52 protein-coding genes (1 of these 52 cut by a window edge) are annotated in these 57,361 nt (G+C 59.7%); 17 read left to right on the top strand and 35 right to left on the bottom strand.

Going from position 1 to position 57,361, the window contains the following annotated elements; all coding sequences use genetic code 11:
- The 5 genes from AC0N03_RS13365 to AC0N03_RS13345 all read right to left on the bottom strand — a co-directional run.
- Positions 1-886, bottom strand: partial view of a sugar ABC transporter ATP-binding protein gene (locus tag AC0N03_RS13365; protein ID WP_474289308.1) — the 5' portion only. The gene continues 656 nt to the left of window position 1, outside the view; only the first 886 of its 1,542 coding nucleotides appear in the window; it begins with the start codon at positions 884-886; its stop codon lies beyond the left edge, outside the window.
- A gap of 77 nt (positions 887-963) precedes the next feature.
- Complete coding sequence (locus AC0N03_RS13360) at positions 964-2,133, bottom strand: substrate-binding domain-containing protein (RefSeq protein WP_474289307.1); 1,170 nt, start codon at positions 2,131-2,133, stop codon at positions 964-966.
- 84 nt (positions 2,134-2,217) lie between these two features.
- Positions 2,218-3,153 carry an alpha/beta fold hydrolase gene (locus tag AC0N03_RS13355; RefSeq protein ID WP_474289306.1) on the bottom strand — a complete coding sequence of 312 codons (936 nt, stop codon included), beginning with the start codon at positions 3,151-3,153 and terminating at the stop codon, positions 2,218-2,220.
- A gap of 567 nt (positions 3,154-3,720) precedes the next feature.
- Complete coding sequence (locus AC0N03_RS13350) at positions 3,721-4,536, bottom strand: HpcH/HpaI aldolase/citrate lyase family protein (RefSeq protein ID WP_474289305.1); 816 nt, start codon at positions 4,534-4,536, stop codon at positions 3,721-3,723.
- Positions 4,533-5,672 carry a CaiB/BaiF CoA transferase family protein gene (locus AC0N03_RS13345; protein ID WP_474289304.1) on the bottom strand — a complete coding sequence of 380 codons (1,140 nt, stop codon included), beginning with the start codon at positions 5,670-5,672 and terminating at the stop codon, positions 4,533-4,535. The genes AC0N03_RS13350 and AC0N03_RS13345 overlap by 4 nt, the downstream gene beginning before the upstream one ends.
- Positions 5,673-5,797: 125 nt before the next feature.
- On the opposite strand from AC0N03_RS13345, the gene AC0N03_RS13340 reads away from it, so the two are divergent.
- Together AC0N03_RS13340 and AC0N03_RS13335 are read left to right on the top strand one after the other, a co-directional pair.
- Complete coding sequence (locus AC0N03_RS13340) at positions 5,798-6,754, top strand: LysR family transcriptional regulator (protein WP_474289303.1); 957 nt, start codon at positions 5,798-5,800, stop codon at positions 6,752-6,754.
- 116 nt (positions 6,755-6,870) lie between these two features.
- Complete coding sequence (locus AC0N03_RS13335) at positions 6,871-7,644, top strand: aldehyde dehydrogenase family protein (RefSeq protein WP_474289302.1); 774 nt, start codon at positions 6,871-6,873, stop codon at positions 7,642-7,644.
- 84 nt (positions 7,645-7,728) lie between these two features.
- Here AC0N03_RS13335 and AC0N03_RS13330 read toward each other — a convergent pair whose 3' ends face one another.
- The 4 genes from AC0N03_RS13330 to AC0N03_RS13315 all read right to left on the bottom strand — a co-directional run bounded on the left by AC0N03_RS13330 (position 7,729) and on the right by AC0N03_RS13315 (position 11,410).
- A complete protein-coding gene (locus AC0N03_RS13330) occupies positions 7,729-8,550 on the bottom strand; it encodes an HTD2 family dehydratase (RefSeq protein ID WP_474289301.1) in 822 nt (273 codons plus the stop codon).
- Complete coding sequence (locus tag AC0N03_RS13325) at positions 8,547-9,860, bottom strand: MmgE/PrpD family protein (RefSeq protein WP_474289300.1); 1,314 nt, start codon at positions 9,858-9,860, stop codon at positions 8,547-8,549. The genes AC0N03_RS13330 and AC0N03_RS13325 overlap by 4 nt, the downstream gene beginning before the upstream one ends.
- Positions 9,860-11,038: an acyl-CoA dehydrogenase family protein gene (locus AC0N03_RS13320; protein WP_474289299.1), complete on the bottom strand. Its 1,179-nt coding sequence runs from the start codon at positions 11,036-11,038 to the stop codon at positions 9,860-9,862. The genes AC0N03_RS13325 and AC0N03_RS13320 overlap by 1 nt, the downstream gene beginning before the upstream one ends.
- Positions 11,039-11,185: 147 nt before the next feature.
- Positions 11,186-11,410 (bottom strand): hypothetical protein, encoded by a 225-nt coding sequence (locus tag AC0N03_RS13315; protein WP_474289298.1) that lies wholly within the window; start codon positions 11,408-11,410, stop codon positions 11,186-11,188.
- Between the two features lie 544 nt (positions 11,411-11,954).
- On the opposite strand from AC0N03_RS13315, the gene AC0N03_RS13310 reads away from it, so the two are divergent.
- Positions 11,955-13,034, top strand: a complete 1,080-nt coding sequence (locus AC0N03_RS13310; RefSeq protein WP_474289297.1) for an alkene reductase — start codon at positions 11,955-11,957, stop codon at positions 13,032-13,034.
- A gap of 87 nt (positions 13,035-13,121) precedes the next feature.
- On the opposite strand, the gene AC0N03_RS13305 is transcribed toward AC0N03_RS13310, so the two are convergent.
- Positions 13,122-13,994, bottom strand: coding sequence for an oxidoreductase (locus tag AC0N03_RS13305; protein WP_474289296.1), 873 nt, complete (start codon positions 13,992-13,994; stop codon positions 13,122-13,124).
- A gap of 79 nt (positions 13,995-14,073) precedes the next feature.
- Between AC0N03_RS13305 and AC0N03_RS13300 the strand changes: the two genes are divergently transcribed.
- Both AC0N03_RS13300 and AC0N03_RS13295 read left to right on the top strand, forming a co-directional pair.
- Positions 14,074-14,979, top strand: coding sequence for a LysR family transcriptional regulator (locus tag AC0N03_RS13300; RefSeq protein WP_474289295.1), 906 nt, complete (start codon positions 14,074-14,076; stop codon positions 14,977-14,979).
- Between the two features lie 116 nt (positions 14,980-15,095).
- The gene (locus AC0N03_RS13295) at positions 15,096-17,447 is read left to right on the top strand and encodes a plasma-membrane proton-efflux P-type ATPase (protein WP_474289294.1); all 2,352 of its coding nucleotides are present in this window, start codon (positions 15,096-15,098) and stop codon (positions 17,445-17,447) included.
- An 11-nt stretch (positions 17,448-17,458) separates the two neighbouring features.
- Here the strand turns inward: AC0N03_RS13295 and AC0N03_RS13290 are convergent, their stop codons facing one another.
- The gene (locus tag AC0N03_RS13290) at positions 17,459-18,187 is read right to left on the bottom strand and encodes an SDR family oxidoreductase (protein WP_474289293.1); all 729 of its coding nucleotides are present in this window, start codon (positions 18,185-18,187) and stop codon (positions 17,459-17,461) included.
- Positions 18,188-18,450: 263 nt separating this feature from the next.
- On the opposite strand from AC0N03_RS13290, the gene AC0N03_RS13285 reads away from it, so the two are divergent.
- The 4 genes from AC0N03_RS13285 (at position 18,451) to AC0N03_RS13270 (ending at position 21,943) form a co-directional block, all read left to right on the top strand.
- Positions 18,451-18,597, top strand: coding sequence for a hypothetical protein (locus AC0N03_RS13285; RefSeq protein WP_474289292.1), 147 nt, complete (start codon positions 18,451-18,453; stop codon positions 18,595-18,597).
- Between the two features lie 122 nt (positions 18,598-18,719).
- A complete protein-coding gene (locus AC0N03_RS13280) occupies positions 18,720-18,884 on the top strand; it encodes a DUF3309 family protein (protein WP_474289291.1) in 165 nt (54 codons plus the stop codon).
- 530 nt (positions 18,885-19,414) lie between these two features.
- A complete protein-coding gene (locus AC0N03_RS13275) occupies positions 19,415-21,196 on the top strand; it encodes an OmpA family protein (protein WP_474289290.1) in 1,782 nt (593 codons plus the stop codon).
- A gap of 120 nt (positions 21,197-21,316) precedes the next feature.
- Positions 21,317-21,943: a class I SAM-dependent methyltransferase gene (locus AC0N03_RS13270; RefSeq protein WP_474289289.1), complete on the top strand. Its 627-nt coding sequence runs from the start codon at positions 21,317-21,319 to the stop codon at positions 21,941-21,943.
- 111 nt (positions 21,944-22,054) lie between these two features.
- Here the strand turns inward: AC0N03_RS13270 and AC0N03_RS13265 are convergent, their stop codons facing one another.
- The 5 genes from AC0N03_RS13265 to AC0N03_RS13245 form a co-directional block, all read right to left on the bottom strand.
- Complete coding sequence (locus tag AC0N03_RS13265) at positions 22,055-22,450, bottom strand: RidA family protein (RefSeq protein WP_474289288.1); 396 nt, start codon at positions 22,448-22,450, stop codon at positions 22,055-22,057.
- Positions 22,451-22,469: 19 nt separating this feature from the next.
- A complete protein-coding gene (locus AC0N03_RS13260) occupies positions 22,470-23,234 on the bottom strand; it encodes an amino acid ABC transporter ATP-binding protein (RefSeq protein WP_474289287.1) in 765 nt (254 codons plus the stop codon).
- A gap of 11 nt (positions 23,235-23,245) precedes the next feature.
- Positions 23,246-23,899 (bottom strand): amino acid ABC transporter permease, encoded by a 654-nt coding sequence (locus tag AC0N03_RS13255; RefSeq protein ID WP_474289286.1) that lies wholly within the window; start codon positions 23,897-23,899, stop codon positions 23,246-23,248.
- 15 nt (positions 23,900-23,914) lie between these two features.
- On the bottom strand, positions 23,915-24,574 hold the full coding sequence (locus AC0N03_RS13250) for an amino acid ABC transporter permease (RefSeq protein WP_474289285.1): 660 nt from the start codon (positions 24,572-24,574) through the stop codon (positions 23,915-23,917).
- Between the two features lie 79 nt (positions 24,575-24,653).
- Positions 24,654-25,499: a transporter substrate-binding domain-containing protein gene (locus tag AC0N03_RS13245; RefSeq protein WP_474289284.1), complete on the bottom strand. Its 846-nt coding sequence runs from the start codon at positions 25,497-25,499 to the stop codon at positions 24,654-24,656.
- A gap of 144 nt (positions 25,500-25,643) precedes the next feature.
- On the opposite strand from AC0N03_RS13245, the gene AC0N03_RS13240 reads away from it, so the two are divergent.
- Both AC0N03_RS13240 and AC0N03_RS13235 read left to right on the top strand, forming a co-directional pair.
- Positions 25,644-26,438, top strand: coding sequence for an IclR family transcriptional regulator (locus tag AC0N03_RS13240; RefSeq protein ID WP_474289283.1), 795 nt, complete (start codon positions 25,644-25,646; stop codon positions 26,436-26,438).
- A complete protein-coding gene (locus tag AC0N03_RS13235; protein WP_474289282.1) occupies positions 26,435-27,556 on the top strand; it encodes an alanine racemase in 1,122 nt (373 codons plus the stop codon). The genes AC0N03_RS13240 and AC0N03_RS13235 overlap by 4 nt, the downstream gene beginning before the upstream one ends.
- A 96-nt stretch (positions 27,557-27,652) precedes the next feature.
- Here AC0N03_RS13235 and AC0N03_RS13230 read toward each other — a convergent pair whose 3' ends face one another.
- From AC0N03_RS13230 to AC0N03_RS13210, 5 genes are all read right to left on the bottom strand, one after another.
- Positions 27,653-28,687, bottom strand: a complete 1,035-nt coding sequence (locus tag AC0N03_RS13230) for an SIS domain-containing protein (protein ID WP_474289281.1) — start codon at positions 28,685-28,687, stop codon at positions 27,653-27,655.
- Between the two features lie 51 nt (positions 28,688-28,738).
- Positions 28,739-29,929: a hypothetical protein gene (locus AC0N03_RS13225; RefSeq protein ID WP_474289280.1), complete on the bottom strand. Its 1,191-nt coding sequence runs from the start codon at positions 29,927-29,929 to the stop codon at positions 28,739-28,741.
- A gap of 8 nt (positions 29,930-29,937) precedes the next feature.
- Complete coding sequence (locus AC0N03_RS13220) at positions 29,938-31,539, bottom strand: N-acyl-D-amino-acid deacylase family protein (RefSeq protein ID WP_474289279.1); 1,602 nt, start codon at positions 31,537-31,539, stop codon at positions 29,938-29,940.
- A 17-nt stretch (positions 31,540-31,556) separates the two neighbouring features.
- Complete coding sequence (locus tag AC0N03_RS13215) at positions 31,557-33,089, bottom strand: M81 family metallopeptidase (RefSeq protein ID WP_474289278.1); 1,533 nt, start codon at positions 33,087-33,089, stop codon at positions 31,557-31,559.
- Positions 33,090-33,247: 158 nt separating this feature from the next.
- Entirely contained in the window at positions 33,248-34,156 is a 909-nt protein-coding gene (locus AC0N03_RS13210) for a LysR substrate-binding domain-containing protein (protein WP_474289277.1), read from the bottom strand.
- A 195-nt stretch (positions 34,157-34,351) separates the two neighbouring features.
- Here AC0N03_RS13210 and AC0N03_RS13205 point away from each other — a divergent pair, with 195 nt between their 5' ends.
- Complete coding sequence (locus tag AC0N03_RS13205; protein WP_474289276.1) at positions 34,352-35,797, top strand: aldehyde dehydrogenase family protein; 1,446 nt, start codon at positions 34,352-34,354, stop codon at positions 35,795-35,797.
- Between the two features lie 170 nt (positions 35,798-35,967).
- Here AC0N03_RS13205 and AC0N03_RS13200 read toward each other — a convergent pair whose 3' ends face one another.
- The 5 genes from AC0N03_RS13200 to AC0N03_RS13180 form a co-directional block, all read right to left on the bottom strand.
- On the bottom strand, positions 35,968-37,038 hold the full coding sequence (locus AC0N03_RS13200) for an ABC transporter ATP-binding protein (protein WP_474289275.1): 1,071 nt from the start codon (positions 37,036-37,038) through the stop codon (positions 35,968-35,970).
- A 64-nt stretch (positions 37,039-37,102) separates the two neighbouring features.
- Positions 37,103-37,930, bottom strand: coding sequence for a carbohydrate ABC transporter permease (locus AC0N03_RS13195; protein WP_474289274.1), 828 nt, complete (start codon positions 37,928-37,930; stop codon positions 37,103-37,105).
- Complete coding sequence (locus AC0N03_RS13190; protein WP_474289273.1) at positions 37,930-38,829, bottom strand: carbohydrate ABC transporter permease; 900 nt, start codon at positions 38,827-38,829, stop codon at positions 37,930-37,932. The genes AC0N03_RS13195 and AC0N03_RS13190 overlap by 1 nt, the downstream gene beginning before the upstream one ends.
- Before the next feature lie 149 nt (positions 38,830-38,978).
- Entirely contained in the window at positions 38,979-40,217 is a 1,239-nt protein-coding gene (locus AC0N03_RS13185; RefSeq protein WP_474289272.1) for an ABC transporter substrate-binding protein, read from the bottom strand.
- 171 nt (positions 40,218-40,388) lie between these two features.
- Positions 40,389-41,273, bottom strand: a complete 885-nt coding sequence (locus AC0N03_RS13180; RefSeq protein WP_474289271.1) for an NAD-dependent epimerase/dehydratase family protein — start codon at positions 41,271-41,273, stop codon at positions 40,389-40,391.
- 340 nt (positions 41,274-41,613) lie between these two features.
- Here AC0N03_RS13180 and AC0N03_RS13175 point away from each other — a divergent pair, with 340 nt between their 5' ends.
- Together AC0N03_RS13175 and AC0N03_RS13170 are read left to right on the top strand one after the other, a co-directional pair.
- A complete protein-coding gene (locus AC0N03_RS13175; RefSeq protein ID WP_474289270.1) occupies positions 41,614-42,402 on the top strand; it encodes an SDR family NAD(P)-dependent oxidoreductase in 789 nt (262 codons plus the stop codon).
- A gap of 33 nt (positions 42,403-42,435) precedes the next feature.
- Positions 42,436-43,410, top strand: a complete 975-nt coding sequence (locus tag AC0N03_RS13170; RefSeq protein WP_474289269.1) for an ornithine cyclodeaminase family protein — start codon at positions 42,436-42,438, stop codon at positions 43,408-43,410.
- Positions 43,411-43,446: 36 nt separating this feature from the next.
- Here AC0N03_RS13170 and AC0N03_RS13165 read toward each other — a convergent pair whose 3' ends face one another.
- Complete coding sequence (locus AC0N03_RS13165) at positions 43,447-44,586, bottom strand: alanine racemase (protein ID WP_474289268.1); 1,140 nt, start codon at positions 44,584-44,586, stop codon at positions 43,447-43,449.
- A 460-nt stretch (positions 44,587-45,046) separates the two neighbouring features.
- Between AC0N03_RS13165 and AC0N03_RS13160 the strand changes: the two genes are divergently transcribed.
- Together AC0N03_RS13160 and AC0N03_RS13155 are read left to right on the top strand one after the other, a co-directional pair.
- On the top strand, positions 45,047-46,135 hold the full coding sequence (locus tag AC0N03_RS13160; RefSeq protein WP_474289267.1) for a tartrate dehydrogenase: 1,089 nt from the start codon (positions 45,047-45,049) through the stop codon (positions 46,133-46,135).
- 397 nt (positions 46,136-46,532) lie between these two features.
- Positions 46,533-46,781, top strand: a complete 249-nt coding sequence (locus AC0N03_RS13155) for a hypothetical protein (RefSeq protein WP_474289266.1) — start codon at positions 46,533-46,535, stop codon at positions 46,779-46,781.
- Between the two features lie 139 nt (positions 46,782-46,920).
- On the opposite strand, the gene katG is transcribed toward AC0N03_RS13155, so the two are convergent.
- A complete protein-coding gene (gene katG / locus AC0N03_RS13150) occupies positions 46,921-49,125 on the bottom strand; it encodes a catalase/peroxidase HPI (protein ID WP_474289265.1) in 2,205 nt (734 codons plus the stop codon).
- A gap of 145 nt (positions 49,126-49,270) precedes the next feature.
- Between katG and AC0N03_RS13145 the strand changes: the two genes are divergently transcribed.
- Entirely contained in the window at positions 49,271-50,203 is a 933-nt protein-coding gene (locus tag AC0N03_RS13145) for a hydrogen peroxide-inducible genes activator (RefSeq protein ID WP_474289264.1), read from the top strand.
- A gap of 74 nt (positions 50,204-50,277) precedes the next feature.
- Here the strand turns inward: AC0N03_RS13145 and AC0N03_RS13140 are convergent, their stop codons facing one another.
- From AC0N03_RS13140 to AC0N03_RS13110, 7 genes are all read right to left on the bottom strand, one after another.
- Positions 50,278-50,826: a CAP domain-containing protein gene (locus tag AC0N03_RS13140; protein WP_474289263.1), complete on the bottom strand. Its 549-nt coding sequence runs from the start codon at positions 50,824-50,826 to the stop codon at positions 50,278-50,280.
- Between the two features lie 152 nt (positions 50,827-50,978).
- On the bottom strand, positions 50,979-51,422 hold the full coding sequence (locus tag AC0N03_RS13135) for a baeRF12 domain-containing protein (protein ID WP_474289262.1): 444 nt from the start codon (positions 51,420-51,422) through the stop codon (positions 50,979-50,981).
- 150 nt (positions 51,423-51,572) lie between these two features.
- Positions 51,573-52,559, bottom strand: coding sequence for an ABC transporter permease (locus AC0N03_RS13130; RefSeq protein ID WP_474289261.1), 987 nt, complete (start codon positions 52,557-52,559; stop codon positions 51,573-51,575).
- An 8-nt stretch (positions 52,560-52,567) separates the two neighbouring features.
- Positions 52,568-53,554, bottom strand: coding sequence for an ABC transporter permease (locus AC0N03_RS13125; protein WP_474289260.1), 987 nt, complete (start codon positions 53,552-53,554; stop codon positions 52,568-52,570).
- Positions 53,551-55,107, bottom strand: coding sequence for a sugar ABC transporter ATP-binding protein (locus AC0N03_RS13120; protein ID WP_474289259.1), 1,557 nt, complete (start codon positions 55,105-55,107; stop codon positions 53,551-53,553). The genes AC0N03_RS13125 and AC0N03_RS13120 overlap by 4 nt, the downstream gene beginning before the upstream one ends.
- Positions 55,108-55,178: 71 nt before the next feature.
- Positions 55,179-56,267, bottom strand: a complete 1,089-nt coding sequence (locus AC0N03_RS13115) for a sugar ABC transporter substrate-binding protein (RefSeq protein ID WP_474289364.1) — start codon at positions 56,265-56,267, stop codon at positions 55,179-55,181.
- Between the two features lie 512 nt (positions 56,268-56,779).
- Entirely contained in the window at positions 56,780-57,190 is a 411-nt protein-coding gene (locus tag AC0N03_RS13110) for a hypothetical protein (protein ID WP_474289258.1), read from the bottom strand.
- Between the last annotated feature and the right edge of the window lie 171 nt (positions 57,191-57,361).

Below are 57,361 nucleotides of genomic sequence, written 5' to 3'. Positions count from 1 at the left end.
CCGATCCCATCAGGCCCGCAAGCCCGACGATCTCCCCGGGGCGGATGTCGAAACTGACATCGTCGATCCGGCTCGGAAGGCGCAGGTTCCGTATCTGCAGGATGGGCGCGCCCTGCGGCGCGCGGCGTTCGTGCCATTCGAAGGAGGCGGAATTTCCGGCGCCAAGCATCGCCTCGACAATATTGGCAACCGACAGGCCGGCGCATTCGGAAGTCATGACCGTTTCGCCGTCGCGCATCACCGTCACGCGGTCGCAGAGCTTGAGAATTTCAGCCATGCGATGCGAGATATAGACGATGGAAATCCCGTTGCGCTTGAGCCGGTTGACAAGTTCGAACAGAGCATCCGTCTCGGCTTCGGACAGCGACGAGGTCGGCTCGTCCATCACGAGAATCCGGGCGTTTTTCGACAGGGCCTTGGCGATCTCGACAATCTGCATATAGCCGACGCTGAGCCCGCCGACGGGAGCGTCCGGATCGATATCGACGCCAAGATCCTTGAGAATGACGCTGGCGCGGCGGCGCATCTCGGCGCCATTGATAAAGGGTGTGCCAGGAAAATGCGGCTCGCGCTTGAGAAAAATATTCTGCGCCACGGTCAGCGTGGGCACCAGAGAAAATTCCTGAAAAATCATCGCGACGCCTGCCCGTTCGGCTGATGTCGCGTCGCGCAAATCGACAACCTGTCCGTCTATGCGGATGGTGCCGCTGTCCTTGGAATAAATCCCGGTCAGGATTTTCATCAGCGTGGATTTTCCCGCGCCGTTTCCGCCCATGAGCGCATGCACCTCGCTGCGGCGCAGAGAGAAGGAAACCCGTTTCAGAACAGGGATGTTTCCGAACTGCTTGCGGATGTCGGTCATTTCGAGAATGGCTGAAGGTGCCATGTCAGACCTCGGCGGAACTGCGGGTTGAAGAAAAAGGGGCGCGGCGGGGGAGGGAGCCGCGCCCAGGGAGAACCTGATCAGTGGGTCAGAGCGCTCTGCATCTCGGCAGGGAGATCCTTGCGGTAGATCGTCTTGTAGGATTCAGCCAGATTCTTGCGCTCGACCTTCAGCGGCGGCACCACGACATAGGACGGGGTCTTTTCGCCGATCAGGGCCAGCGCACCGACCTTGGCCTCCGCCACGCCCTGATCATAGGGACGCTGCGAGGAAATGCCGGCAATGAAGCCGTTCTGCGCCATGTTCAAGGCAACGATCTGGTCAAAATTCTCGTTGACGATCTTGAAATCGGCAGGCGTACGGCCGGCGACGCTCGCAGCTGTTGCCGCGCCCATGGCCGGGATCGACCAACTGGCATACATGCCCTTCAGGTTCGGGAAGCGTGCGAGCACAGCCTGCGCCACTTCCTGACCCTTGTTCGGATCATTATGGCCAGCAGCCACCTTGACGTGCATATCGGGATATTTCGCCAGAACGCGTGCAATGAAGCCCTCATAGCGCAGGTTCGTCACATAGAAGTCATTGGCAAAATACATCGCTGCGACATCGCCCTTGCCGCCAATGGCATCGGCGAGTTCATCGGCGAGATACATGCCGAGCGCGAGGTTGTCCGACGAGATGATGGCGGCATAATCCTTGCCCGGCTCCATGCCGTCGACAGCCTGATCGATGAAGACAACCTTGGTGCCTGCATCGTGAATCTTCTTGTAGGCGCCTGCCGTGGTCTGGCCGTTGAGCGGGATCGAAACCAGCAGGTCGGGCTTGAGCACCGAAATGGCCTCAAGATCGGAAATCTGCTTGGCGTCATCCCAGTTGGCATTGGTTTCAGCCACCACCTTGATGCCCATAGACTCAAAGGTTTCCTTGAGACCGATCAGCTGCTGCGAGGCCCAGTCGTCGCCCAGCCAGCCCATCGAGATGGCCACCGTGAACTTGCCGGCCTTGACCTTGGCGATCTGCTCAGGCGTAAGGACAATTTTCGAAGCCGGAAAACCCGGCTCGCCGCGCTGGCCGTCCGAGACGACAGTGTTCGAGAGGTCGTCCTTCTTGGCAAGTTCCATCGTCTTGGCAGACGGCGCCTTGTACCAGAGCGGATGCTTGATGTCGGGCGCGACATCGGCCATTGCCAGTTTCGGCAGGGCCGCGAGCATGGCGGTGAGAGCCAGATATTTAAACTTTCCGTATTTCATCGTTTTTCCTCCTGATGATATATGCGGCACCCTCGTCCTTCTCTGAGACGTGCCGGGTTGAACCGTGTCTGTGGGTGGCTTTGTTCAGGCCGCCGCGGTCGCGGATGCCTTTCGGTTGAGCATGAACTCGCACAATGTGCGCGCGAGACGATCGGGGGCCTCCAGCGCCAGACTGTGGCCGCACTCCTCGAAGACCTCGCTGCGCTCGACGCCGACAGCGACCTTCTCCATCTGGCCGCGCACCAGTTCGCCGAAGAACTCCGGCGCGCCAATGGTCAGAATGGGCAGAGTGAGCTTGTTCTGCTTCAGTTCAGCGTTGATGCGGGCGTTCTTGAGGCCGGCACGATAAGTCTCCAGACATCCGCGCAGACCGCCCGGAGCGGAAAGACGCGCAATCCATTCGTCAATGGCCTCATTGGTGATGGCGTTGGGGTTCCAGGTTTCCGCCTTGATCCAGAATTCCCAGAATTCACGCTCGCGCCCGCTGATGAGCATTTCCGGCAGATGGGGAATCCAGAAGAAAGGAATATGCCAGACCCAGACGCCGCGCAGATTGAATTGCGAACCGACATTTTCGGGCGTGAAATTCGACCATTCCTCAAGCCCCTCGCCGGAAAGAAGCATTTCCGAGAACGACAGCGTCTTCACGCGCGAACGCTCGGTTGCCGCCAGCGCGTAGGCAAATTCGGCGCCGCGGTCCTCGCCATGCAGATGGAAGGTCTCATGTCCGAGCAAGGTCATCAGCTCAGCCATGTCGCGGGCATTCGTCAGGGAGTCATAACCTTCCTCTGCCGGCGGCTTGTCGGTATCGCCAAACCCGCGCAGGTCAGGCGCGACAACGCGGAAATGCGGCGTCAGCAGCGGAATGAGCTTGTGCCAGTAAAAGTGGGTCTTGGGCGTGCCATGCAGAAGCAGGAGCGGTTCGCCCTGCCCGGCCGTCACATAATGCATGCGTATCCCGTTGACGCGCGCCCGCCCATGTTTTACCGGCGCCCCGGCGTGATCGCAGATTTCCACCATTGCGAAACTCCCTGTGAGATATGAACATTTTTCTTTTTAAGAAGACATATGTTTATAATTTCGTCAATAAATTTTATCATTTTATCGTGTGAATTTACACGATCAGCACCTGTGAAAATTAGCAAATTTTTTTAAAAATCATTTAAAATCATATTGATAATAAATAAAAGCTTGTAATCCACCTAAAGTGTGCAGCCGAAGCGGCTTTGACTTAAGTCGTATATATGGATTCAAAATTACTCATATGTACGAAATTAAATTTGTCAATTTTCATTGCTAAAGGCCGGATGGGATGCAAGCGGCGCGTGCCTCCGCCAGTTTGACACGCCCGTCCCGAGCGTGAAGCACGACCGGCGCAGCGCATCAGAGAGTGCGCAGAGACACCGGCCCGACAAAATCGCCATCGGGTTCCAGTCTTGCCGGAATTTGCGGGAAAAGCCCCGGCATAGCCGCTTGCGGACGGCAGCCGGAAATCCTTCACCAAGAAATGCCCGGGACCTGACCCGCGGGACAGGCGCACACAGCCGCCCAGTTCCCCTGCGGTTCATGTCCGGCCTCGGCGACATCTCAGCCACAGCGCGACAGAATGCGCCTTGCGCGTGCGATGACGGGCGCATCGATCATGATCTTGTCCAGAGCGCTGACCGCTCCGCCTTCGGAGGCTTTGGCAATGACTTTTCTGGCCCATTCCAGCTCAGCCGGATCGGGGGCCAGCGCCGCGCGGATCACTGCCAGTTGCGCGGGATGAATGGCGGCGACGGCCTGGAAGCCGAGCGAGCGCGCACTTGCGATCTGGCGACCATAGAGGTCGAGGTCGCGGAAATTGGCGATCGAACCGGGAAAGCCGATGGGCAAAAGATCATGGGCAATCGCAGCCATGGCGAGATTGGCCGCCGGCATCATCAGGCCGCCCGCGTCGGGATTGATCGCCATTGCCGCAGAAAGATCCTCGGAGCCGAGCATAAGCCCGCAGAGTCCGGGCGACGACGCAATCGAGGCAAGATTGAGAACGCCCTTCGGGGTTTCCACGAGCGCGATGAGAGACAGACCCTCGCCACGCTCATATAAATTCGCGACATCGGCGGCGCTTTCGACCTTGGGCAGCAAGAGCGCCTTGACCTTGTTCCCTTCGAGCGCCAGCAGGTCCGCCGCCAAATCTTGCGCACCGGCATTGACCCTGACCACGCAATCGATCCCGGCATCGGCAATCAGAGCCTGCGCCTGCGCGAGGCGCGTGCGGGCAAGCGGCTTGTCGGCCGGAGCTATCGCGTCTTCAAGGTCAAGAACGATCGCATCGGGACGATGACGGATTGCGCTCGCCAGATGCCTGTCGGCCCCGACAGGCACGAACAACAGCGTCTGCCAGTCTGCGCCGCTCGTCATGCCCGCCGCATCCCGCGAGAATGAAATTCCGCGCGCAGCGCCGCGGAATGCTGGCCAAGCTCTGGCACCGCCTTGCCTTCGATCTCGCCATCCGAAAAGCGCACGCCGCGCCCCATCATTTCAACGGGGCCGGTGCGGGTTTCGGTCTGGATATGCCAGGCTTGCGGGTTATGCGTCAGGTCTTCCATCGAAGACAGACGCCCGCAGGCGATTCCGGCTGCATTGAGCCGGACAATCGCGTCCTCGCGCTCCAGATGTTTCATGACCGCACTGATCAGGGCTTCAATCTCAGCCATATGGGCGACGCGGCCAGAATTGTCCGCGAACCGGGGATCACGCGCAAGTTCGGGCTGGCCCAAAATTTTTTCGGCAAAGATCGCCCATTCGCGGTCGTTCTGCACGCTGATCAGCACCTCGCGCCCATCCGCGCACAGAAAGGCGCCATAGGGGGCAATAGAGGGATGGCGCATGCCGAGGCGCGGGGGAGCCTTGCCGCCATAACGCGTCTGCAGGTAAGGCACGTTCATCCAGTCGGCCATGGTGTGGAACAGCGAGACCTCCACCACGCGCCCGCTCCCGGTTTTCGCGCGCGCCAGCAAAGACTGAAGAATGGCCGCGAAGGCGGTTTCGCCGGCGGCAATGTCGCAAACGGAGATTCCCACGCGTGCGCTGCCCTCCGGCGTGCCGTTGACCGACATCAGGCCGCTCTCGCCCTGAATCAGCATGTCATAGGCCTTCTGGTCGCGATAGGGCCCCCGTTCGCCATAACCCGAGATCGAGACATAGACCAGCCGCGGGTTCTCCCGCGTCATGGCCTCGCTGCCGACGCCAAGACGCACTGCCGCACCGGGAGCCAGATTCTGGATAAAGACATCTGCAGCGCCGATCATGCGCTTGAGCAGCGCCAGATCCTCGCCCTGCCGCAGATCAAGGCAAATCGACTCCTTGCCCCGGTTGATCCAGACAAAATAGGCGCTTTCACCATGAACCAGCCGGTCATAACCGCGGGCGAAATCCCCCTCCGGCCTTTCAACCTTGATCACCCTCGCCCCGGCATCAGCCAGCCGCGCTGTCGCCAGCGGCGCAGCCACGGCCTGTTCCAGCGACACCACCAAAATCCCTTCGAGATCCCGCATGGGCTTTTTTCCTCCCTCATTTTTATTGAAAGGTTACCGGCGACCTTGCCGACGCGGTAATATTGCTTTCCTTGACACGCTAGATCGAAGGCGACTAACTCTTCTCCAATCAAGGGAGAGCCCCCATGGATATACGCCATCTGCGCTACTTCATAGCGATTTCAGAAGAGAAATCGCTGTCCGCCGCGTCGCAGAGACTAGGCGTCGCCCAGCCCTCATTGTCACAGCATGTGATCAAGCTGGAGGAAGAACTCGGCGTCCCGCTCATGGAGCGTTCGCCGCGGGGCATCATCCTGACCGAGGAGGGCCGCCTGCTCGTCCGCCATGCCATCGAAATATGCCGCAGTGTTGACCAATGCATCACCGAGATGAAAGAAGCCAGCGGCATCGTGCACGGCACGGTCGCGTTCGGCATGCCGCCTTCGGTCTCGATGGTCATGTCCGTGCCGCTTGCCGAGACCGTCCGCGTGGAACTGCCGGGCGTCCGCTTGCAGGCAATAGAGGCGATGAGCGGTTATATCCGTTCCTTTCTTGATGACGGAACAGTGGATATCGCGTTCCTGTACAGCCTGACCGGCAAGGATCAGCTCCGCGCCAACCATTTGCTGGACGAGCAGCTATGCTTTTTCTCGGCGCCAGACAACTGGCCGCTCGACACGCCGCCCGGCAGTCCCGTCCCGCTCAACAAGATCGCGGAACTGGAGCTTATTCTGCCGTCGAGCACCCACGGACTGACCAAGACAATCTTACGCCATACGGAGCAGCAGGGCATCGAGCTCAATGTCGTCATTGAGATGGATGCGATGACACAGATCAAGGAACTCGTGGCGCGCGGCTCGGGCTATACGATTTTCGCACCGGCGGCGGCGCATGATTTCGTCGAGCGCGGGGAACTGATCAAATCTCCGATCGTTGCGCCGGAAATCTGGCGGCCCGTTTATCTGGTGACCAATTCGATGCGCCCCATGAGCCGCGCAGCACGGGCCGTCGAATCAATCACGCTCGATGTGGCCCGCGATCTGGTACGGCGGGGCATATGGGAGGGAAAACTGACGCCCGAGATGGACGAACTTCACAGCTAGTCGAAAAAATTCTTGCCGCGATAGGATTTGCCGATTTGACGCGCGGCAGTCGCCTCGTGACACTTCCACCTCAAAATCACATCTCCATAAAATAATATGGGCAGGGAGTTCCGCGGATGGACAATGCTTTTTGGTTCGAAACCGATAAAATCCTGATCGGCGGCCAATGGCGCCCCGCAAGAAGCGGCCAGACCATCGATGTTCTTAACCCATCGGACGGAAGCCTGCTCGCCCGGATCGCGCGCGGCGGCAGCGACGACATCGACGACGCCGTCAAAGCGGCTCAGGCCGCGCGCGCCGGAGCGTGGGGCCAGTTGAGCGCAACCGAGCGCGGACGCCTGATGCTAAAGCTTTCCGGCCTCATTCTGGAACGTCTCGACGCGCTCGCCCGCATGGAAGCGCTTGATGTCGGCAAACCCCTGAAACAGGCCCGCGCCGATGCCGTCGCCATGGCGCGCTATTTCGAATTTTACGGTGGGGCTGCCGACAAGGTGATGGGCGAAACCATCCCGTTTCAGAACGGTTATACCGTTTACACGCTCCGCGAACCGCATGGCGTCACGGGCCATATCGTACCCTGGAACTATCCGATGCAGATTCTCGCACGGTCGGTTTCAGCGGCGCTTGCGATGGGCAATGCCTGCGTCATCAAGCCGGCTGAGGAAGCCTGCCTGACGTCGATCGCCATGGCGCGACCGGCCGACGAAGCCGGGAACCCGGCTTCGTCGGCCAGCCGCGCCGGTCAGGTCTTCATCAACAATTACGGTGCCGGAGGCGGCGTGGAACTGCCGTTCGGCGGCTATGGCAAATCCGGACATGGCCGCGAAAAGGGCTTTGAGGCACTCTATGGCTTCTCGACGGTCAAGACCGTCGCCGCCCACCACGGCTGAAGCACCGCGCCTGCGCCATCGTCTGCAGCGCCGCCCCCTCACAGGGACGGCAAGAACCGGCACACCCGACGCCGGCTCTGTGATTCAGGCCTCAGCAGCTGCGCTCATGGCCATGTATCCGGCTGCGGCTCTTACCCGCAGATCAAGACCGGCCTCGCCCGGACGCGCCTCGATATAGGCCTCCTGACCGGCAATGAGGGGAGAGAGTCCGCGATATCTGAAACGGGACGGCAAATGCCCGAACAGCTTTGCAGCCAGATTGAGCATCAATGTCGCCTGCATCGGGCCGTGCACGACCAGACCGGCATAACCCTCAACGGCGGTCGCATAAGGGTGATCGTAATGGATGCGATGGCCGTTGAAAGTCAGCGCCGAATACCGGAAGAGCAGGACGGCTTCAGGAAAAAACGGCTCTGAATGACTGGCCGCCCAGGTCTGCGCCGCCGGCGGCGCAGGCGTCTCGCCGGTCTTCGGTTCTTCGCGGTAGACGATATCCTGCCGCTCCGAGATGACGGGTTTTCCCGCGACCGTCCAGAGATGCCTGACCGTGACAAAGGCCAGCGGCCCGCTCGAACCGGACTTGAAGGCAATGGCCTCAATCCGGCTTTCGCGCGCAACATGATCCCCCGGTGCAAGAGGCGCCAGAAATTCGAGCTCGCCCCCGGCCCACATCCGCCTCGGCAAATTCAGGTCGGGCAGGAAAAGGCCCAGCCGCGGGTGACCATCCCGGCCCAGTTCGGCGGCAGGGGCAAGGTCGGGCACCAGCGTCCAGTGAAACCCGGGCGGCACTGGCATGTCGGCCAGAAGGTCGCCGAACGTCGTGCAAAAGTGGGATAACTGACGAGGGCCTATCGTCTCTTCGCGCCGGCCGGACCGGCCGATCCATTCTTCATGTGCGGTGCTCATGACGGCGCCAGCGTCCCGGCAAGCGCGCCTGTGGAAAGTTTGTCGAGCGCCTCGACCGCATGCCAAAGCCGGTCGGCTTCCGCCTGCCCCAGCAGCGCCGAAACTTTGGCCCGCAGGCCCTGCGCAAGCCTGTCATGCGGCAGGCGTGCGGCCAGATCATGCGAAAAGGCGACCCGGCTTCCATCCGTCAGTTCCACCACGCCTTCGGCCTGCATATCGGAAACGGCGGCATCGCCGGTGACAGTGACACAGCGCGCAAACCGGACAAGCTCCGGGTCGGCGGCCAGCGTGTCGGTATAAGTGCGGTCATTGCCGGTCGGCATGCCGCCAAACACCATGCCGGCCAGCCAGGCGTAGCTGAATTTCACTTCGAGGCCGGTACGGGGCTCCTTGATGTCGCACACTTTCAGCCAGCGCGGATTGGTCCGCAGATGCAGGGCCGCAACTTTGGCCTTGGCGCAGCGCGGCAGAATCGCCAGCAGGGCCTCGATCATGGCGTGCGTGCCGTGGCAGCAGGCGTGAAACTTGTATTTGATATCCTCAAACAGGAACGTCCCGGGCGGCATATCGCCGAACCCCGCCTGAAGATCGGGCGCATCGGAATGCGTGGGCACGAAACCCTGCGCACCGAATATGCCATCGTCGGCAGAGGTGAACCCGGCTTGCGCGAGTTTGGCGCATTCAACTCCGTTGGCGGCGGCCAGTCCGGCATTATAGGGCTTGCCCATGGTTCCGAATTGCGATTTCAGGCCCGAAGCCCGCGTGGCCACGAGGCTCAGCGCTGTGCGCATGGCTGCGCGGTCAAGGCCGAGCAGACGCCCGGCAGCAATCGTCGCCCCGAAAGCGCCGGCAGTCGCCGTCTGGTGAAAACCGCGGTTATAGTGCACCGCGCCCAGTACCTTGCCGATCCGGATCGAGGCCTCGGCGCCGACGAGGAAAGCATCTGCAATATCGGCGGCATTCGCGCCCGCCTCCTCGCCAGCCGCAAGAGCGGCCGGATAGATCGCCACAGAAGGATGACCGATATGACCAAAATGCGTGTCGTCAAAATCAAGCGCATGCGAGGTTGCGCCGTTGACCAGCGCCGCCATGCGCGCAGGAACACGCCCCCCGCCAAAAAGCGTGGCCACCGGCTTGCCGGCCTCCGATATGGCCATATTCCGGAGAATGACCGCCAGCGGCTCGCTGACGCCCGCGCGCCCGCAGGCCAGCCAGTCGAAGAGCGAAAACCGGGCCATGGCGCGGGCGCCGGGGGTTATGTCCGCCGCAGGCAGGAGCGCCAGATCGACGAGTGCGTTCATCGGCTCCATCAACGGGCCTCCCCGTAGGATTTGGGCAATCCGAGAACCTGTTCCGCGATGAAGCAGAGAATGAGATTGGTTGATATTGGCGCAACCTGATAGAGACGCGCCTCGCGGAACTTGCGCTCGACATCATATTCCTCTGCGAAGCCGAAGCCGCCATGCGTCTGCAGACAGGCCTCTGCCGCTTCCCAGCTGGCGTCAGCCGCCAGCATCTTGGCGGTATTGGCCTCGACACCGGGATTGAGGCCGCTGTCATACATGGCGGCCGCCCGATAGACGATAGCTTCCGCCGCCAGCATATGGGCATAGGCGCGGGCTATGGGAAACTGGACGCCCTGATTTTTTCCGATGGGCGCACCGAAGATGACGCGTTCGCGGGCATAGGCAGAGGCCTTGTCGATAAACCATTTGGCATCGCCGATACATTCGGCCGCAATCAGTATTCGCTCGGAATTCATGCCGGAGAGAATATAGCGGAAGCCCTTACCCTCCTCGCCGATCAGAGCCGAGACCGGAATACGGACATTGTCGAAAAAAACCTCGGTCGTGGCATGATTGATCATGGCGCGGATCGGGCGGATGGTGATGCCATTGCCGACAAGCTCCCTCAGATCGAGCAGGAAGACCGACAAACCATCGGTTTTGGATTTGACCTGATCGCGCGGGGTCGTACGGGCCAGCAGCAGCATCAGATCGGAATGTTCGGCCCGCGATGTCCAGATTTTTTGACCATTGATGATATAGCTGTCGCCGTCACGCCGTGCGGTGGTTTTCAGGGCCAGCGTGTCGGTGCCGCTGGTCGGCTCGGTGACGCCGAAAGCCTGAAGTCTGAGCGAGCCATCGGCAATGCCGGGAAGCCATTTTGCCTTCTGCTCCGCGCTCCCGTGGCGCAGAACCGTCCCCATCGTATACATCTGGGCGTGACAGGCTGCAGCATTGCAGCCGTTGCGATGGATCTCCTCCAGAATGACCGCCGAGGCCGAAAGGTTGAGGCCCGACCCGCCATAGGCTTCCGGGATCATCGCCGCCAGATATCCCTCGCTGATGAGCGCATTGACAAAATCCTTTGGATAGGCGCGCCGGGCATCGAGATCGCGCCAATAGGCGCCGGGAAACTGCTCACAGACCTTGGCGACGCCCTCGCGGATGGCGGAATATTCTGCGGTCGGATCGAATTGGTTCATCTCATTCTTCCTGTTGGGTCGTCGGGCCAGATTCAATCGAACCGGCCCGGCTGGGAAATAAAAAAGCACAATGGCCGCTATCTGCCCAATGCATGACGCTTCAGCGTGAAACTTCCGAAGGTCTCGCGGGTCTGTGGCGCAGGTCTCTCATCGTTCGGTCATCCGCGCGACCGAGGCCGCGATCCAGTCTGGCGCTTCCTGGCCTTCACCAGCATCAAACGGGATGCGGCGCAGGCCCTCGTCCTGTGTAAGGCCGAGCCGCGAACGATAGGCCAGCCACCAGACCAGCGGGACACCGATCAGATAGAACAAAACCTGCCAGACGAACAGCGACGGCAGGCCAAGCGCCGCCGTGCCAGATATTGCCGTCATAGCTCGAAGCATAGCCGATCTTCCACGGCGGGTGCTTGGCCAGCGAGAGTAAAAGACAAATCAAACGCTGACGTTCATAGAAGCACTGCGTTGAATTTCCTCATAAGGCTTCCTCCAATTATATTTCGCCTGAAGGCGATGTCCCCCTTCTTTGGGGCCATTGGGATGATTATTGGAAAAGGGCGAGGTTCAAAAAGAGGAAATTCATTTATCCGCTATTCCTAAGCTCTATGCCTGCCATGAGCTGAAGAACTGCAGCTGAAGCGCTGAACAGAAGAACTCCCTCGCCTCCCCACCTGTAATCACCGCTGCAAGGAATTTGTACCGATGACGCCTCTGCTATGCATCAGAGCAAACTCGTCTTGCAAATCGGCAAGTTGATCCATTCTTATTCGAACGCTGTCCCGTACCTATATAAGGAGCGTTAGCTCAACGAAACAGATGCTGAGATTTCCCGCGCTCAGGACAGGTCGTCTGGCTAATGGCTCAACGGAGCCAGACAGATCCTTCACGCGATAGAGTCTCGCAATCAGAGGAAATCAGAATGCTTTTTGACAGCTTTACCTTCGGCAGAATTCAACTCGCCAACCGCATGGTCATGTCGCCGATGACGCGCAACCGCGCCATTGAGAACAACACGCCGAATGCGCTCATGGCAACCTATTATGGCCAGCGGGCATCGGCCGGCCTCATCATCACCGAAGGAACATCGCCCTCGCCGAATGGCCTGGGATACCCGCGTATTCCGGGGCTTTTTAATGAAGCCCATGTCAAGGCCTGGAAAGGCGTAACCGACGCCGTTCATGCAAAGGGCGGCAAGATCTTCGTTCAGTTCATGCATTGCGGCCGTGTTGGCAACCAGCTTAACCTGCCGGCTGGGGCAAAAGTGGTCGGCCCGACCGATGAAGTGCTTTCGGGTGAAATCTACACGGACGCCAAAGGCATGCAGCCGCACACGCCGCCGCATGCAATGTCGGAAAAAGACATTGCCGACGCAGTGGCGGAATTTGCCCATGCAGCCACCCTCGCCATCAGCGCCGGGTTTGACGGCGTGGAGCTTCACGGCGCCAATGGTTATCTCATCGAGCAGTTCCTGAACGCCAACGTCAACCAGCGCAAGGACGGCTACGGCGGGAGCATCGCAAACCGCAACCGCTTCGCGCTTGAAGTGGTTCGCGCCACAGTGGCCGCAATCGGTGCCGACCGCGTGGGCATCCGCCTGTCGCCGCACGGCGTTTTTAACAGCACGGGCGCCTTTGCCGATGTCGATCAGCAATATGAGGCGCTGGTGAAAGAGCTTTCCGATATCGGAATTCTCTATATTCACGTGCTGGATCACTCGGCGATGGGTGCGCCGCCTGTACCGGCCGAACTGAAGGCCAAGTTGCGCGCCGCATTCAAGGGCGTCTTTATCGCAGCCGGCGGCTTCGACAAGGACAGCGCCGAAGCTGCCCTGCGCGCAAATCAGGCAGACCTCATCGCGTTTGGCCGCGCGTTCCTGTCCAATCTGGATCTGGTGAGCCGGTTCAAGCTGAACGCGCCCCTGAACGCGCCCGACATGGAAACCTTCTACACCCCCGGCGAAAAAGGCTACACGGATTATCCGGAATTGCAGAACGCCTGACGCGGACGGCCTGCTCCATGCAGTCAAGAGCCCCCTGATCGAAGGATCAGGGGGCTTTTTAAATATGAACCAGCCCGGCCGCAGTCTTCACGCCATGGCGGCGATCATGTTCAGCCGCGCAAGTTCCTGCGGGCTCAGGCGCAGTGCTGCCGCGGCGACATTGTCACGCAGATGCGTGCGGCGCGATGTTCCGGGAATGACGAGAATGTTCGGGCTGCGCTGCAGCAGCCAGGCAAGCGCAACGCTTTGCGGCGTTTTCCCCATGTCCTGAGCCACGCGGGACAGTTCATCCGATTGCAGCGGAGTAAAGCCACCCAGCGGAAAATACGGCACATAGGCAATGCCGGCCTCGGCCAGAGCATCGATCATGGCGTCATCGTCGCGCCGCACAATATTATAATGGTTTTGCACGCAGACCACAGGAGCAATTTCCCGGGCCGCCGCAACCTGCGCCATACTGACATTGCTGATGCCGATATGCGCCAGCAGCCCCTCCTCCTGCATCTGCCGCATCGCATGCATCGGCGCGGTAATATCATCTTCCGGGCCGCCCATGCGCAGATTAACGATGAACAGGCGGTCAAGTTTCAGATTCTGCAGATTGTCCTCGACGGACTTGCGCAGGAATCCGGCGCTGCGCTCAAGTATCCAGCGCCCCTGATCGTCCCGCCAGGCCCCGACCTTGGTCACGATCGTCAGATCGTCCGGATAGGGGAACAGCGACTCGCGGATCAGGCGATTGGTCACATAGGGGCCATAAAAATCGCTCGTGTCGATGTGATCGACGCCAAGCCGCAAGGCCTCGCGCAGAACGGAGTGGGCCTCGTCGGGGTCGGCAGGTTCCCCGAAAACATGCGGCCCGGCAAGCTGCATCGCGCCATAGCCCATGCGGCAAACAGAAACGGACGTGCCGGGAAAAGTGAAGCGGCCTGCATCGGCGGCCGAAACGGAAGTGTTCATCAGAAGTCTCCTTTTCCGATCACTATGACTGATCGACGAAAACTTGATAATCCGCGTAATCACGAATACACTGTTCGTCATGCCGAACAATTTGCACCAACCGTCCTTCGACGATCTTTCAGTTTTTCTCGCAGTGGCCAGAGCGGGCGGGTTCCGGATGGCGGCGCGGCGGCTGGGGCTCTCGCCCTCGACAATAAGCGAGACGGTCTCGAGGCTCGAGCGCCAACTCAACCTCCCGTTATTTGCCCGCACCACGCGCAGCTTGCGGCTAACTGAAGCTGGGCGCACCCTTCATGATCGGGTCGCCCCGCTTTTTGCCGAGACACGCATGGCGCTGGACGATGCGGCAAGTTCGCGTGACGAGGTGCGCGGACGCCTGAAACTCAACGTGCCGGGCGCCGTCATGGTGGATATTCTGCCGCCTCTGATCGACGGGTTTCTGGCTCTTCATCCCGAGGTCCGGATCGAAATCATGGTCGATGACCGGTTCGTCGAAATTATCAACGAGGATTGTGACGCCGGTATCCGCTATGGCGAACATCTGGCGCAGGACATGATCGCCGTGCCCATCGGCCCGCGCCGGCAATGGAGCGCGCTGGCCGCCTCGCCCGAATATATTCACCGGCGCGGCATGCCGGGCCATCCGCGCGACCTGCTGGATCATGATTGCATCCGCACCCGCTTTGCCAGCGGCGCGCTGAGCGAATGGACATTTGAGAAGGCAAGCGAAAGCCTGACACTCGATCCGCCAGCCCGGCTTGTGATCGGCGCGGGCGGGGCTTCTGCGGCCATTGCGCTCGCAATGGCCGGGCACGGCCTGATTTACAGCTTCCGCAACTGGCTCGATCCCCATATCGGACGGGGCGAACTCGTGCCGGTCTTGCAGGACTGGTGGCCCGCCTTCGATGGCCCCCGCCTCTATTTTTCAAGCCGTTTCATGCCAAGGCCGCTGCGCGCATTCGTCGATTTTATCGCCGCCCGGTAGGCGCTGCCCGGAATTGCCGGATGTCCGCAACTTGCCCGGCCTTGACGCTGGATCCAGAACGCAGGAAGATCAGTGCGCGGCTCAGTTTCCGGCCATGCGGCTCCTGGGAGATGAGGATGGCGCGCTTACCGTCCGGTTCAGCTACGCAAGCCCAAGGCGCCGGATTGAGCGAAGCAGAGGCCACACGCCGGCTGAAGCAATTCGGGCCGAACGCGATTCCCCAGCCGCGGCAACGGCCTTTGCTGAAATTGCTCAAAAAATTCTGGGGTCCCATTCCCTGGATGCTGGAAGCCACAATTGTGCTTCAGTTCGCTATGGGCAAGCATATTGAAGCGCTGGTGATCGCTGTCCTGCTTCTGGCCAATGCCGCGATCTCGTTCATCGAAGAAGGACGCGCCGGCCATGCGCTGGACCTGTTGCGTAATCGCCTGAGCGCCAAAGCCCGGACCAAGCGGGACGGCAAATGGCGAACCATCGATGCGACCGGACTGGTTCCGGGCGATCTGGTGCACCTGCGCATGGGTGATCTGGTGCCGGCCGACATCATGATCGGCGAAGGCGAATTGCTTCTGGATCAATCCGTCCTCACCGGAGAATCCGCTCCCGTGGAATTAGGAGAAGGCAAGTTCGCCTATGCCGCAGCCATCATCCGTCGCGGCGAAGCCACCGGCGAGGTCGTTCAAACCGGCGGCCGGACCTATTTTGGCAAGACGGCTGAACTGGTGCGGACAGCGCGGACGGAAAGCCATCTGCAGACGACAATCTTCGGGATCGTTCGTGTCCTGATCAGCGTTGACGCCGTTCTGATCGCCGCCCTTCTGGCCTTCTCCGTCTGGACGCACCTGCCCGCGCGCGATGTCGTGTCGTTCACCACGATCCTGCTCGTTGCATCCGTTCCCGTGGCGCTGCCAGCCACCTTCACCCTCGCCACGGCCCTCGGCGCGTCAGAACTGGCGCGTTCAGGAGTTCTGCTGACACGATTGTCGGCCATAGAGGAAGCCGCCGGCATGGACGTGTTATGCACCGACAAAACCGGCACGCTGACACAAAATCGCATGACTCTGGCCGATGCCCGGCCGGTCGCCGCTGTTTCCCGCGAAGACCTCCTGCATCTTGCCGCACTCGCCTGCGACCCCGCTACTCAGGATCCGATCGACCTTGCCATTCTCGCCGCGGAGAATTCAGAACCGATACCGGCCAACACGCCGCAAAGGCTTCGGTTCGAGCCGTTTGACCCGGCCACCCGCTACGCAATGGGCCATTATCAGACCAGCAAGGGCGGGCTCTGCGTGGCCAAGGGGGCTCCGGCGGCGATCAGCGCCCTGATTGCTCAGGCGCCGGATATCACGAAGATGACGGCAGAGCTAACCGCGGCGGGCAACCGGGTTCTTGCCGTGGCCGACGGTCCGGACCGCGACCATCTCAGACTGACAGGCCTGCTCGCTCTGGAGGACCCGCTGCGGACGGATTCGAAGGCGCTCATCAAGGGTCTGCAGGAACTGGGCGTGCGTGTGATCATGGTCACGGGCGACAGCGGGTCCACCGCCCATGCCGTCGCCAGTCAGGTTGGGATCATCGGCAAGAGCGCCTCACCAGACATATTGAACCAGCTTGACAGCAGGCAGGCGCTCGAGTTCGGCGTTTTTGCCCGCGTCTTCCCCGAACACAAAATTCGGCTGATCCGCTTGCTGCAGAACGCGGGGCATGTCGTGGGCATGACAGGCGATGGCGTCAATGACGCACCGGCACTCAGGCAGGCCAATGTCGGCATTGCTGTGGCGAGCGCCACAGACGTTGCGCGCGCCGCCGCCGGCATGGTGCTCACGCAGCCAGGTCTGGTGGATGTTCTGACAGCGATACGCGCCAGCCGCCGCATTTATCAGCGCATGCTGACTTACACCATCAATAAGATCATGAAAACATTGGAAATCGCGGTGTTCCTCACGCTCGGCGTAATCCTGACGCATAGTTTCATCATCACACCCTTTCTTATCGTGCTGCTGCTGTTCACCAATGATTTCGTTACGATGGCTCTGGCCACCGACAATGTTGGCTATTCGCCGGGGCCCGACAAGTGGGATATCCGGACGCTGATGCTGACAGGCGGTCTTCTGGCGGCTTTCGTGCTCGCGCTCTCCTTCGGCCTGTTCTTCGTCGCACGCGACCTTCTGGGTCTTGAACTTCAGCAAATCCAGACACTTGTTTTCGTCATGCTTGTCGCAACCGGGCAGGGCAATGTCTATCTCGTGCGGGAACGAGGCCATTTCTGGCGATCGCGGCCCAGCAACTGGCTGATCGTCAGTTCAATAGCCGATCTGGTCATCGTTGCCTTTATGGCGTCGCGGGGCATTCTGATGACGGCCGTCAGTCCGGCTCTGATCGCCTTGCTGCTGGCGGTGGTGGCAGCCTATCTGCTCATCCTCGATCAGCTGAAGGTTCATCTCTTCCGATATCAGCATCTGGTCTGATGCCGTCCGCTCTAGAGATCGAAATTGGTCGGCAGCAAGACCACGTCGCGTATGGTCATACCGCGCGGACGCGTCAGCATAAACAGCACTACATTTGCAACCTCGCTGGCCTCCAACAGGCTCCCGGTGTCCCGTGCTTCCTGCAGCTTTTCCGCCGGCCAGTCCGCCAGCAGCGAGGTGATAACCGGGCCGGGCGAGATCGAACCCACGCGGATGCCATGTTTGAACACCTGACGCCGGACGGTCTGGACAAAGCAGTTCACTGCCCATTTGGAAGCCGCGTAAACCGGCTCCCACGGCGTCGGGAAATGCGCCGCGAGCGAACTTGTGACGATAATGTCGCCCGTGCGGCGCCCGATCATGTGCGGCAGCACGTCGTGCACATTCTTCATGACGACATTGATGTTCAGGTTCAGCATCCGGTCGATGGCTGCTGTATCGGCATCGACAAGATCGCCGCCGACATAGGTGCCAGCATTGGCGTGCAGGATATCGATCCGGCCAGCCTTTTCCAGAACTTTTGGCAGCAAGCTGGCGCAATCGCCGGCATCAAGCAGGTTGATCACCAGCGGAATCACGGCATCACCATATTTGGCGCGATGCCCCGCGAGCGCGGCCTCGTCCCGGTCAACCATCACCACGCGCGCCCCGGCGGCCAGCATCGCCTCGGTACTTGCCAGCCCGATACCCGACGCAGCACCTGTCACGACTGCAATCTTGCCTTCAAGTTCTTGTCCCATGGCGTGCCTCTCTTGTGCTTCCGGCCTGCGCCGGTCATATCGGCCCCATTGTTAAATCGGGAATGACCTTCCGGCTAGTGGCGTCCGTGAATAGTATTGCAGGCGGAATGACTGACCCAGCACCGGCGTCCAAATTCCATAGGTAAGCGCGGCAGAATATTATGCGTTTAAAATAAAGGTTCGCTTATTGGACAATATGTGCGAAGCTTAATCTGAGGTGTGTCACAGCGACATCAGGCCAAATTGGATAAGGTTGCCAGGACATGAACCGTAACACGCTTTTTGCTATCATCGGAATATTGGCCGTTGCACTGACCGTGGTTGGCTATCAACTTTACAACGAACGGCGGAAGACGAACAGCGTCGAAATTCAGTTCAATGAAAAAGGTATTTCCATAGAGAAGAAGTAAATAGCTTCTTGTCTCGATGATTTTTTAAACTGGCGTGAATTTGCAGAAGCCAGTCAAAACCTCGAATTATAAAACTCAGATAATACAAATATTTATTGACCCCTCACGAAGGAGGCATGCTCATGTCCATTGGAACAATTCTCGTTATTTTATTGATCATTTTTCTGCTTGGCGGCTTCAGTGGCCGTTTCGGCGGCTATGGCTATGGTTACGGCCACAGCGGCGTCGGCGCAATCGGAGTCATCCTGATCATCCTCGTGGTTCTCATGCTGCTCGGACGCATCTAGACTGATTTGTCAGCCCGTCATTGCAAGGTGACGATCACAAGACTTTTGCATTTTGCCGGTGGCTGACAGGCCGCCGGTCAAATCTGGCCATATTTCATCACCGGCCTGCCTCAAGACGGGATGACGACCGGAATCTGTGGCCTCATCGGCATAAATTCCCAAAAAACCGCCGCCCAAATTCCGCCAAACAACGTCGTTAGGCTTAAAATCATTGCGTTGCCAGATTATCGTCTGTCGGCGACCCAACGACGGAGATTTACCGCTGGCAGACTGCGAAAATCACGAAATATGCGCCAAATTTCCGATGAGTAGTTTCCGAAACTATCGCGGCAGGCGCGATTGCGTTTAAATCGCCTGCATTCACAAGAAACAAATGGGATCGGCAATGGCAACGAGCCAAAGATGTTTGCGCTCTGTCACGTCTGATTGTATCGGAGAAACTATAAATGAGTAAAATCAGAGACTTGCTGCTAGCCGGTTCAATCTTGCCGTCCTTTGTTCTGGGCCAGTCCGCCCCCGTAGCAGCGCAAATGCCATCAAAAAATTGGCTGCTGGCACAAAATTCAGCCGAGCCGGCAGAAGATCCGGCTCTCTTGCTCCAGAAACGCAAAGGCGTCCCTGATCACAAACCCGCTGGCACGCCAAAAGCGCCTGAACCGCCGAAACCTGCCACAAGCCTGCCGTCTGCTCCCGAACCTCAGAATGCGCCCGGACAGATGAAGCCGGTTCCCCCTGCGAAAGCGCCGGTTCCTGCGCCGCTCAATGCGCCTCCACAGGCGAAGCCCGCCCTGCCTGCCGGGCATGTGCTGCCCGTGCCGTCACCGCAGAACGCACCGGCCTTGGTCAAGCCTCCGGCTCCCGCGATTGTCCCCGCCCCGGCACCGCTCAATGCGCCCGCGCAGGTGAAGCCTGCCCTGCCCGCTGGCCAGCCACCGGTCGCGCCGCCTGCACAAACCGCACCGGCCTTGGTCAAGCCTGCGGCTCCCACGATAGTCCCTGCCCCAGCACCGCTCAACGCGCCTCCACAGGCGAAGCCCGCCCTGCCCGCCGGACATGTGCTGCCCGTGCCGCCACCGCAGAACGCACCGGCCTTGGTCAAGCCTCCGGCTCCCGCGATTGTCCCCGCCCCGGCACCGCTCAACGCGCCTGCGCAGGTGAAGCCTGCCCTGCCCGCTGGCCAGCCGCCGGCCGCGCCGCCGACACAAACCGCACCGGCCTCGGTGAAGCCTCCGGCTCCCGCGATTGCGCCTGCCCCGGCGCCAAATGCGCCGTCGGCGCTGAAACCTTCCGCCGCGCCGAATGCTCAGCCTCCTGCCCCCGCCCCGGCCCCGCAGAGTAAAGGCATCACGCCTTCCACCGCTGCCGCGATCGGCCTTGGTGCCGGTCTTATCGGCGGCTTCATAGCCGGCACGGCGGTACATCAATATTCGGATGTCCAAAGCCAGCGCCAGCAGGTGAACGGCGATGGCTTCACGGTCTACCGCGAGCCTGACCGCATGATCATCCAGCAGAATGACAATTATATCATTCGGCATGATGAAACGCGGCGTTTCCGCGACCTAGGTCAAGATGTCCGGACTGTTCAGCAGGGCAATACGCTTGTCACAATCTGGCGTCGCCCGGATGGCGATCAGATCATCACGATCACTGATCTCAACGGCCGTCTGCTTCGCCGTATCCGGCGCTTGAACGACGGCCGCGAGATCGTCCTGATCGACAATACCTATTCCGGACCGGAGCGCACCTATAATGATGAAATTATCTATCTTGCGCCGCCGCCCCGGGATATGCCGGAGCAGGACTATATCGTAGATGCTCGCAGCGCGCCCGAAGGCATGCTGTACGAAACCCTGACAGCGCCACCTGTTGCGCCATTACCGCGCCGCTACACTCTGGATGAAGTGCGCGTCAGCCCCGATCTGCGCAACCGCATGCGCTCCGTCGAGCTCAACACGATCAATTTCGACACAGCCTCCTGGGAAGTTACGCCCGATCAGATCGGCCAGTTGGCAAGTGTCGCACAGGCACTGAACCAGTCGATCAGAAGAAATCCCAATGAAGTATTCCTCGTTGAAGGGTATACCGATGCAGTGGGCTCCGAGGTTGATAATCTCTCCCTGTCCGATCGCCGGGCGCAATCTGTTGCCACCATTCTGACGCAAAACTTTGGCGTTCCGCCGGAAAATCTCACCAGCCAGGGCTATGGCGAGCAATTCCTGAAGGTCAATACACAGGAAGCTTCGCGTGAAAACCGCCGCGTCACAATAAGACGTATCACACCGCTGCTGAACGGCCCGCAGGCAGGGCAATAAAGTAATTTGCGGTTCGCAGACACGGAGATACCGTTTGGCTAATCCGTGCTAAAGTGGGCGCCGGGGCATTCTTGCCCCGACGTTGCGACAGCACAACAGGATCAACCAATACAGACGACCATGACTGACGACCTCAAGCTGCACTGGGATCAGGTCTATTCCTCCAAAAAGGAAACGGACGTGAGCTGGTATGAGCAAACTCCGGCAATCTCGCTGGAACTGCTCGATCTGGTTCACGCCGCACCGGATAGCGCGATTGTCGATATCGGCGGCGGCGCCTCGCATCTGGTCGATGCACTTCTCGAGAAGGCCTTCACCGACCTGACCGTTCTCGATCTGTCTGAAACCGCCCTGATGACCACGCAGGCGCGCCTTGGCAAGGCTGGCGAAATGGTTCAGTGGGTCGTTGCCGATGTCACCCAATGGCGTCCCCGGCGCACATATGACATCTGGCACGACCGCGCGGCCTTTCATTTCCTGATCAGACCGGAGCAGCAGCGCGCTTATGCAGAGGTGCTCAGGCGCGCGCTGAAGCCGAACGGACATGCGATTTTTGGCACATTTGCACCCGATGGCCCCGAGAAATGCTCGGGCCTGCCGGTAGCCCGGCACGACGCGGCCTCGATCGCGGCCATTCTGGGGCCCGAATTCGCGCTGATTGACAGCCGCCGCCATGAACACATCGTGCCTTGGGGCGCGATCCAGAAATTTCAGTTCAGCACCTTCCGACGGGCAGCGCCGATATAAACGCCCTTCCCATCGGTCTCAGTCTGCCAAAGGCGGAAAAAGTGCGGACAAGCGGGTTTCGCATCAAGACCTCCGGGCGGTGCCCCGTGCGCCATCCGCGCCAAGACGACTTCAGCTGGCGCCCAACGGCGCATAGGCGATAGCCTCGATCTCGACCTTGCAATCCACCATCATGTCAGCCCGGACACAGGAACGGGCCGGCAATGCCGCTCCGAAATATTCGTTATAGACACTGTTGAAGCTCCAGAAGTCGCGTGTATCGGCCAGCCAGACCGTGACCTTGACCACATGCGAGAGATCAAGCCCGGCCAGAGCCAGCGCCGATCTGACATTTTCAATGGTCAGGCGCGTCTGCGCGACAATGCCACCCGGTACGATTTCGCCATCCGGCCCCATGGCCACCTGACCGGAAACATAGACAAAATCCCCCGCCCGCACCGCCTTGACAAAAGGCAGAGCCTTGCCGCCCGCACCCGTTCCAACGCCGCCATACCTTATGATTGTCATGTGCTTTTCCTCTTGTTGATCAATCGCGGGCATTGCCCAAAAATTCGGCCAGACGCGGACTTTTCGGCCTGCCGAAAATCTCGTCCGGCTTACCCTGCTCGGCTATCAGGCCTTTTTCCATGAAAACAACCCGATGCGATACATCGCGGGCAAAACGCATTTCATGCGTTACGATCAGCAGGGTTGCGCCTTCGGCGGCAATCGCGCGCACCGTGGCAAGCACCTCCTGCACCAGTTCCGGATCAAGCGCCGAGGTAATCTCGTCCAGCAGCACGAGCTTGGGGTTCATGGCAAGAGCGCGGGCGATAGCCACGCGCTGCTGCTGCCCCCCTGACAACTGGCCGGGATAATGATCGGCCCGCGCCGCGAGATTAACCCGCGCCAGCCAGCCTTCGGCAATCGACCGCGCCTCAGCTTTGCTCATACCCTTCACCTTACGCAATCCGAGCATGATATTCTCGGCTGCGGTCAGGTGGGGGAACAGATTGAAACTCTGAAAAACCATTCCGGTCATGGCGCGCTGGCGCGACAATTCAGCGTCGCGCAGGCGGGTTCGGCGACCGTTCTCAGTGCGATAGCCGATGGCCGCGCCGTCAAGGATGATCTCGCCGCCATCGAATTCCTCGAGAAGATTGACGCAGCGCAGCAGCGTCGTCTTGCCCGAGCCGCTGGAACCGATGATCGAGACAACCTCGCCTTTATGGACGTCGAGATCGACTCCCTTGAGGATTTCCACCGGACCGAAATGCTTGTGCAGGTCTTTGATTTGGAGAAGTGGCGGCATGATCAGGTCTTTCAACGGAAGGCGACGCGGCGCTCGACATAGGCGCCAAGGCGTTCGATGGAAAAATTGACGAGCAGATAGAGAATCCCGGCCAGCAGGTAGAATTCGAGCGTCATGAAATTGCGCCCGACAATTTCCTGAGTTTTGAGCAGCAATTCACCGACACCTATGGCGGAAAGCAGCGTCGAGGCCTTGACCAGTTCAACCCCGGTGTTGATCCGGGTCGGCAGGATGGAGCGCAATGCCTGCGGCAGCAGCACATAGGCAATCGTCTGCGGGAAGGTGAGACCGATGGAGCGGGCAGCCTCGGTCTGGCCGCGCGGGATGGATTGCAGCGCGCCGCGTACAATTTCGGCCACATGCGAAGCACAGAACAAAGTCAGCGCCAGCATGCCAGAGACAAAAGCCCCAAGGCGCAGGCCAAAAGCCGCCGGAATATAAAAGGCTGCCAATATCAGCACCAGAACCGGCGTGCCGCGCAGGAGGTCGATGTAGATCCGGCTCAGCAGACGCAGAGTCCAATGCCCATAAACCAGCGCCAGACCAATGAGGGCGCCAAGCAACGTCCCGAAAAGAATGGCGGCCGCAGAGGCCTCCAGCGTATGGAAAAACCCCTCGGCCAGTTCAAGGCGCGCCATCCAGAGCTGGACGAAAAATTCACTCATGATCTTTCTCCCGGCTCAGAATTTCGGAAAGCGGCGCTCGAGACGGCGCAGCGCAAGGGCGATGATGAAACAGGTGACGATATAGAGTGCGCTGGTGACCGACCATGTCTCGACCACGCGGAAACTCTCGATATTGATCTTGCGCGCCTGAAAGGTCAGTTCCTGCACGGAGATAGCGGCAGCAATCGACGTATCTTTGAACAGGGAGATGAACGTGCTGCCAAGCGCAGGCAAAGCATTGCGCAACATCACCGGCGCGACCACATAGACATTGGTTTGCAAGCGGGTAAGGCCGATTGCGCGGCCCGCCTCGACGATGCCCCTTGGCACAGCGACAAGGCCGGCGCGGAACACTTCCGCCAGATAGGCGCCCGAATAGACCGACAAGGCCAGAATGAAGCTCGGTATTTTATCGAAAGTGATACCTGCCTGCGGCAGACCAAAATAGATCAGCAGGATGATGACAAGAATAGGCGTGTTGCGGATGATGGCGACATAGGTTGCCACACAGCGGCGCGCGGCGCGCGAAGGGCCGGTGCTGGCAAAGCCTGCAATCAGGCCGATGAGGGCGCCGATCGCCACCGATGCCAGCGCAAGGCCGAGGCCACGGGCAAGGCCCAGCAGCAATTTATCGAAATTGGCCCATATCGGCGCAAAATTGAGCACATAGCTCATGATCAACCCGTTCTGAAATCAGTGATGCCGTTCGGCTGACCGGCATGGCGGAGCGCAACGCCCGCCATGCCGCTGTTCATTATCGCATTTCGGACGGGAAGCCGATCTTTGGCTCCGGCGGGGTTTCGCCGAACCACGTTTCGAAGGACTTCTTATAATCAGCAAAATCGACGCCGGTCATGGCTTCGCGCAACGCTGTATTGACGAAGTTCAGCCAATCCTGATCCCCCTGCTTGACGGCGCAGGAATAGGTCTGCGGATTCCAGCCGTAACCTGCATCGGCATATTTGCCCGGGTTCTGCTTCATGAACCAGCGCAAGGAGGACATATCCGTGGCAGCCGCCGCCGCCCGGCCCGAATTGAGCGCCTGATACATCAGGTCGACGCTTTCATACTGGTCAACCTTGGCCTGCGGCAGCGCCTGATGAACCATGTCTTCGGCATAGACATTCTGCAGCACCGAAATGGTGACGGCGGAACCGGCAGCCTTCAGGGCGGCAAAATCGGCATATTTGCCGCCGCTGGGCAGCAGCAGGCCGACGCCCTCCCTGTAATAGGGAATGGTAAAGGCCACCTGCTGGGCCCGGGCGGCGGTGACGGTCATAAACTGACAGGTGATATCGACCTGATCTGTCATGATGTTGGGAATGCGGGCATCCGACGATTGCGTCACGAACTCGATCTTGTTCGGATCATTGAACAGGCCCTTGGCGATGATCCGACCGATGTCCACGTCGAATCCGGACAGATTGCCCTTATCATCCTTGAAGTGCCAGGGCGGATTTGTACTGCCCGTTCCCAGGATCAGCTTGCCGCGCGCCAGCACCTGCTGGAGCTTGCTTTCGGCCTGCGCCGTACCGGCAGTCAGAGCCGCAAGGGTCAAGGCGCCGAGCCCGGCCCACAATGCTTTGGAAAAAGTTTTCATGAATGCCGCCTTCAATCCTTGGAAGGATCGTGAACCTCACCTATTTGTCTCTTATAAAAGACATATGTCCATAATTAAAGACAAATGGACGCTATACAATTTAGCGCTTTTGTGTCAAGAGGTTTGTAAAAGTGGGAATGATGCATGAGCAATATCGCCAGACAGACATCCGGAGAGGCGCCGGCAGAACGTCAGAACGGCATCGACCGGGTGATTGAAATTCTCGAAACCCTGCTGCGCCTGCACGCGCCGACGAAGATCGGCGAAATCGCGCGCCAGATGGGCGCGCCGCGCTCAACCGTTTATGCAATCGTCAATCGTCTGGTTCGAGCAGATATCCTCGAAACCGTCGGCGAAGACGGCTATGTCTACTTCGGCAAGGCTCTGCATCTTTATGGCCGCGCTTATGGCGACGCCAATCCGCTGCACCGGCGCTGCCGCGAGATGCTGGACCGGCTGGCCGCCGAGACGAGCGCCACGGCCCAGCTTTGCGCGCTGCGCGGCAATAAATATGTGGTTGTCGATACGCGTGACGGCTCCGGCCTGTTCCGCATCTCCACAGATGTGGGCGTGGAGGTGCCCCTGCCCTGGACGGCGTCAGGCCGCCTGCTGCTCGACCATATGAACGCGGAACGGATCAGGTCGTTCATTCCGCCTGAAGACCTGCGGCTGCCGAACGGCCGCGTGATCGACATCGAGGACTTCATCCGCGATGTTGCCAGCGCCTGTCAGGCCGGATGCTGCGAAACGACGGCGCTTTCGGACCCACACACAACATGCCTCGCCGCGCCCATCCGCGATCGCAATGGCGTGGCAGCGGCCACGCTTTGCTTCGTCATTCCGGCTGATTCAGCCGCAACACGCAAACAGGAATTGCTCAACCGCCTCGTTGAATCTGCACGAGAACTTTCCGACCAGAGCTGGACTCAATCCGCATGACCCTTTTCTTTTCCACAGGCTTTCATCCGGCACCTGCCGGCATGACCATCGACGAACTCGAGACGCCCTGCGTCCTCATCGAATCAGGCAAGGCGCTCGATAACCTTACCCGCTGGCAAACCCGCTGCGCCGCGCTGGGCATCGCCAATCGTCCCCATGTGAAAACGCACAAATCCACCTATTGGGCCCGCAAGCAGATGGAGCTTGGCGCTGTCGGCGTCACCTGCCAGACATTGCGCGAGGCGGAAGTCATGGCCGATGCAGGAATCGGCGATATCCTGATCGCCTATAACATCATCGGCGCCAGCAAACTGGCCCGGCTCGCGGCATTGGCGCGACGGGTAAAAATGAGTGTCGTCGCCGATTCGGCAAAAGTGGTGCACGGCCTTGCCGCCCTCGCCGCGCATGAAGGCGTTTCGCTGACGGTTCTTGTCGAATGCGACACCGGTGCCAACCGCTGCGGCGTGAAAACACCGGAAGCGGCACAGGATCTGGCGGCACAGATTGCGGGAGCTTCGGGCCTGACCTTTGGCGGACTGATGACCTATCCGCCGCCGGGCGGGCGCAAGGCCTCGCGCGACTTTCTCGCAAAAGCAAAAGCGCTCTGTGAAAACGCCGGCCTGACCGTGGCTGTCATTTCCTCCGGCGGCACACCGGACAAGGGCAGTGATGACGGGCTCGATACAGTAACTGAATACCGGGCCGGAACGTATATCTACAATGACCGCTCCCTGATCCATCGCGGCGCCTGCACCGAGAGCGAATGCGCCTTGCATGTTCTGGCCAGCGTTGTAAGCCGCCATTCGCCGGGCCGCGCCATCATCGATGCCGGTTCAAAGGTGCTGACGAGCGACCTGCTCGGCATGCAGGATTACGGCCTCGTGGTCGGCCAGCCGGGCGTGATCGTATCGCGGCTCGACGAAGAGCACGGCTACCTCGACAAGGCCGGGGGCGGCATCGCGCTCGATGTGGGCGACAAAGTGCGTATCATTCCGAACCACGCCTGCGTGGTTTCGAACCTGTTCGACCGCGTGGCGCTGGTCAGCGGCAACGATGTGCTGGGCTTTGTCGATGTCAATGCCCGCGAGCGCATCGACTGGGCGCATTCCTCGGTCTGACCGGGGTTCCGCGGCTTTGGCCAGTGCATTGAACAGCGCGCCCGCCTGAACCTCTCCGGCCTCACCCTGAGCCTTTGATCGGGCGGTGCTGTCCCGTTACAGGGTCTGCGTCACCTTGCGCAGGCGGACGGGATGATCCGGGTCGCAGCCGCGCGCCCGCGCCAGCTTCTCGGCGAGATCGTAGAACGAGACCAGCATAACCAGCGCATCAAGCAGAGGATGTTTGCAAGGCCGGAACCGCAAACGATCTTCGGTATCAGGCCCCTCACCGGCCACAAGGACATGCCCGCCCGCCGATCTCAGCTTTTCAATGGCGGTTTGCATGGCCGCGAATGAAGCGTCCTTCGGGTGGAAGGCCAGAACCGGAAAGCCGCGATGCACCAGTTGCAGCGGGCCATGCATGACTTCCGCGCCGCTGAACGGCTCGGCATGGAGCATGGCGGTTTCCTTCAGCTTCAGCGCCGCTTCATGGGCGATCGGCAGGGCCGGGCCGCGCCCGATTATATAGGCGCTCGGCGCCTCACGAAGCAGCATCAGCGGAGCCTGCCAATCGGCTTCGATGGCTGCTGTCATGGCCTCGGGAAGGTCATGCAGCGCCTGAAGCAGGTGGGCATCCTGTTTCCACTCGGCCAGAATTGCGGCAAGGGCCAGGGCGGACATGACAAAACTCTTGGTGGCCGCGACGCTGGTTTCCGGCCCTGCGTGAATCTGCACCACGGCATCGGCCCCTGCGGCCAGCGGGGAGTCCCCGTCATTGACGACCGCAAGCGCAAAAGCTCCGGAAGAACGGGCCGAGGCCTGCAGGGCAACTATGTCCGGGCTCTGGCCGGACTGGGACACGGAGACGATCAGCGCGCCAGATACTTTCAGCCGGGCCTGATAGACTGAGGCAACCGAAGGCCCGATCGACGCCACGGGAAGCCCAAGCAGAATTTCAGCCAGATATTTGAAATAGCCGGCCGCATTGTCCGAGGAGCCCCGCGCGCAGGTCACCGCAAAAGCCGGATCAAGATCGCGCAAGGTCGCGCCGATCTGCCTGAGATTAGCGCCTTCCCGAGCAAAAAATTCGCCGATTATGGCGGGAATCTGCCGGATTTCCCGCGCCATGGCGGTGGTGGCGCTATGTGTCATCCACTCATACCCTCAACGTCTGCATCAACGCACAGCGGCTTGCCGATCATTTCAATTTACTGGTGCTGCCGCTTCTATCGCCTGCTTCACCCAATCCAGCCGGGCCGCCGGTATCAGCCCGAAATTATAGAAATTCACGCCGCCGGCTCCGGCGGAAACGGCGGCCTGCACCCTGGCGGCCAGATCCGCGGCATCCCGCATCTCAGGCCAGAACACCCGGAAGCCCGCGCCAAGATAGCGGTCCGGCCCGATGGCCGCCCGAGCACGGCGGAGCATATCACGGGTTTCATCCGCGCTCATGTCATAGGCGCAGAAGATCATGCCATCGCTGACCCGCGCCAGCGCTGTGGTATCGCAGCCGCTGAGCCAGCCATCGAGAATATCGATCACATAAAGCCGGGTTGCCGGATGGGTATGTTCGCGCATCGCCGCGACAAGGCTCGTCACCGGCTCGCTGCGCCAGCGCACATAATCCAGAATTGCCGGTTCATTGCTGAAGTTATTGAAGCCGCCTTTCTGGAAATCGGGCCAGCGCGGCGCGGGAACCGCCCGTTCAAACGCTTCGCAGATCAACGTGCGCGCGCGCGCGCGCGCCGCCAGCGCATCCACGCCCGCCTTACCCGAACGCGCGATACAGGCCGGGCAAAAGCACAACGACAGCAGAAAATCATCTTCAGCCGTAAGGCCGACGCCATCCTTCTCATGATGGTGACCATGGGCGTAGGGCATGAAGCAGGGCGTTTCCAGCTCGATGGAATCGGGGCGGTACTGCGCGCTCATATCCTGCACCAGAGCACAGACATAGGCGCGGGCATCTTCATGCGACGGGCAGAGGCTGAAGGAATTTCGGTGCCCGAAGGCATTCTCGGTGGTGACATCCGGATGGAGCATGCCGAGGCGCGAATTATGCAGACAAACGGTCCAAGCCGAAACGCCAAGGCCGGTGCGCTCGCGCATATCCACAAGCTGACGCAGCACATCGCCCTTGGCCAGAATATCGGCGGCCCTCGGCTTCAGCCGGGATTTCTGCCAGGCATCCCGCGTGGGCCTGAAATAAATCACGCCGTCCTCGGGATAATAGACTTTCTCCGTGGCAAAGCGCGGCTGGAGAAAGCGTCCCGCATGATAGGATGCGGCAAGGCTGATGCTATTGAGCCCGGCACGCTCCTCAAGCTCGGCGCAGGTGCGCTCAATACCCAGCGCCTGCACATCCCAAGGATAGGTCCACATCGAGAACTGCATGTATTTTCCTATGCAAAAGCACTGAGGACCTGCCCCGGCAAGGCGCCGGTAACCTGCGACTGCGCGACAACTGCCTGCCCGGCTACCCAGACATGGCTTAGGCCCGAAGGCAGCAATGTGGGTTGGTCAAAGGTGGCGTGGTCGGCCACGTCGTCACCAAACAATACGAGATCGGCAATCATACCAGGCCGCACCAGCCCGCGTGCGGCCAGTCCGAACCTCTGGGCGGCCACGGATGTCATGCGGCGCACGGCATCTTCCAGCGGGAACCACCCGGCCTCGCGCACCAGCGGTCCGGCGATGCGCGGAAAGGTACCAAAGGCCCGCGGATGCGGCTTGGTACCCGGACGCGGCAGGCCATCGGAACCGAACATGTGCAGGCGATGCGTACAGGCGCAGCGCAGATCCGCTTCATCGAGCTGAAACAGGACGATGCCTGTCTGACCGTCATCCTCGCGGATCAGCCGCACCATGAGATCGAAAGGCCCGACGCCGGTTTCCTCGGCGGCAGCAGCCATATTGCGCCCTTCGAGATGTTTGAGCGCGGGCGAATTGATCGCAGACAGGCGCACATTTTCCCAGCCGATCAGCGCGACCTTGGACTGGATATGCGAATCCGCACTGCCCTGCTCGACCCAGCGCTGCAGATCCGTCCGGCTCGGCGCATCGTCGAGACGCGCCAGCAGAGCCGCATGGCCGCCCGCCAGCGCCTGCGGCGGCAGAAGCTGGAGAATATAACTGCTGCCCGCCGGATAGGGATACATATCGAAGCTGACATCGACGCCATCGGCGCGCGCCTGCTCCAGCCGCTCCAGCGCCTTGGGAATATTGCCCCAGTTTGGTCGCCCCGCCGACTGCAGGTGGGAAAGCAGCCCCGCGCATCCCGCCTGACGCAGGATAGCGGTAAACTCGTCGATGGCGGTCAGGAGACCGGCCTCATAGCTGCGGATATGCGCGGCCAGCACCTTGCCGTGGTCGCGGACTGTACGTGCCAGAGCCAGCATTTCCGAATTATCGGCATAGGCGCTGGGCGGATAGACCAGCCCGAGCGAAAGACCAGCCGCGCCTTGCACCAGCTGAGCAGCCAGCAAGGCCTGCATCCGGGCAATTTCGTCGGGCGTGGCCGCGCGCTGCTCAAACCCCATGACGGCAAGACGCAGCGCCGCATGTCCGACAAGCGAAATGACGTTGAGCGCAATGCCGCGCCGGTGCAACCCCTCGCGATAGGCCGCAAGATCGGCAAAGATTTCATCTGGCCGCGTTTCCCCCAGCAAGGAGGAAAAATGCTGGCGCAGCAGTTCCTTCGAACCTTCAACGGCCGGATAGAGCGAGAAGCTGCAATTGCCCGCCACGACAGAGGTGACGCCCTGCAGGATCTTCTCCGGCCGCAAAGGCTCGCGCAGGCCAATCAGATCATCGTGGCAATGCGCATCGATAAACCCCGGAGCAAGATATTGCGCATGTCCCTCGATGATCCGGCTTGCACCGGGCGAGAGATTTGATCCGATTTCGGCTATATGCGCACCGTCTATCCGCAGATCGGCGGCAAACCAGGGCGCGCCCGTACCGTCGATGATGCGGACATTGCGGATCAGCGTACTGTCGGCCATAGCCTTGCCTTCTTCTGTTATTTCGACACCGGCCAACTGACGTTCTCGTCAATCGGGAACGCCGGACGGGGTATGTTCACAAAGTTGAACCGCGAGAGAATCGGCGAGGTCAGGCCGGGAGCATCCACTTCGATAATCTGATCATGATTGAAAAATTCGTCAAATCCGGCCCTGAAATGCCCCCGGGACTTGACCACCGTCACCCGCGCCTTGGCAATATCGAGCCCCATCATCTCAAGAAATACCGGATCGGCGCATTGCGTGCGGATCGAGATGACCACGACCTGAATGCCGCCCAGATCCAGCAGCGCAGTAAGGCCGAGGTTCATGCGGCGGTTGGCATAAAAGCCGCGCCGTCCGACGCAATCGCCGTCCTTGACAGCCAGAACCGTGGCTTCTGCCTCAAACCGCTCGGAAAACGGATCGTTGACGAGATTGCGATTGAACACCGCGCGGAACCTGGCGCCCTCGCCAAGACGATGCGCTTCCGCCGCCAGCAGCGGATCGTTGAAAACGCCCATGATGACGCCCGTAACTCCGGCCTCCTTCAGGGCGGCAAGAATCCATGTCGTATTGCCGTTGCCGCCGCCGCCGGGATTATCCGCCACATCGGCCAGCGCAACAGCGGGCAATGACGGGTCCGCCGCCACCTGAGCGGCACGCCTGATCGCCTCATCAAGCGGCGTCAGCACAGGGCGGTATCGCTGATGGTCCGCCCATGCAAAACGGGCCAGCGCATCGGCCACGCCCTGCGCCTGTGCCTTGTCGCTACGCGCCGTCACCAGAATGGCGAGGCCGTTCTTCGGCGTATCGGCATAGGCGAAGCCGCCAAAAATCGAGACATTCAGAATATCGCCCTGAACCAGTTCCTGACCACGGTTGATCAGATCGGCATAAGGCCCTGCGGCTGTGAGCAACGTGACGGTCGGCGGCGTTATCGGCAGCCGCAGAAAGGCTTTTTGCGGCTTCATGCCGCCGAAAAGGTCAAGCATGGCGCGGGCTGCCTCCACGCCGCGCTCGACCATATCCACATGCGGATTTGTGCGATAGGCGACTATGACATCGGCGCAATCGACCATGGTCTGCGAGACATTGCCGTGCAGATCCAGCGTTGCCACGACCGGCACGGCCGGGCCGACCATCTCGCGCACCATCCGGAAGATCGTGCCGTCCGGATCGCGGTCCTCGGTGGTGATCATGGCGCCGTGATTGCAGATATAAACACCGTCAAGCGGCATGGCTGCGGCAAGGCGCGCGCGCATCTCCTCAAGGCTGGCGTTGAAAAATGCGTGATCCATCGGGCCGCCCGCCTCGACCAGACCAAACAGGATCGGCACGTTGATCCATTCGCATTTGCTGTCAAGCGTGGCGCAGAAACTGCGAAGCTCGGCCGGAAGGCGCGAATCGGCGCTGACCAGTTCGTCAAGAATCTCGTCGCCCGCAACATAAAGCCGGCTGAGGAAATCTTCCTTCTGGATCACCGGAGCAAAGCTGTTGCTCTCCAGCATCAGCCCAAGAACTGCAATGCGCTTCGCCCCTTTCGGCTTCATGTCCTGTCCCTTCCATCATGTTCCGGTCAGAGCATAACAGCCTCAGACAAGCGGGGGCCAATGCAAGCTTGGTCTAGGGCAATGCCCCCAAGGTATTGGCCTCAAAATATCGGCCCGCGCGACATGAGCCCGCGCAACTTGGGCCAGCGCAACTTGGGTCAGACCTCGGCGCCGCCGGTGACGAATGCCCAGAACTCTTCCGATTTGGGGGGCAGCGGATCGCGCGAGCGGCACAGGCAGATTTCCACCGGCACGTGCCAGCTCTCATCGCCGGCCAATGCGAGCGCGCCCGAGGCCAGTTCCGAGCGGATCTGGCTCTCCGGCAGCCAGGCTGTGCCGCGCCCCGAACAGGCCATGGATTTCAGCACCGCCGCAAGGTGCGAGACAAACACCCGGTTGAGATGCGGCGGTGCCGCGCGTTGCGACAATGCGTTTTCGACAGCACGTCCGATAGCGGATGTTTCGGCATATTCGAGATAATCCACCGGACTCTGGCGCGTGCCGGGAAGCAGAACCGGCGGCGTGCCGTCCTCGCGCGGAGCCGTCACCGGCAGCAGCCGGTCATGGCCCACCTTGAATATGGCGAAATGCGCCTGAGGCAGGTTGATATCCACTTTCGGATGCGTGTGCGTGAGCATGAAGTGGCAATCCCCGCGCAACAGGGCACGCACGCAATGCTCGAACTGGTCCGTATCCAATCGCGTGCTCAGAACCCGGTAGCGCTCCTCGATACTGCGTATCCAGTCGGGGAAAAAGGTCAGGGACAGGCTATGCGTGGCGCTGAACTTGATGGTGTTGGCCGCCACCCTGTCCGTCTGGCGGATATCCTCGCGCGCCTGATACAACCGCCGCAGAATTTCCTCGACCGTGGGGCGGAAACGCTCGCCCGCCGGCGTCAGCGTGATCGGCTGGATCGAGCGGTCGAACAGACGCGCGCCCACCCATTCCTCAAGACTCTTGATGCGGCGGCTGAAAGCTGGCTGCGTCGTATAGCGCAAATCCGCCGAACGGGAGAAATTTCGCGTGTCTACCAGACTGAGAAAGTCCTCCAGCCATTTGATTTCCATTGAAAGATGCCCCTGCTGAAGTCAATAAGTATATTAAAAATGTATATTATGAGACACAAATGCAATTGCCGCATGACGTCATCCGCAATCAGCATTCGTCAAATCCGGTCGGAAAACCGTAATCTTTCCCTCTGCATCCCTATATTGGGACCAACTCCCGACAACCGCAACCCATTCCACCCGAAGGAGATATCGATGATCGGAAATGTCAGGCCCTATTGGCAGAACTTCATCGGCGGAACATGGGCCGACAGCGCCGGCGGAGAGCGTATCAGAATCGAGGATCCGGCCACCGGCAAAACGATCAGCGAAGTGGCGCGCGCCATGCCCACCGACATCGATGCCGCCGTAAGGGCCGCGCGCGCAGCCTTCAACCGCCGTGCGATGCAGGACATGCGCCCGGCGGCGCGCGGCGAACTGATGTTCGAGATCGGGCGTCAGCTGATCGCCATGCGCGATGAGATCGCCACGGTTGAGGTCTTCGACAACGGCAAGACATGGGCTGCCGGACAGGCGGAAGTTGACCTGACCGTGCGTTACCTGACCTATTACGGCGGCATGGCCGATAAACTCGAAGGGCGGCAGATTCCTCTGGGTCCCGATTGCATCGATTATACGATCCACGCGCCGTTCGGCGTCTCGGCGCAGATTGTGCCCTGGAACGGGCCGCTGCCAGTCGGCGCGCGCTCAATCGCCTGCGCTCTGATAACCGGCAATACGGTGGTGCTGAAATCTCCGGAAGATTCGCCGCTCAGCCTGTTCCTGCTGGCCGAAGCCTGCCAGAAGGCGGGTGTGCCGGAGGGCGCGGTGAATATTCTATGCGGCTATGGCTGGGATGCCGGCGCCGCGCTGGTGTCGCACAACGACATCGACCATATCGTGTTCACCGGTTCGGTCGCCACCGGCAAGAGCGTGCTGCGCGCCGCGGCCGAGCGCGTCATTCCCTGCGTCATGGAACTGGGCGGAAAATCTGCGGGCATTGTCTATGCCGATGCCGACCTTGAGCGCACGGTTAAAAATGCTGCGCGCGGCATCTTTCACCATGCGGGACAGATCTGCTCCGCCGCCTCCCGGTTGCTGGTGCAGCGCCCTGTCTATGACGCGGTTGTGGCCGGCCTGAAGGCGGAGGCCGAAAAGCGCACAGTCGGCCCCGGCCTTGAGAGCAAAGACATGGGGCCGCTGATTTCAGCCCGGCAACTGGACCGCGTCGAAGGCTTGTGTCATCAGGGCGTGACGGAAGGCGCGCGGCTGGTGACCGGCGGCGAGCGCCTGAAAAACACCGGCGGGCATTTCATGCCGCCCACGATCTTCGCCGACGTAACACCGGACATGACGGTGGCACGGGAAGAATTCTTCGGCCCTGTCATGGTGGTTTTGCCCTTCGATACGCCGGAGGAGGCGGTGGCGATTGCCAATAGCACCGATTATGGCCTTGCAGCGGGCGTTTTCACCCGTGACCTGAAACTCGCACACTGGACGGCAGAGCGCCTTGTGGCTGGGCAGGTCTATGTCAATGATTGGTGGGTCGGCGGCGTGGAAACGCCATTCGGCGGCACGAAACGCTCAGGCTATGGCCGCGAAAAGGGACAGGAAGCCCTTCTCGGCTATGTCCAGACCAAGAATGTCGGCATAAGACTCTAGAACATCAGGGATGCAGGCAGAAACAGCCGTGCGCATCCCTCCCCCTTACACACTCTTTTGCCCCTCACCCCAACCCTCTCCCCGCAAAGCGGGGCGAGGGGGACAGTTCTGTCGGAACGCAACTTCATAGATTTGCTCGTCATGGCCGGTCCTCCGGCCAAGCCCGCGTCTCAGATGCGCTTGCCGGTGGCCTCGTCAAAGACATGGGTCTTGGCGACATCGATGGCGAGGCGGATCTGCTCCTTGTGGGCAAAGCTGTGGCGCGTGCCGAAGGATGCGCAGATCGGTTTGCCCGCGAGGGTTGCAAAGACTTCAATGCCGGGGCCGGTCGGCTCCACAACATTGACCTCCGCCGGAAGCCCGTCGAGAGATCCCGCCAGCGAAAAGGCCTCGGGCCGCACACCATAGACCACGCGCTGTCCCGGCTGAGCTTCCACGTCGCCAGCGGGCAGCAGGACGGCGCCGTCATCGGATCTGACATTGCTGCGATCATTCTCGCGGTGGAACGTGCCGGAGATAAAATTCATCGCGGGCGAGCCGAGGAAGCCCGCGACAAACAGATTGTCCGGCCGGTCGTAAAGCTCCAGAGGCGTGCCGATCTGTTCAATGCGACCGGCATTCATCACCACGATACGGTCGGCCATGGTCATGGCCTCGATCTGGTCATGCGTGACATAGACGGTGGTGGTGCGGAACTGCTGATGCAAGGCCTTGATTTCGGTGCGCATCTGCACGCGCAGCTTGGCGTCAAGATTGGACAGCGGCTCATCGAACAGGAACACCTTGGGATGGCGCACAAGAGCCCGGCCCATGGCGACACGCTGGCGCTGGCCGCCGGACAATTGCCGCGGCGAACGGGAAAGGTAATCCTTGAGGTTAAGAATGCCAGCAGCCTTGCCGACCTCAGCCTCGATCTCGGCCTGCGGACGCTTGCGCAGGCGCAGGCTGAAGGCCATGTTCTCGAAAATCGACATATGCGGATAGAGCGCATAGCTCTGGAACACCATGGCAATATCGCGGTCACGCGGCTTGACGTTATTGACGACGCGCCCGCCGATGCGAAGTTCGCCGTCGGTTACGTCGGAAAGACCCGCGATCATGCGCAGCAATGTGGATTTGCCGCAGCCCGAAGGGCCGACCAGAATCACAAATTCCTCATCGGCGATGTCGATATTGATGTCTTGAAGAATGCGGACCTGGCCGTAGCTCTTGCCGATGCCGCGAATTTCCACAGAAGCCATGACGTGAAATCCTTTTAGAATTGCGCACCAAGGGCCGCTGCGGCCGCCTGCTGCAAAAATAAACCTACTTGACCGCGCCGAGCGCCATGCCGCGGATCAGATAGCGCTGCAGCCAGGAGAACAGCACCGCGACAGGCACCGTGGCCAGCAAAGTTGCCGCCATCACGTGATGCCATTCGATCTGATAGCGGCCCGCGACCTGCGCAAAGACCATCACCGGCAGGGTATAATTTTCGGAAGAGCGCATCATGGTCAGCGCCAGCACGAATTCGTTCCAGCTGTTGATGAAGGTGAACATAGTGGTCACCACGATGGCAGGCACCGCCAGCGGCAGGAAGATGCGGAACAGGCTGACGATGGGCGTGGCGCCGTCGATAGCGGCGGCCTCCTCCAGCTCGTAGGGCACAGTATCGAAATAACTGCGCAGCATCCATATGGTGAAGGCCAGATTGAACGCCGCATAGGTCAGCACCAGCGAATTCAGGTTGTTGACCAGACCAAAATTGACCATCAGCCGGAACAGGCCGAGAACCAGAACAATGGGCGACATCATCTGCGTCACAAGCAGGAACTTTTCATACAGGTTCTTGCTGCCAAACCGGTAGCGCGAAAGCGCATAGGCGGCAGGAATTCCCAGTAACAGCGCCAGCAGCGTCGAGCCGATGCTCACATAGAGCGAATTGAGCAACGCGCCGCCGAAATTCACCTTGTCCCACATCTCGACAAAATTGGACCAGCGGAACGCGCTGAATGTCCATGTCGGCGGATAGGTAAACAATTCGTCGCGCGGGCGCACGGCGGAGACGAACATCACGCCGAATGGAAACAAGATGATGACGACGAGCGGCGAAAGGATCGCCCAGCAGATGATGCTTCGGACAAGACGGGACATCAGGGATTTGCTCCCTCTTCAGAGGATTGGCCAGCGTTGCGCGAAACCAGCCCGACATAGACAATGGTGAAAGCGAACAGAATGAAGAACATCACCAGCGACACGGCCGAGGCCTTGCCAAGCTGACCGAAACGGAAAGCCAGCTTGTAAAGATAAGTGACCAGAATATCGGTCTCGTTGGCCGGGCCGCCTTCCGTCATCACCCAGATGATGGGGAAGGAGTTGAACACATAAATAACGTTCAGCACCACCGCGATGTTGAGAAAGGGCCGCATCAGCGGCAGCGTCAGCTTGCGGAACTGCTGCCAGCGCGTTGCGCCGTCAACCCGCGCCGCCTCGTAGATATCCTGTGGCAAGGACGAGAGGCCGCCGAGCAGGATTGTGGTGGTGAAGGGAATGGAAACGAGAATCCCGACCAATATCTCGACGGTGAAAGCCAGTTTGGCGGTTGCCAGCCATTCGACAGGCTGGCTCAGGATGCCGAGATCCATCAAGGTGGCATTAAGCAGCCCGGCGCGCCCGCTCAAAGCCCAGCGCCAGACCACCGCCGTCATCGTGAGCGACACCGACCAGGGCAGCATGATGATGATGCGCGCGAGGCCGCGACCGATGAAATCCTCGTTCAGCACCAGCGCCACCGGCATGGAGATCAGCAGGGTGGCGCCAACGACCGTACCCGTCCAGATCAGTGTGCGGATCAGCGAGGCGAGAAACAGCGGGTCGTTGAGCACGTCCTGAAAATTGGCAAGCCCGGAAAAGCCCTGCAACAGGCCGAAACGGCTGACCTCATGCGCCGAACTCCAGGCCAGATCAAGAACCGGATAGCCGATGATGAAAAATGTCAGCGCGAAACTGGGCAATATCAACCACAGCGGCGCGGACCGTAACACCGATTTCATACCGTTTCCCTCATCGAAGCCGCCATTCCGGAACAGTCCTTTCGGCGTATGACCGGCCTTTTCGGAATTGGCCGGCCCGGAACAAGAATACACAATTGAGAATAAAAAAAAGGAAGAGGGAGGATACCCCCCTCTTCCTTCAGGGAGAGCTATTTGCTGGCCCGGATCTCATCGATCTTGGTGGCCGCAGCCTTCATGGCGCTGTCAACCGGTTCCTGACCCAGATAGATTTTCTGCAGGGCCTGCACCGTCGTATCGGCAATTTCTTCCCAGTGCGCGATGGTCGGAGCAAACTTTGCATAAGGCAGACCGGCGGCAAAGGCGGCAATGTCCTTGTCGGTCTTGTAGTAATCCTCGGCGGCATTGGCCTTCAGCACCGGCAGGAAGCCTTCACCCTTGTCGAAACGGTCACGCCATTCCGGCTGATAGGAGAACTTCATGAACTTCCAGGCCGCATCCTTGACCTTGGACGAGGAGAACATCATCAGCGTGTCGGTCACGCCATAGGTGGCCTGAGCCGCCTTGGTCGGGAACGGCAGAACTGCATAATGCAGGTTCGGAGCCTCGGCCTTCACCTGCGGGATCAGCATCGGGAAGGTGAAGATCATGCCAACCTTGCCCTGCTTGAACAGGTTGAACACATCCTCGCGGCTGTAGTTGGTGGGCGACGGCTGCGTCAGCTTCTCGGTGATCATCTTGCGGTAGAAATTGGCCGCATCGAGCGCAGGCTGCGTGGTCAGCGCACTCTTGCCGTCCTTGGTGAAAATATCGCCGCCGAAGGTCCAGAGCGCATAGTAATAATAGGCGTCGGTCTCGATTTCCTTGCCCTGCAGACCGAAGCCGAAGGTGTCGGGAAGCTTCGAAAGCTTCTGGGCGGCGGTGTAGAGCTCATCCCAGGTCTTCGGCGGTTCGGCGCCGGCTTTCTTGAGAAGGTCGAGATTGACCATCATGGCGCGCGCCGAAGCGGCCACGGGCAGGCCCATGGTCTTGCCGTTGATCACCGAAGGCGCCATGAAGGCATCGATAAACTGGCCCTTGACCTCAGGCGTAAGGTAGGAATCCATCGGCTCGGCCACGCCCTGCTGCGCAAAGTCGACCAGCCAGCGGGTGCCGATGATGGAGATGTCCGGAGCGGAACCGCCGGCAATATCGGTGGTCAGGCGCTGGAGCAGATTGTTCCACGGCACGACCTCGATGTCGATCTTGATGTCGGGATTCTGCTTCTCGAAAGCAGCCGCCATTTCCTGATAATACTTTCCAGTAAAGGAACTATATTCCGCGACAGTAAAATGCACGGTTGTCGCGGCATATGCTGTAGTCTGCAAATAGAAGCTGCTCAGAGCCGCCGCCGACACAACGGCAGCTTTCTTCAAAAACGAAAAACCCATGCCTCATCTCCAATATTTAGCGCCATTTTCAGAAATTTTCAGCGTTTGACCATTTCAGTATGCGCTACGTCTGCGACCGTGGATAATAGAAAGATAGCATCACGGTATGAGAACGACGGCATAGCTTGGCGCCGGAATTCGGCAGGCCATGCCTGCCGCCCGGCGTTCATTCTAACGCGCGCCCGCGTCGCGCCAGGAATATTGCGGCGCAAAGCCAAGTACGCGCTTTGCCTTGTCGATGGAGAGCAGCGTTTCATGCTCGCCGATCTTGCGGGTCATCTTTACGCCGGGGAAAACCTCCCGCATCAGCGCAGCGCTGGAGCGGCGCATCACCGTATCGGCATTGGCGATGATGAAATGATCCGCGCCGACAAAATCGACCGTCAGGCTGAGCCGCACGGCCTGGGCGAAATCGCGCGCATCGATGTAGGACCACAGGTTCCATTCGCGAAAGCGCGGCGTTTCCTGCCAGCTTTCAAAACGCGCATAATCCTCCGGCGCCATCACGTTGGAGAGACGCAGGCCGATGAAGGTCGAATCCGGATTCCAGCGGTGAAACTGCCGGGCCATTTCCTCGCCCAGCACCTTTGAGAGCGAATATGCGCTTTCCGGGCGAAGAGGATGGGCTTCGTCGATAGGCGCATAGGCGGGCGGCGCATCCGGGCTGAAGGGAAGGCCCAGCGTTGTTTCGCTCGATGCCCAAACCACACGCTTGATGCCAACCTGCATGGCCGCATCAAAGATATTGTAGGTGCTGGCGACATTGTTGCGGAAGGTCACGTCTTCGGGGCAAAGATCCGGGGCCGGAATGGCGGCAAGATGCACAACCGCATCCGCCTGACGGAAGGGGCGGAACGGATGATCGCGCCCGCCGGTCCAGCGCAGAGCATCGATCGTCTGGCCCAGATCATTGAGATCGACCTTATAGAACGGGCAGCACGGATCGCTGGAGCGCTGGGTATCGACATTCAGAACCTGATAGCCCTGCTCAACCAGATCGCGGCACACGGCCCGGCCCGCCTTGCCGCTGCCACCGGTCACAATGATGTTCTTCATGATCGCGTCCCTTTCAGTTGGATTGTCCCCGGACGGGACTTGATCCTGCAGTCTTAAGTCCGGGCTGGTTTGTTTGCGAATGCGAATATTTAATCAGACTATGTAGCATCGGCATTGGCCAGTGCCGCTCTGGCGTGAATAGACTTCAAACTGGGATTTTGGAGCATGTTGCGTTTTGACGGAAACAATCGCAAGCCTTGCCTCGCTCCCCTCATCCTGAGCGTGTCGAAGGATGAATGGGGAGCGGGAGACGGTTCACACGAAACGCAACAAACTCTGACGTCCGGGACCACTGAATCTGCGCCCCTCAAGGGCCGTTATCTGCAAAAAGGATCCATCCTTGTCGCGTCACGCCGCTAAAATTGCTCTTGTCACCGGGGCCGGCCACGGAATTGGACGGGCCATCGCCACGCGTCTGGGGCGGGAGGGTGCGAAAGTTGCCGTTCTCGAAATCGATGCGGCTCTGGGCCGGGAGACCTGCGCCCTGCTGCAGGATCAGGGGACTCCCGCCTATTTCGTTCACGCCGACCTCACTCAGCCGGAAGTAACCGCTCAGGCCATTGCCGAAGTCGAAAAAAACTTCGGCCCGGTCGAAATTCTGATCAACAATGCGGCCTACACCAAGACCTCGACCTTCGCGGAAATGAACACGCAGGACTGGGTGCGCGAAGTCGATATCAATCTCAACGGCACATATAACGCCATTGCCGCAACGCTGCCTTTCATGGTGGAGCGCAAAAGCGGCGCCATCGTCATCATCAGCTCGGTGAATGGCGTGCGCTATTTCGGCAATCCGGCCTACAGCGCCGCAAAGGCCGGCACCATCAATCTCGCCATGTCGATAGCCACAGAATATGGCCCGCACGGCATCCGCTGCAATGCCGTCTGTCCCGGCTCGGTACGCACCGACGCCATTTCCTGGCAGAAACGGCTTGAGCGCGATCCCGATGTGTTTGAGAAGCTTGGCCGCTGGTATCCGCTTGGCCGCGTGGCCGTGCCCGACGACATTGCCCGTGCCGTCTCCTTTCTGGCCTCGGAGGATGCCGGTTACATTACCGGCGCCGTGCTGCCCGTCGATGGCGGCTTGCTGGCCAGCATGAAGGTGATGATCGACGACATCAATCCTTAGAACCAGACTGCTTTCAACCGGAGGGCCTTGATATTGATTATTCTTCCTGAATCCTTGTTGCGCGATCTCGTTTCCGTTGAGGATGCCCTGTCCTGCGTTGAGGCGACTTTCGCCGCGATGGCGCGCGGACAGGCCCGCAATTATCCGGTCGTGCGCGAGGAACTGGGCCATCAGGATGCCGTGTTCGGCGTCAAGACCGGCTATGACGCGAGCGCGGGCGTGCTCGGCCTCAAGGCCGGCGGCTATTGGCCGCACAACGGTGCCAGAGGCGTCACCAACCATCAGTCCTCAACACTGCTGTTCGATCAGGATACCGGCAAGGCAAAGGCACTTGTCAGCGCCAATTACCTCACGGGCATCCGCACCGGCGCTTCCAGCGCGCTGGCCAGCAAATATCTCTCCCGTGCCGACAGCCGCACTCTCGGCATCATCGGCACCGGCGTGCAGGCGACCTATCAGCTGCTTGCGACCCGCGCGGTCCGGCCTATCGAAACAGTCCTCGCCTGGGACCCTTCAGCGGCCAATCTGGAAAAGTTCGGCGCATTCGTGGAGAGCCTCGGTTTAACCTTCCATCCGCAGAGCGAGCGGCAGGCGCTTGCTGCAGCCAGCGATATCATCGTCACCGTGACGCCCGCAAAGGCGCCGCTGATCGAAGCTGGCTGGGTGCGCCCCGGCACGCACATCTCGGCCATGGGCGCCGACACCCGCGGCAAGCAGGAGCTCGATCCGCGCTTGATCGCCACGGCTGCAGTCTATGTCGATGAGGTGACACAGGCCCTGACCATAGGCGAATGTCAGCATGCCTACGGGCAGAAGCTGATCAGCGAAGCCAGTCTGCGCGGCACGATCGGAGCAGTTATCGCCGGTCTGGCGCAGGGCCGTAAAAGCGAAGATGAAATCACCATATTCGATGGCACCGGCGTTTCCCTGCAGGATCTGGTCGTGGCCGAACTTGCCGTGACACTTGCCGGGCAGCGCGGCCTCGGCACACGCGTCTCCGATTGGTAATGAAGGGGGCTCGCGCCCCCTTTTGCTTGCCCTGTCCTACCAGCCGTTGATCCGGGGCCAGAAGCCCAGCACTTCCTGATGATCGGCTTTTTCCGTATCGATGACGTGATAGCCGTCGTACATTGCGGCGGTCATGCAGACGTGATTGGGGTAAATGCGAACCCGCCGGCCAATTGGCATATCCGACATCGGCACATTCCCCAGAACAATCTCGCCATGTTCCTGATAGACGCGGCTGATAATCAGCTGCGGATCAAAAACGCGGCCGTGCTCGTCGGTGACGAGCCCAAAGCCGACATCGTTCGGTACGGCCTGCGTGCTGCGGTCCTTTGAAAGAGCCAGCCCGCCGGCATCGACATGAATACGGCCGAATTCGGCGCGCTGGCCAATCACTTCGGCAAGCACGGAAACCGCGAGGTCGTCAAAAGAACATGTTCCGATCTGCGCCTGAAACATGTCGCCGAACATATAGACGCCGACGCGCACTTCCGTGACCTCGGACATATCGGCGGAATGAAGCGCGGTCGGCGTTGAGCCGACGCTGACAACGTCAAAGACATGACCCGCCCGGCGCAGGCGATGCGCGGCGTGAACCGCGCCGCCTCTCTCGTCGCTGGCGACTTGCTCAACCGCCTTGATCGAGCGCGATGCATAGGAATGTCCCGCGTGAGTCATGACGCCTGCCAGTTCGGCATGCGGCGACTCCTTGAGAATGGCCGCAATGTCCAGCAATTCGGCGGAGTCGGCAAAAACGCCGGAGCGGTTCTCGCCGCTGTCCACCTCGATCAGCACGCGAAAGCGGCAGCCCAGTTCGCCGCCCCGCGCCGCAATCGCCCTGGCCACGCCGACATTGTCCGTGGCAAGCGTCAGATCGACGCCGCGCGCCATCAGCGCTGCTGCGCGCTCCAGTTTGTCCGGCACGATGCAGACGGCATATTGAATGTCCTTGATGCCGTGCCCGGCAAAATATTCCGCTTCCTTCAGTGTCGAGACGGCGATGCCGCTCGACTTCCCGTTGAGCACCACATGCGCCACGTCGATGGATTTTGCCGACTTCATATGCGGCCGCAGCGCAACGCCATTTCTGAGCGCAGCATCCGACATGCGGCGCGCATTCCGGCGCAGCTTCGCCAGATCGAGCACCAATGCAGGCGTAGGGATTTGCGAGAGCTTCATGACATACCCCCAGGGACCGCTGTGAGGCTGCCACCCGGCGACAGGCGCGCTGATCTATCTTCAAAATGGTTCACGGCTGTTTCCATTTTCTCTCGGCCACGGATGATTCAAGGCCGCAGACGGACTGCCTGCGTCTTAATCATTTCTGCTGTCTTGTGATTACCGGCTAAATTACCCGTTTGCCCAATGCCGTGTCGTTCTAGGATGATGCAAGGACGGTATGCAATGGCTCACCATACGGCGACGATATGAAAAATATTGTTCAAATATCTGAATTAGTTTACTTTTTTAAAAATCTCAAACATATGATCAATGATCGTTTCCCAAGTCTGCCGGTTGCGTGTCGAAAATAAAATGTCTGGACATCGCACCCGGATATTGGCTTAGACCTGCCCATCCAATAACCAGATCGATGCTGCCGCCTGAAAAGGCGCGCCACAATCAAGATAGGATAAAGCTTATGCGCAACCATTCCATCGCCGTGATTCCCGGAGACGGCATCGGCCCTGAGGTCATCGATGCGGGTGTCCGGGTGCTCAATGCGCTGCAGGCTCGTCGCGGCGACGTGAACTTCAGCTTCACCAGCTTCGACTGGGGGTCCAACTATTACAAGAAGCACGGCGCGATGATGCCCGCCGACGGGCTGGCGCAGCTCAGGCCCTTCGATGCCATATTTTTCGGCGCTGTCGGCGCGCCGGATGTGCCGGACCACATCACGCTCTGGGGCTTGCGCCTGCCCATTTGTCAGGGTTTTGATCAATATGCCAATGTGCGCCCGACCAGAATCCTGCCCGGGATCAGTTCGCCGCTGGCCGGCGTCAGGACCGGCGATCTGGACTGGGTCATCGTGCGCGAGAATTCGGAAGGCGAATATTCCGGCCATGGCGGCCGCTCGCATCGCGGGCTGCCGGAGGAAGTGGCCACCGAAGTGGCTGTATTCACCCGCACCGGCGTCGCCCGCATCATGCGCTATGCCTTCAAACTGGCGCAGGCGCGCCCGCGCAAATTGCTGACAGTCGTCACGAAATCCAATGCGCAACGCCACGGCATGGTAATGTGGGACGAGATCGCCGCGGAGGTCGCAGCCGAATTTCCCGATGTCACATGGGATAAAATGCTGGTCGACGCCATGACCGTGCGCATGACCCTGAAGCCGCAGAGCCTCGACACGATCGTGGCGACAAATCTCCACGCCGACATTCTGTCTGATCTGGCGGGGGCGCTTGCTGGCAGCCTCGGCGTGGCCCCGACCGCCAATATCGATCCCGAACGCCGGTTCCCATCGATGTTCGAGCCGATTCATGGCTCAGCGTTCGATATCACCGGCAAGGGCATAGCCAACCCCATCGCGACCTTCTGGACGGCCGCGCAGATGCTTGAGCATATCGGCGAAGCGGAGGCGGCCGGCGATCTGATGCGGGCGGTGGACCGCGTCTGCGCTGCGGGCATCATGACGCCGGACGTCGGCGGCACAGCCACCACGGCGGAGGTAACGCACGCCGTGATTGAAACCATCCAGGGCCGGAACGAAGCACTGCGGACCGAATAGACCTGCCACGGCCCCGGCAGCCTTGCCGGGGCAGCCTGAGTTCTTGGGCGCCGTCCACCTTGGATCGCACTCCGAGGCCAGCTTTCACAAAAAGCGCCCATTCTAACAATTTTGCTCGCGCGATCAGCGACATAAGCATTGCCCGCCGCGGCGGAATTTCACATGTAAAACTTGTTTGAAATCAAAAATAGCGCCGCAGATCTGTTTTTAAATGTGGCGGAAATTTGCCTTTCAAGGGGTTATTATTGCTCATTTGTCAATTATCATTTGCTCGCACTGAATATTCTCTATCGCAGGTTTCCGGCCTATCTCTTGTCCATCAGCGGCGGGGACTTCTCAACAGAGACCCTCCGCAGTCTTAAATCGCTGAACAACAAGAAAAAACGGAGTACATATCATGAAGTTCATCAAGATCTCGGTCGCCGCCCTGAGCCTGGGCCTGCTGACAACTGCCGCATTTGCCGGAAACCATGGCCCGAGCAATCAGGAAACCCGCCCGGCTGCCGTCGACTTCTCCCCGACAGCTTCCACCGGCACGGTCGACGCCTCTGGCTACGTCGTAACCTATCCGACCAATGCGGATTCGATCCTCAAGGTTCCGGCTCAGCAGCGCAGCGTAACGGACACCGTCCACGCTTACCACTAAGCACAGCTAGTCGCGTATATCGCAAAAAATGGCGCCGCTGGGCGCCATTTTCTTTTCACGGCCGCGCATCGAGCGGCATTTTCAGGCTGTCGGAGCCCGGACATGGCGCTTACGGCGCATTGCCCGGATTTGAGCGCTTTCAGGAACGGGCCAGATCGAAGCGGTCCAGATTCATCACCTTGGTCCATGCCGCGACAAAGTCCTGCACGAAAGACGTGCCGGCATCGTCACAGGCGTAGACTTCCGCAATTGCACGCAGCTGGGAATTCGAGCCGAAAACCAGATCGACATCGGTGCCGGTCCATTTCAATGCGCCGGTTTCACGGTCGCGTCCCTCGAAGACATGCGGTGTCGCGGGCGATGCCGTCCAGACATTGGACATATCGAGCAGATTGACAAAGAAATCATTGCTCAACGTTCCGGGCCGGCTGGTGAATACGCCATGTGCGGAATGGCCGGTATTTGCGTTCAAGACGCGCAGACCGCCAATCAGCACCGTCATCTCCGGTGCGTTGAGCGTCAGCAATTGCGCGCGGTCCACAAGCAGTTCAGGCGCTGGCTGCGAAAGCCCATCCCCAACATAGTTGCGGAAGCCGTCCGCCTTTGGCTCCAGCACGGCAAAGGATTCGACATCCGTCTGCTCCTGCGCGGCATCGGCGCGCCCCGGCGTGAAGGGAACCTGCACCTCGTGCCCGGCGTTTCTCGCGGCCTGTTCGATGGCCGCACCGCCAGCCAGAACGATAAGATCGGCGAGCGAAACCCGCTTACCGCCCGATTGCGCGCTGTTGAACGCCTTCTGGAGTGTCTCGAGCGCACCGATCACTTTCGCCAGCTCAGCCGGAGCATTGACCGCCCAGTCCTTCTGCGGCGCAAGACGGATACGCGCGCCATTGGCCCCGCCCCGCTTGTCGGAACCGCGGAACGTGCTTGCCGAGGCCCATGCCGCAAAGACCAGCTGCGAAACGGACAGGCCCAGACCAAGTATTTTGGTCTTCAGTGCGGCAATATCTTTTTCGTCGACCAGTTCGTGAGTGACCTCCGGAATGGGATCCTGCCACAATTGCGGCTCCGACGGCACCAGCGGCCCCAGTCCCCGCACATAGGGGCCCATGTCGCGGTGCGTGAGCTTGAACCAGGCCTTGGCAAAAGCCTCGGCGAACTGATCCGGGTTCTCATGGAAGCGCTTCGAGATCGGCCCGTAAACCGGGTCCATCCGCAATGCAAGATCCGTGGTGAACATCACCGGCGTGTGGCGCTTGGACGGGTCATGTGCATCGGGCACCGTATTGGCCGCCTCAGGATTTTTGGGAACCCACTGCGTCGCGCCAGCAGGACTTTTCGTCTGCACCCATTCGTAACCGAACAGATTGTCGAAATAATTATTGTCCCATTTCACCGGATTGGTGGTCCAGGCGCCTTCAAGACCGCTGGTGATCGTGTCGCCCGCATTGCCGCGGCCAAAACTGTTCTTCCAGCCCAGTCCCTGTTCCTCGATTCCTGCGCCCTCAGGCTCGGGGCCGACATATTTGGACGGATCAGCCGCGCCATGCGCCTTACCAAAAGTGTGGCCACCGGCAATCAGCGCCACGGTCTCCTCATCGTTCATGGCCATGCGTGCGAAAGTCTCGCGGATATCCCTCGCAGAGGCCAGCGGATCCGGCTTGCCGTTCGGGCCTTCCGGATTCACGTAGATCAGGCCCATCTGCACGGCGGCAAGCGGGTTCTCAAGCTGCCTGTCGCCCGAATAACGCTCGTCGCCGAGCCATTTGGTTTCGGAGCCCCAATAGACGTCCTCCTCAGGCTCCCAGACATCCTCGCGTCCGCCAGCAAAGCCGAATGGCTTGAAGCCCATCGATTCGAGCGCGCAATTCCCGGCGAAAATCATCAGGTCGGCCCAGGAGATCTTGCGGCCATATTTCTGCTTGATCGGCCAGAGCAGCCGCCGCGCCTTGTCGAGATTGGCATTATCCGGCCAGCTGTTGAGCGGAGCAAAACGCTGCGCGCCCGATCCCGCGCCGCCGCGGCCATCGCTGATCCGGTAGGTTCCGGCGCTGTGCCAAGCCATGCGGATGAAAAATGGCCCATAATGGCCATAATCGGCCGGCCACCAGTCCTGCGACGTGCGCATCAGGGCAAGAATATCCTGCCGGAGCGCGTTCAGGTCGAGACTCCTGAATGCCTCGGCATAGCTGAACGTCTCGCCCATCGGGTCGGACAAGGCTGAATTCTGGTGGAGAATCCGCAGGTTCAGCTGGTTCGGCCACCAGCGTTGATTAGCCGAACTCCCGGTGGCGCTCTGACGGCGCGCGCCGCCCATCGGGCATTTGCCTGCTGTGTCGTTCATGGTCTTCTCCCATTAGCGTGACGTGAAGTGTCGTGATGTGCGGCAGAGATTGCACCTGCATTCCCTGTCGATCCCACATGCAGCTTATCAAAGCCGCTCCATTAGCTTAAGTTGTATTTCCTGATTACGACGATAAGGTGTCCTTATGATCAATCTGACGCTCAAACAGCTTCGCTATTTCGAGGCTTTGGCGCGACATGGCCATTTCGGACGCGCCGCCGATGCCTGCGCCATATCCCAGCCGGCTTTGTCGTTGCAGATCAAGGAAATGGAACAGACGCTCGGCACGGAGCTTTTCGAGCGGGGCGCACGTCAGATCCGGCTCACCAATTTCGGCGAGGTCTTCGCTTCGCGGGTGCATGGCATTCTGCAATCGGTCGACGAACTGGGAGATCTGGCGCGCGCCGCCCGCGACCAGTTGGTGGGGCGTCTGCGCATCGGCGTTATTCCGACGATCGCGCCCTATCTGTTGCCGACGATCATCGGCAACCTGACGCGCATGAACGCCAGCCTTGAAATACATGTGCGCGAAACGCTGACGCAAAAACTGATACAGGAACTGGCCGCAGGCCGTCTTGATACGGCGATTGTTGCCCTGCCCGTGTCCGAGCCCTCGCTGACCGAGGTGGCCCTGTTCGCCGAAAATTTCGTTCTCGTGCGGCCCGGCGAGGATGAGGGCAAGCCGGTGCCCAACCGGGAGGCGCTTCGCGAGATGAAGCTGCTTCTGCTTGAGGAGGGGCACTGCTTTCGCGATCAGGCACTGTCCTTCTGCAACATCCATTCGACCGTGCAACGGGAATTATTGGACGGCAGTTCCTTGTCGACATTGGTGCAGATGGTGGGCGCCGGCATCGGCGTCACTCTGATTCCGGAAATGGCGGTGGCTGTGGAAACGCGCTCGGCCAAAGTGTCGGTCTCGCGGTTCAGCGATCCGCAGCCCTCGCGAACGATAGGGATGGTCTGGCGCAGGACAAGTCCGCTGGCCAAGCAACTGCAGCAGATTTCCGAAGTCGTGCGCCGTTCGGCCAGCCTGCAGCGTCAGGTTCAGAGCCCGGACTGGCCATCGGCTACGATGTGAGCGCGCCTTCACCCCTGTCCGAGAGCCTTTCAGCGAAGGCCGGAAACGCGGGATCTGATCGAGCGGCAACAAGCCTAATTGCTGGAGACCTGCGGCAGAAACGAAAGCGCAGACAGGCCGAGGGAAGGCCGGCTGTTGTTTTTTGCCGGATCGGAGGCAATTTCCAGCGCCCAGTAAGACCGGTAGCGCGACTGCGGCGCGTCCACCCGGACAACGGCAACCCGCGCTGCATTCTTGAGCAGCATGTTCTCCCGGTGATGCGGCGAGGCAATCCAAGCCCTGATCGCACTGTCAACCGTCGGATGCCCGGCGCCCACGTTTTCAGCCGCGGCAGCCTGCGAGAACCCGGCGGCATTGATCCGCGCGGCAAAATCGCCATCGACCTCATGCGACAAGACATCCCGCGACGCCATGGCCACAACCTGACGGGCCGCCACCCGCACAAGCGCGGTATCGGCGGCGACGGGGCTGAGGCCGTTCTGGGCGCGAAAGGCGTTCAAAGGCTCCAGCGCTTGCGCCGTAACGTCCTGAGGCGCAAACGCTCGTTCTGAAGGCGGGATCGTCATGCAGGCGGACAGGCCAAAAGCAAGACACACAACAGCAAGGACACGCGAAAGAAGCATGAAAAACGATTTCCGGCTTATCGGGGATGGGGCAAAAACATGTGCGGCACGCCTCTGCTATAGTGCAGATTCAGCGACCGGAAAAGAATTTTCAGCCGGAAGATCATTTTCCTCAGAACCAAATTCACGCATTCAGACGCGCACAAGCCCGCTCACGTCAGCACCCTGACGATCTGATCCGTCGGATGTTTGGTCAGATCCTTGTCGATCTCATGAATGACGAGATGCTTGACCCTGTCGGTCAGATCGGCCCGCAGGCTGGCCAGCATACGGGGCGGCGAAACCAGCACGAGCCTCTCGATCGGCGGCTCATAATCGCTTTCATCCACGACGGAGGCGACCAGCTTTGAAAATTCACGCTCGGCCTGTTCGTGCCAGTCCGTATCGCCCGCAGCGCCGCGCCGGCCATCGGGCCCCGAGAAAAACCGGCCCGGCGCGTCGGTACCCTGCCGGCTGGTTGCCGGATTATCCTGAGCGAAGGCCCGCACGACCTTGAGATGCGGCGCGTCCGCCGTGCCCTCGTTGAGATAAACAAAGGCCCGCTTGCCATCAGCAACGAGCAGATGTGTATTTTTGGACAGAATGATCTTGGTCATTTGAACCTCTCCGGAAGGCTGGACAATGCCATCGGACAATTGTCTGGTTTCAACGGAATCCGTGCCGAAAGCGCCATGTCTGGAGACGCCCGAAAACCTCAGCCCGATTGAAGGCGCAAATCGAAAAGGTTGCTTTGATTTTCATCAATCTCAGCGCACGGCCTTCTCACGTCCATAAAGCAGCAGCATGGCAATGATGACCACGCCATAAATGATCTGCCGCCCGAATTCGGCAATCTGCATAACGGAGAGAATGGATTGCAGCAATGTGATCAGGATTACACCCGCAACCGTGCCTATATACCGCCCCTTGCCACCCAATATCGAGGTGCCGCCAAGCACGACAGCGGCAATCGCGGGCAGGAGATAGGCATCGCCCATCGACTGCGCCGCCTTGCTTGCATAGCCCGCGAGCAATTCGCCCCCAAAAGCTGACAGCCCGCCGGAGAGCGCGAAGGCATACAGCACCACTTTCTGCGTATCCTCGCCGGAGAGATAAGCGGCCTGCTCCCTGTTACCGATCGCATAGACACAACGGCCAAAGACCGTGCGGGTGAGGAGAAAGACAACCAGCAGCCCGACCAGCGCCCAGACGATAAGGCCGTTGGGAATGCCAAAAACAGTGGTGCCCGTTGCCAGAAAGCGCATCGCCGGCGTTGCCGTGTCTCTTGGCGAGAACCCGCCAGTATAGACAACCATCAGGCCCTGCGCCACGGCATTGATCGACAAGGTGACGATCATCGAGGGAATGCGCAGATAAGCAACACCGATCCCGTTGACCAGCCCCAGCGCAACCCCGCACAGGATGCCGAACGGAATGGCGAGAAGAGAGCCGAACCAACCGTAGGATGCGGCGGCGCAACTCATCATCGCGCCTGCTGTCACCAGCCAGGGCACGGAAAGATCGATCTGCCCCAGCAGAATGACAATCATCATGCCCGTGGCGATGACGCCGAGGAAGGAGCCCACTTTCAATTGCTGCAGCAAATATTCGGGCGAAAGAAAATTGGACGAGTAAAGACTGCCGACGAGCAGCAGCACCACTATGCAGCCAAAGGCCGTCGCCACAGCCGGGTCGAATTTGCTGAACATGGCGCCGCGCCCGGTTTTGGCTGCGGGAGAGTGTCCTGTGCTCATTCAGCGCCTCACGAAAAAAGATCGAGCCGGTTCCGCACCTGCAGAAGCCGGGCCGAACCAAGGGATACCGCAATGACAAGAACGATGCCCTGAAACAGCGGCTGCCAGAGCGGATCAAGATCAAATACAAAAAGCAGGTCGCCGATCGTGCGGAACGCCAGCGCCCCGAACACGGCCCCCAGCGCGCTGCCCCTGCCGCCGAACAGCGAAACACCGCCCAGAACTACAGCCGCGATGGAAAACAGGGTATAGGTATTGCCGTTCGCCAGCGACGCTTCGCCCGAATAGGTGAAAAAAGTCAGGAAGAGGCCGCCGAGCGCGGCAAAAAGCCCGGACAAGACATAGGCCATGAATTTGGCCCGGCGCACCGGCACACCGGACATATAGGCGGCAAGTTCCGACGAGCCGACCGCATAGGCCGCCCGGCCGAGCTTCGACCGGCGATATGGCACCCAGATCAACAGAATGATCACAAAAAGCGTCGCCAGACTGGAGGGTATGCCCAGCGGCAGGCGCCCGGTGAACAGATCGGCGAAATCGGAATTGAAGACGTCTGAACTGCCGGGATCGGGCCGGAGCCAGAGCGCAAGCCCGAAATAGACAGCGCCGGAAGCAATGGTCACGACGATCGGCTGCAACCTGCCAAAGACGACGATCACCCCATTGACCGCCCCGCAGGCCAGCCCCGAAAGAAGCACGAGCAAGACCCCGCCAAGGGTTGTCCATATCGAACCGACGACCACATAGGAGGCAAGACAGCTTGCCAGAATGAAAACCATTCCGACCGAAAGATCGATTCCCGCCGTCAGAACAACAAAGGTCTGAGCCATGGCGACAAAGGCCAGCAGAACGGCCTTGTTGGCCGCTGTCTGCACCACATTGGCCGAGAAGCCCGCCGGATGATTGCTGCTGTAGATCGTGAACATCACAATAAACAGCAGAAAGGCGAGCAATGTCCCTCGCCATTCGGCCAGCCGGTAACGCCAGTCGTTCATGATGCAACCTCTTTGACCCGGCCGTGATCGTCTGGCTCCACATCGATATTCAGCGCACTGGCGATCAACGCGCGCTCGTTTATCTCATTATCGGCCAGAGTGCGCTTTATGCCGCCATCGTAAAACACCAGCACCTTGCTGCACAGTCCGATGAGTTCATCGTAATCGGTTGAATACAGCAGCACGGCCACCCCCGAATCCGCCAGTCTGCGCAGCAGCGCGTAGATCTCCTGCTTGGTGCCGACATCGATTCCGCGCGTCGGATCATTGAGCAGGATGATGCGCGGCGATGTCATCAGCCATTTTGCAATCACAACCTTCTGCTGATTGCCGCCCGAAAGCGAACCGACCGCCATTTCGGCGCCATCGGTCTTGATCGCGAGCAGCCTGATCATTTCGCTAATGGCCGCCTGCTCCGCAGATCTGTCGATAATGCCAACATGCGACATGCGCCCCAGCGCCGCGAAAGACAGATTGTCCGCCACCGACATCGGCAGCATGAGCCCCTCGGTTTTTCGGTCTTCAGGAATGAGCGCCATGCCGACCCGGCCCGATTTTGCCTCACGCGGGCTGCGGATATGGTCGGGCTTGCCGTCGATGAGCACCTCACCCGCAACGCCGCGCAACACCCCGAACAACGCCAGCAGCAATTCGCGCTGGCCTTGTCCGTCAAGGCCGCCAAGCCCTGCGATTTCGCCCGGATGCAGCTTGAACGAAATATCCCTGAGCTTACCCGCCCAGGACATATTGCGCACTTCGAGCGCCGGAGTCCTGGCAGCGACATCAGCGAGGAGCGGCTTGGGCGGAAAGACATGGCTATATTCGCGGCCGATCATCAGTTCCACGACTTCATTGTCGGTTTTTGACCCCGCCTTGTAGGTCGAGACATTGCGCCCATTGCGGAAAATCGTGCAATCGTCGGCAATCTCGGCGATTTCATGCATGCGATGCGAAATGAACAGCAGGGCAAGGCCCTCGTCGCGCAGGCGATTGAGTACACCGAACACTTTATTCACATCGGACGCAGTCAGCGCCGATGTGGCTTCATCGAGAATGAGCAGACGCGGCTTGCGGGCAAGGGCCTTGGCAATTTCGATGATCTGCCGGCGCGACAGAGGCAGATCCTTGACCGGCGCCATGGGATGGATGTCTTCGCCCCCCGCCCGCGCCAGCGCCTGCTCGGCTATCCGGCGCTGTTCCCGCCGGTCAATCATGCCAAATCGTGTCGGCGGATCGCTGATGACAATATTATCCGCGACTGAAAGGTCGGGAATGAGCGACAATTCCTGAAAGATGCAGACAATTCCGGCCGCATTGGCAGCTGCCGGACTGGCAAAGCTGATTTGCCGGCCATCCAGCAGAATACGTCCTTCATCGGGCGCCACCACGCCCGACATAATCTTGATCAATGTTGATTTGCCGGCGCCGTTCTCACCCAGAATGGCATGAACACGGCCGCCATAGACGGTCAGGCTTGCATCCTGCAAAGCCCGCACGCCGCCATAACGCTTTGAAATCCCCTCCATTTGCAGGAGAGGGCCTGCATCAGCCATCAGAAAACCCCTTTGGAAAGAGCGTGGGGCGCCGACGGCCCCACGACACAGCTTTCGTCAATCCGGAAGGATTATTGGTTTTCCTTGGTCTGCCCCATGATTTCCTGCGCATTGAAATTAATGCCGCAGGTCGGGAATGAATTGCCGACAAAGAAATTGTCGGATTGGTCGGAATAGAAATTTACGCCGTCTTTGAAATCCGGATCGGACGTGATCGCCAGCGGCAGCAGGATCGATTGCGGTATGGTCTTGCCCTGCAATGCATCGAGCGCTGTCTTCATCGCCACGGCCACCTGTGCCGGTCCGCTGCCAGCCGAGGTGCAGGACAATCCCTGCGAGGCATATTTGGCGCAGAACTTGCGAAAGCCATTTTCAGTTTCACCGGCAAAGGGCACAAATTTCTGCTTGGCGTCGATCAGCGCCTGAACCACACCCGTATCGCCGCCCTGCGCGGTAATCCCGTCAAACGGCCCCTGCACGGCTATGGCATCGGCGGCAGCTTTCTGCGCAACGCCATCGTCCCATTTGCCAACTGCTTCCACAACGCTCCATTTCTTGCCGGAGGCGTCAAGCGTTTCCTTGATGCCGGCGTGGCGATCCGTATCAACCGAAGTTCCGGCTACGCCCCTCACTTCAAGAACCTTGCCACCCTTCGGCAATTTGTCGATCAGCCATTTGGCCCAGAGCACGCCAAGACCCTTCTGATCGACATTCACATTGATCGCGTCATGCGTGTTGAGAATGTTGTCGAAGGCCACGAGAATGACCCCAGCCGCCTTGGCGCGCTTGATGACAGGCGCAAAGGCTTCGGGATTCTGCGCATCGATAACAATAGCGTCATAGCCGGAATCGATGAAATTATTCACAGCCGAAATCTGGGCGGCGACATCCTCGCCGGTTGAAACAACCTTAAATTCCTTGAGCATGGCCTTGACTTCAGGCTGGGCCGCATAAGCCTTTGCCGTCTGCACCATCTGAATGCGCCAGGTATTGGCGATGTAACCATTGGCAAGAGCTATGCGATACGGCCCCTTCTTGGCAGGATATTGGAAAAACTTCGTATCCTTCGCGCTGGGGACATAACATTTGGCGTCAGCCGCCGGACCGGCGACAATCTGAGGCCCTGCGGCCAGTGCGGCCGTGCTGAGCGCGCTGGTCATCAGCAATGCGGCTCCAAGGCCGGCAACGGAGCTTACGGCAAAAAACGACTTCATCAGTAATCCTCCCTTTTCAAACAAGCAGCGTTTCCATAACCGACCGATATTCTCGGCTTCTCTCTGTGATTATATCAAATGATGTATTCTAGAATGTCAGCAACAGCCAAAAGCTAAACCACGCGCCGGGCTTTTGCAAGAGTCCAAATCGGTTCCGTGTACCGCTCATTGTGCAGAAATTTTTCTGACTCCGGCCCGTCTGGCGTCCCCGCCCAGAGAGCAAAATCTGCGCCGAATATGAAAAACTTCGGCTCAGATCACAGGGCCGGCAAGACAGGGCTTTATCAAAGCATCAGACACCCGCTGCAAAGAGATGCAGCGGATGCCCGATAGAGGAAATCTGGCCTGAAGGAGCCCGGAATTGAGAATCTTACGGCACATGATCGGGCGCGCCTGCTGGCCGCTTCAAAACATGTATCGCAAAACCTAACACATAACGACAGGACTCCGCTTCAGCATCATACGAAGCTGAATGAGGCGCTGCTGGCAGCAAGCATCGAAAGGTTCATATTTATCATTGTCAGCTTGTCACCCCACGAGTCCGTGATCTCCAGGTTGGAGCCTGATTGCACCGCGTGGTTATAAAGGTTGTTCCAGTAGCTGGTATTGCCGTTGAAGGTAAAATCAGCTGCTGTAAACGAAATCATATCATGACCCGTAGCATTGCCTGAAACAAACCCCGACAAAGTGGACGATACAAAGTTATTGCCAAACCGGAACATGTCGTTCGTGTGTCCGGCTGCAGCAGTGACATTTGTGTTGGTGGTGTTGCCAATGACCAGCGTGTCGTTGGAACCCGTCACCGTCGCGCTGGTGCCATTGGCAAGGTTCAGCGTTGCATTCGAGACCGTCACATTTGCCTTATTCACTATTGTCACGTTATTGGTTGTGACATTAGTGAAGCTCACGTTGCCTGAGACAATGAAACTGTCACTGAATAGCCCCTAGAATTGTAGACACCTTGTCCCTTAAAAATGAGGCAAGGAGATCGTCATGGGTAATGCCAATTTCACAGAAGAATTCAAACAGGACGCGGTTAA

It is taken from the genome of Methylocystis sp. sgz306128, assembly GCF_056032725.1.
This window is presented reverse-complemented; position numbering and strand designations above follow the sequence as displayed.

Bases quoted from the DNA above. Each gene is read 5' to 3' on its own strand.
- AC0N03_RS13340 (WP_474289303.1), top strand. From the start codon at position 5,798: ATGGATATACGCCATCTGCGCTACTTCATAGCGATTTCAGAAGAGAAA.
- AC0N03_RS13230 (WP_474289281.1), bottom strand. From the start codon at position 28,687: ATGACACATAGCGCCACCACCGCCATGGCGCGGGAAATCCGGCAGATT.
- AC0N03_RS13300 (WP_474289295.1), top strand. From the start codon at position 14,074: ATGCCGAACAATTTGCACCAACCGTCCTTCGACGATCTTTCAGTTTTT.
- AC0N03_RS13350 (WP_474289305.1), bottom strand. From the start codon at position 4,536: ATGACGAGCGGCGCAGACTGGCAGACGCTGTTGTTCGTGCCTGTCGGG.
- AC0N03_RS13250 (WP_474289285.1), bottom strand. From the start codon at position 24,574: ATGAGCTATGTGCTCAATTTTGCGCCGATATGGGCCAATTTCGATAAA.
- AC0N03_RS13240 (WP_474289283.1), top strand. From the start codon at position 25,644: ATGAGCAATATCGCCAGACAGACATCCGGAGAGGCGCCGGCAGAACGT.
- AC0N03_RS13195 (WP_474289274.1), bottom strand. From the start codon at position 37,930: ATGTCCCGTCTTGTCCGAAGCATCATCTGCTGGGCGATCCTTTCGCCG.
- AC0N03_RS13130 (WP_474289261.1), bottom strand. From the start codon at position 52,559: ATGAGCACAGGACACTCTCCCGCAGCCAAAACCGGGCGCGGCGCCATG.
- AC0N03_RS13145 (WP_474289264.1), top strand. From the start codon at position 49,271: ATGATCAATCTGACGCTCAAACAGCTTCGCTATTTCGAGGCTTTGGCG.
- AC0N03_RS13215 (WP_474289278.1), bottom strand. From the start codon at position 33,089: ATGAAGCCGAAAGGGGCGAAGCGCATTGCAGTTCTTGGGCTGATGCTG.
- AC0N03_RS13335 (WP_474289302.1), top strand. From the start codon at position 6,871: ATGGACAATGCTTTTTGGTTCGAAACCGATAAAATCCTGATCGGCGGC.
- AC0N03_RS13280 (WP_474289291.1), top strand. From the start codon at position 18,720: ATGTCCATTGGAACAATTCTCGTTATTTTATTGATCATTTTTCTGCTT.
- AC0N03_RS13360 (WP_474289307.1), bottom strand. From the start codon at position 2,133: ATGAAATACGGAAAGTTTAAATATCTGGCTCTCACCGCCATGCTCGCG.
- AC0N03_RS13185 (WP_474289272.1), bottom strand. From the start codon at position 40,217: ATGGGTTTTTCGTTTTTGAAGAAAGCTGCCGTTGTGTCGGCGGCGGCT.
- AC0N03_RS13155 (WP_474289266.1), top strand. From the start codon at position 46,533: ATGAAGTTCATCAAGATCTCGGTCGCCGCCCTGAGCCTGGGCCTGCTG.
- AC0N03_RS13270 (WP_474289289.1), top strand. From the start codon at position 21,317: ATGACTGACGACCTCAAGCTGCACTGGGATCAGGTCTATTCCTCCAAA.
- AC0N03_RS13345 (WP_474289304.1), bottom strand. From the start codon at position 5,672: ATGCGGGATCTCGAAGGGATTTTGGTGGTGTCGCTGGAACAGGCCGTG.
- AC0N03_RS13225 (WP_474289280.1), bottom strand. From the start codon at position 29,929: ATGCAGTTCTCGATGTGGACCTATCCTTGGGATGTGCAGGCGCTGGGT.
- AC0N03_RS13190 (WP_474289273.1), bottom strand. From the start codon at position 38,829: ATGAAATCGGTGTTACGGTCCGCGCCGCTGTGGTTGATATTGCCCAGT.
- AC0N03_RS13140 (WP_474289263.1), bottom strand. From the start codon at position 50,826: ATGCTTCTTTCGCGTGTCCTTGCTGTTGTGTGTCTTGCTTTTGGCCTG.
- AC0N03_RS13295 (WP_474289294.1), top strand. From the start codon at position 15,096: ATGGCGCGCTTACCGTCCGGTTCAGCTACGCAAGCCCAAGGCGCCGGA.
- AC0N03_RS13245 (WP_474289284.1), bottom strand. From the start codon at position 25,499: ATGAAAACTTTTTCCAAAGCATTGTGGGCCGGGCTCGGCGCCTTGACC.
- AC0N03_RS13210 (WP_474289277.1), bottom strand. From the start codon at position 34,156: ATGGAAATCAAATGGCTGGAGGACTTTCTCAGTCTGGTAGACACGCGA.
- AC0N03_RS13315 (WP_474289298.1), bottom strand. From the start codon at position 11,410: ATGACGGCAATATCTGGCACGGCGGCGCTTGGCCTGCCGTCGCTGTTC.
- AC0N03_RS13200 (WP_474289275.1), bottom strand. From the start codon at position 37,038: ATGGCTTCTGTGGAAATTCGCGGCATCGGCAAGAGCTACGGCCAGGTC.
- AC0N03_RS13220 (WP_474289279.1), bottom strand. From the start codon at position 31,539: ATGGCCGACAGTACGCTGATCCGCAATGTCCGCATCATCGACGGTACG.
- AC0N03_RS13125 (WP_474289260.1), bottom strand. From the start codon at position 53,554: ATGAACGACTGGCGTTACCGGCTGGCCGAATGGCGAGGGACATTGCTC.
- AC0N03_RS13115 (WP_474289364.1), bottom strand. From the start codon at position 56,267: ATGACCAGCGCGCTCAGCACGGCCGCACTGGCCGCAGGGCCTCAGATT.
- AC0N03_RS13165 (WP_474289268.1), bottom strand. From the start codon at position 44,586: ATGAAGCTCTCGCAAATCCCTACGCCTGCATTGGTGCTCGATCTGGCG.
- AC0N03_RS13160 (WP_474289267.1), top strand. From the start codon at position 45,047: ATGCGCAACCATTCCATCGCCGTGATTCCCGGAGACGGCATCGGCCCT.
- AC0N03_RS13310 (WP_474289297.1), top strand. From the start codon at position 11,955: ATGCTTTTTGACAGCTTTACCTTCGGCAGAATTCAACTCGCCAACCGC.
- AC0N03_RS13275 (WP_474289290.1), top strand. From the start codon at position 19,415: ATGCCATCAAAAAATTGGCTGCTGGCACAAAATTCAGCCGAGCCGGCA.
- AC0N03_RS13305 (WP_474289296.1), bottom strand. From the start codon at position 13,994: ATGAACACTTCCGTTTCGGCCGCCGATGCAGGCCGCTTCACTTTTCCC.
- AC0N03_RS13265 (WP_474289288.1), bottom strand. From the start codon at position 22,450: ATGACAATCATAAGGTATGGCGGCGTTGGAACGGGTGCGGGCGGCAAG.
- AC0N03_RS13320 (WP_474289299.1), bottom strand. From the start codon at position 11,038: ATGAACCAATTCGATCCGACCGCAGAATATTCCGCCATCCGCGAGGGC.
- AC0N03_RS13260 (WP_474289287.1), bottom strand. From the start codon at position 23,234: ATGCCGCCACTTCTCCAAATCAAAGACCTGCACAAGCATTTCGGTCCG.
- AC0N03_RS13255 (WP_474289286.1), bottom strand. From the start codon at position 23,899: ATGAGTGAATTTTTCGTCCAGCTCTGGATGGCGCGCCTTGAACTGGCC.
- AC0N03_RS13135 (WP_474289262.1), bottom strand. From the start codon at position 51,422: ATGACCAAGATCATTCTGTCCAAAAATACACATCTGCTCGTTGCTGAT.
- AC0N03_RS13235 (WP_474289282.1), top strand. From the start codon at position 26,435: ATGACCCTTTTCTTTTCCACAGGCTTTCATCCGGCACCTGCCGGCATG.
- AC0N03_RS13205 (WP_474289276.1), top strand. From the start codon at position 34,352: ATGATCGGAAATGTCAGGCCCTATTGGCAGAACTTCATCGGCGGAACA.
- AC0N03_RS13285 (WP_474289292.1), top strand. From the start codon at position 18,451: ATGAACCGTAACACGCTTTTTGCTATCATCGGAATATTGGCCGTTGCA.
- katG (WP_474289265.1), bottom strand. From the start codon at position 49,125: ATGAACGACACAGCAGGCAAATGCCCGATGGGCGGCGCGCGCCGTCAG.
- AC0N03_RS13120 (WP_474289259.1), bottom strand. From the start codon at position 55,107: ATGGCTGATGCAGGCCCTCTCCTGCAAATGGAGGGGATTTCAAAGCGT.
- AC0N03_RS13180 (WP_474289271.1), bottom strand. From the start codon at position 41,273: ATGAAGAACATCATTGTGACCGGTGGCAGCGGCAAGGCGGGCCGGGCC.
- AC0N03_RS13330 (WP_474289301.1), bottom strand. From the start codon at position 8,550: ATGAGCACCGCACATGAAGAATGGATCGGCCGGTCCGGCCGGCGCGAA.
- AC0N03_RS13290 (WP_474289293.1), bottom strand. From the start codon at position 18,187: ATGGGACAAGAACTTGAAGGCAAGATTGCAGTCGTGACAGGTGCTGCG.
- AC0N03_RS13355 (WP_474289306.1), bottom strand. From the start codon at position 3,153: ATGGTGGAAATCTGCGATCACGCCGGGGCGCCGGTAAAACATGGGCGG.
- AC0N03_RS13325 (WP_474289300.1), bottom strand. From the start codon at position 9,860: ATGGAGCCGATGAACGCACTCGTCGATCTGGCGCTCCTGCCTGCGGCG.